Origin of the sequence: Paenibacillus phytorum (assembly GCF_013141715.1) — a bacterium.
GTDB classification, from domain to species: Bacteria; Bacillota; Bacilli; order Paenibacillales; family NBRC-103111; genus Paenibacillus_E; species Paenibacillus_E phytorum.
Genome location: NZ_WHOA01000201.1, coordinates 1 through 41,164, shown reverse-complemented (window position 1 = coordinate 41,164; position 41,164 = coordinate 1). Strand labels below are relative to the sequence as shown.

Annotated in this window: 41 protein-coding genes, 6 tRNA genes, 1 pseudogene and 1 riboswitch; of the genes and pseudogenes, 37 read left to right on the top strand and 11 right to left on the bottom strand. The window is 45.8% G+C overall.

Annotated features, from left to right (window positions below):
- Positions 1 to 19: 19 nt before the first annotated feature.
- The 6 genes from GC098_RS28935 to GC098_RS28910 all read left to right on the top strand — a co-directional run bounded on the left by GC098_RS28935 (position 20) and on the right by GC098_RS28910 (position 550).
- Positions 20 to 92, top strand: a tRNA-His gene (locus GC098_RS28935).
- Positions 93 to 114: 22 nt separating this feature from the next.
- Positions 115 to 186: transfer RNA gene (locus GC098_RS28930), tRNA-Gln, on the top strand.
- Between the two features lie 8 nt (positions 187 to 194).
- A tRNA-Gly gene (locus tag GC098_RS28925) sits at positions 195 to 269 on the top strand.
- A 10-nt stretch (positions 270 to 279) separates the two neighbouring features.
- A tRNA-Cys gene (locus GC098_RS28920) sits at positions 280 to 353 on the top strand.
- Positions 354 to 362: 9 nt separating this feature from the next.
- Positions 363 to 451 (top strand) — tRNA-Leu (locus tag GC098_RS28915).
- Between the two features lie 20 nt (positions 452 to 471).
- Positions 472 to 550 (top strand) — tRNA-Leu (locus GC098_RS28910).
- A gap of 225 nt (positions 551 to 775) precedes the next feature.
- Here GC098_RS28910 and GC098_RS28905 read toward each other — a convergent pair.
- Positions 776 to 886, bottom strand: coding sequence for a YjcZ family sporulation protein (locus tag GC098_RS28905; protein ID WP_171646733.1), 111 nt, complete (start codon positions 884 to 886; stop codon positions 776 to 778).
- A gap of 248 nt (positions 887 to 1,134) precedes the next feature.
- Here GC098_RS28905 and GC098_RS28900 point away from each other — a divergent pair, with 248 nt between their 5' ends.
- Both GC098_RS28900 and GC098_RS28895 read left to right on the top strand, forming a co-directional pair.
- Positions 1,135 to 1,845: a class I SAM-dependent methyltransferase gene (locus GC098_RS28900; protein WP_171646730.1), complete on the top strand. Its 711-nt coding sequence runs from the start codon at positions 1,135 to 1,137 to the stop codon at positions 1,843 to 1,845.
- 74 nt (positions 1,846 to 1,919) lie between these two features.
- A complete protein-coding gene (locus tag GC098_RS28895; RefSeq protein ID WP_171646728.1) occupies positions 1,920 to 3,134 on the top strand; it encodes an ROK family protein in 1,215 nt (404 codons plus the stop codon).
- Here the strand turns inward: GC098_RS28895 and GC098_RS28890 are convergent.
- Positions 3,124 to 3,918: an alpha/beta fold hydrolase gene (locus tag GC098_RS28890; RefSeq protein WP_171646726.1), complete on the bottom strand. Its 795-nt coding sequence runs from the start codon at positions 3,916 to 3,918 to the stop codon at positions 3,124 to 3,126. The two genes, GC098_RS28895 and GC098_RS28890, sit on opposite strands and share 11 nt — an antisense overlap.
- A 236-nt stretch (positions 3,919 to 4,154) precedes the next feature.
- Between GC098_RS28890 and GC098_RS28885 the strand changes: the two genes are divergently transcribed.
- The 4 genes from GC098_RS28885 to GC098_RS28870 all read left to right on the top strand — a co-directional run bounded on the left by GC098_RS28885 (position 4,155) and on the right by GC098_RS28870 (position 7,761).
- On the top strand, positions 4,155 to 4,538 hold the full coding sequence (locus GC098_RS28885) for a hypothetical protein (RefSeq protein WP_057307726.1): 384 nt from the start codon (positions 4,155 to 4,157) through the stop codon (positions 4,536 to 4,538).
- Positions 4,539 to 4,649: 111 nt separating this feature from the next.
- Complete coding sequence (locus GC098_RS28880) at positions 4,650 to 5,885, top strand: MDR family MFS transporter (RefSeq protein WP_171646723.1); 1,236 nt, start codon at positions 4,650 to 4,652, stop codon at positions 5,883 to 5,885.
- A gap of 113 nt (positions 5,886 to 5,998) precedes the next feature.
- Complete coding sequence (locus tag GC098_RS28875; protein WP_171646722.1) at positions 5,999 to 6,721, top strand: response regulator transcription factor; 723 nt, start codon at positions 5,999 to 6,001, stop codon at positions 6,719 to 6,721.
- Positions 6,718 to 7,761, top strand: coding sequence for a HAMP domain-containing sensor histidine kinase (locus GC098_RS28870; RefSeq protein ID WP_171646720.1), 1,044 nt, complete (start codon positions 6,718 to 6,720; stop codon positions 7,759 to 7,761). The genes GC098_RS28875 and GC098_RS28870 overlap by 4 nt, the downstream gene beginning before the upstream one ends.
- A gap of 345 nt (positions 7,762 to 8,106) precedes the next feature.
- On the opposite strand, the gene GC098_RS28865 is transcribed toward GC098_RS28870, so the two are convergent.
- The 4 genes and pseudogenes from GC098_RS28865 to GC098_RS28850 all read right to left on the bottom strand — a co-directional run bounded on the left by GC098_RS28865 (position 8,107) and on the right by GC098_RS28850 (position 12,181).
- Positions 8,107 to 9,204, bottom strand: coding sequence for a GerAB/ArcD/ProY family transporter (locus GC098_RS28865; protein WP_171646718.1), 1,098 nt, complete (start codon positions 9,202 to 9,204; stop codon positions 8,107 to 8,109).
- Between the two features lie 15 nt (positions 9,205 to 9,219).
- Entirely contained in the window at positions 9,220 to 9,390 is a 171-nt protein-coding gene (locus GC098_RS28860; protein ID WP_171646716.1) for a hypothetical protein, read from the bottom strand.
- Positions 9,391 to 9,463: 73 nt separating this feature from the next.
- Entirely contained in the window at positions 9,464 to 10,666 is a 1,203-nt protein-coding gene (locus GC098_RS28855; RefSeq protein WP_171646714.1) for a Ger(x)C family spore germination protein, read from the bottom strand.
- Between the two features lie 13 nt (positions 10,667 to 10,679).
- Positions 10,680 to 12,181 (bottom strand): annotated as a pseudogene (locus GC098_RS28850) (spore germination protein).
- A 220-nt stretch (positions 12,182 to 12,401) separates the two neighbouring features.
- On the opposite strand from GC098_RS28850, the gene GC098_RS28840 reads away from it, so the two are divergent.
- The 6 genes from GC098_RS28840 (at position 12,402) to GC098_RS28815 (ending at position 18,096) form a co-directional block, all read left to right on the top strand.
- Positions 12,402 to 12,845 carry a copper amine oxidase N-terminal domain-containing protein gene (locus GC098_RS28840; protein ID WP_171646708.1) on the top strand — a complete coding sequence of 148 codons (444 nt, stop codon included), beginning with the start codon at positions 12,402 to 12,404 and terminating at the stop codon, positions 12,843 to 12,845.
- A gap of 168 nt (positions 12,846 to 13,013) precedes the next feature.
- Positions 13,014 to 14,369 (top strand): molybdopterin-dependent oxidoreductase, encoded by a 1,356-nt coding sequence (locus tag GC098_RS28835; RefSeq protein ID WP_171646705.1) that lies wholly within the window; start codon positions 13,014 to 13,016, stop codon positions 14,367 to 14,369.
- Between the two features lie 79 nt (positions 14,370 to 14,448).
- The gene (locus GC098_RS28830) at positions 14,449 to 15,108 is read left to right on the top strand and encodes an MOSC domain-containing protein (RefSeq protein ID WP_171646703.1); all 660 of its coding nucleotides are present in this window, start codon (positions 14,449 to 14,451) and stop codon (positions 15,106 to 15,108) included.
- On the top strand, positions 15,105 to 15,716 hold the full coding sequence (gene mobA / locus GC098_RS28825) for a molybdenum cofactor guanylyltransferase (RefSeq protein WP_171646701.1): 612 nt from the start codon (positions 15,105 to 15,107) through the stop codon (positions 15,714 to 15,716). Before GC098_RS28830 ends, mobA begins: the two co-directional genes overlap by 4 nt.
- Positions 15,717 to 15,804: 88 nt before the next feature.
- On the top strand, positions 15,805 to 16,809 hold the full coding sequence (gene moaA / locus GC098_RS28820; protein ID WP_171646699.1) for a GTP 3',8-cyclase MoaA: 1,005 nt from the start codon (positions 15,805 to 15,807) through the stop codon (positions 16,807 to 16,809).
- A 21-nt stretch (positions 16,810 to 16,830) separates the two neighbouring features.
- Positions 16,831 to 18,096: a molybdopterin molybdotransferase MoeA gene (locus GC098_RS28815; RefSeq protein ID WP_171646697.1), complete on the top strand. Its 1,266-nt coding sequence runs from the start codon at positions 16,831 to 16,833 to the stop codon at positions 18,094 to 18,096.
- Positions 18,097 to 18,186: 90 nt separating this feature from the next.
- Here the strand turns inward: GC098_RS28815 and GC098_RS39620 are convergent, their stop codons facing one another.
- On the bottom strand, positions 18,187 to 18,291 hold the full coding sequence (locus GC098_RS39620) for a YjcZ family sporulation protein (protein WP_216625458.1): 105 nt from the start codon (positions 18,289 to 18,291) through the stop codon (positions 18,187 to 18,189).
- A 256-nt stretch (positions 18,292 to 18,547) separates the two neighbouring features.
- On the opposite strand from GC098_RS39620, the gene GC098_RS28810 reads away from it, so the two are divergent.
- The 3 genes from GC098_RS28810 to GC098_RS28800 all read left to right on the top strand — a co-directional run bounded on the left by GC098_RS28810 (position 18,548) and on the right by GC098_RS28800 (position 21,351).
- Positions 18,548 to 19,738 (top strand): GNAT family N-acetyltransferase, encoded by a 1,191-nt coding sequence (locus tag GC098_RS28810; RefSeq protein WP_171646695.1) that lies wholly within the window; start codon positions 18,548 to 18,550, stop codon positions 19,736 to 19,738.
- 151 nt (positions 19,739 to 19,889) lie between these two features.
- Entirely contained in the window at positions 19,890 to 21,098 is a 1,209-nt protein-coding gene (locus GC098_RS28805) for a DHH family phosphoesterase (protein ID WP_171646692.1), read from the top strand.
- Between the two features lie 82 nt (positions 21,099 to 21,180).
- Positions 21,181 to 21,351, top strand: coding sequence for a hypothetical protein (locus GC098_RS28800; protein ID WP_164826793.1), 171 nt, complete (start codon positions 21,181 to 21,183; stop codon positions 21,349 to 21,351).
- Positions 21,352 to 21,493: 142 nt separating this feature from the next.
- Here the strand turns inward: GC098_RS28800 and GC098_RS40980 are convergent, their stop codons facing one another.
- The gene (locus GC098_RS40980; RefSeq protein WP_281367144.1) at positions 21,494 to 22,285 is read right to left on the bottom strand and encodes a stalk domain-containing protein; all 792 of its coding nucleotides are present in this window, start codon (positions 22,283 to 22,285) and stop codon (positions 21,494 to 21,496) included.
- Positions 22,286 to 22,289: 4 nt separating this feature from the next.
- A riboswitch (cyclic di-AMP (ydaO/yuaA leader) is annotated at positions 22,290 to 22,441 on the bottom strand.
- Positions 22,442 to 22,603: 162 nt separating this feature from the next.
- On the opposite strand from GC098_RS40980, the gene GC098_RS28790 reads away from it, so the two are divergent.
- From GC098_RS28790 to lepB, 6 genes are all read left to right on the top strand, one after another.
- On the top strand, positions 22,604 to 22,894 hold the full coding sequence (locus GC098_RS28790) for a hypothetical protein (protein WP_171646690.1): 291 nt from the start codon (positions 22,604 to 22,606) through the stop codon (positions 22,892 to 22,894).
- Between the two features lie 27 nt (positions 22,895 to 22,921).
- Positions 22,922 to 23,548, top strand: coding sequence for a PspA/IM30 family protein (locus GC098_RS28785; RefSeq protein ID WP_171646688.1), 627 nt, complete (start codon positions 22,922 to 22,924; stop codon positions 23,546 to 23,548).
- 172 nt (positions 23,549 to 23,720) lie between these two features.
- Complete coding sequence (gene liaF, locus GC098_RS28780; RefSeq protein ID WP_060647631.1) at positions 23,721 to 24,383, top strand: cell wall-active antibiotics response protein LiaF; 663 nt, start codon at positions 23,721 to 23,723, stop codon at positions 24,381 to 24,383.
- A 49-nt stretch (positions 24,384 to 24,432) separates the two neighbouring features.
- Positions 24,433 to 25,497: a sensor histidine kinase gene (locus GC098_RS28775; protein WP_171646736.1), complete on the top strand. Its 1,065-nt coding sequence runs from the start codon at positions 24,433 to 24,435 to the stop codon at positions 25,495 to 25,497.
- Between the two features lie 54 nt (positions 25,498 to 25,551).
- Positions 25,552 to 26,199 carry a response regulator gene (locus tag GC098_RS28770; protein WP_047679491.1) on the top strand — a complete coding sequence of 216 codons (648 nt, stop codon included), beginning with the start codon at positions 25,552 to 25,554 and terminating at the stop codon, positions 26,197 to 26,199.
- A gap of 26 nt (positions 26,200 to 26,225) precedes the next feature.
- A complete protein-coding gene (gene lepB, locus GC098_RS28765) occupies positions 26,226 to 26,774 on the top strand; it encodes a signal peptidase I (RefSeq protein ID WP_171646686.1) in 549 nt (182 codons plus the stop codon).
- Positions 26,775 to 26,898: 124 nt separating this feature from the next.
- Here lepB and GC098_RS28760 read toward each other — a convergent pair whose 3' ends face one another.
- The gene (locus GC098_RS28760) at positions 26,899 to 27,594 is read right to left on the bottom strand and encodes a hypothetical protein (protein ID WP_171646684.1); all 696 of its coding nucleotides are present in this window, start codon (positions 27,592 to 27,594) and stop codon (positions 26,899 to 26,901) included.
- Positions 27,595 to 27,786: 192 nt separating this feature from the next.
- Here GC098_RS28760 and GC098_RS28755 point away from each other — a divergent pair, with 192 nt between their 5' ends.
- Positions 27,787 to 28,233, top strand: coding sequence for a GNAT family N-acetyltransferase (locus GC098_RS28755; RefSeq protein WP_171646683.1), 447 nt, complete (start codon positions 27,787 to 27,789; stop codon positions 28,231 to 28,233).
- A gap of 42 nt (positions 28,234 to 28,275) precedes the next feature.
- Here GC098_RS28755 and GC098_RS28750 read toward each other — a convergent pair whose 3' ends face one another.
- A complete protein-coding gene (locus tag GC098_RS28750; RefSeq protein ID WP_171646681.1) occupies positions 28,276 to 28,653 on the bottom strand; it encodes a hypothetical protein in 378 nt (125 codons plus the stop codon).
- Between the two features lie 191 nt (positions 28,654 to 28,844).
- Here GC098_RS28750 and zwf point away from each other — a divergent pair, with 191 nt between their 5' ends.
- From zwf to GC098_RS28725, 5 genes are all read left to right on the top strand, one after another.
- The gene (gene zwf, locus GC098_RS28745; protein ID WP_171646679.1) at positions 28,845 to 30,380 is read left to right on the top strand and encodes a glucose-6-phosphate dehydrogenase; all 1,536 of its coding nucleotides are present in this window, start codon (positions 28,845 to 28,847) and stop codon (positions 30,378 to 30,380) included.
- Positions 30,381 to 30,574: 194 nt separating this feature from the next.
- Positions 30,575 to 31,645: a metallophosphoesterase family protein gene (locus tag GC098_RS28740; protein WP_171646677.1), complete on the top strand. Its 1,071-nt coding sequence runs from the start codon at positions 30,575 to 30,577 to the stop codon at positions 31,643 to 31,645.
- Between the two features lie 43 nt (positions 31,646 to 31,688).
- Positions 31,689 to 33,272: a peptide chain release factor 3 gene (locus GC098_RS28735; protein ID WP_171646675.1), complete on the top strand. Its 1,584-nt coding sequence runs from the start codon at positions 31,689 to 31,691 to the stop codon at positions 33,270 to 33,272.
- 151 nt (positions 33,273 to 33,423) lie between these two features.
- Positions 33,424 to 34,587 (top strand): glycosyltransferase family 4 protein, encoded by a 1,164-nt coding sequence (locus tag GC098_RS40355; protein ID WP_171646673.1) that lies wholly within the window; start codon positions 33,424 to 33,426, stop codon positions 34,585 to 34,587.
- Complete coding sequence (locus GC098_RS28725) at positions 34,553 to 35,341, top strand: YheC/YheD family protein (protein ID WP_171646671.1); 789 nt, start codon at positions 34,553 to 34,555, stop codon at positions 35,339 to 35,341. The genes GC098_RS40355 and GC098_RS28725 overlap by 35 nt, the downstream gene beginning before the upstream one ends.
- On the opposite strand, the gene GC098_RS28720 is transcribed toward GC098_RS28725, so the two are convergent.
- Positions 35,336 to 36,700, bottom strand: a complete 1,365-nt coding sequence (locus tag GC098_RS28720) for a putative bifunctional diguanylate cyclase/phosphodiesterase (protein ID WP_171646670.1) — start codon at positions 36,698 to 36,700, stop codon at positions 35,336 to 35,338. The genes GC098_RS28725 and GC098_RS28720 overlap by 6 nt on opposite strands.
- 263 nt (positions 36,701 to 36,963) lie before the next feature.
- On the opposite strand from GC098_RS28720, the gene GC098_RS28715 reads away from it, so the two are divergent.
- The 4 genes from GC098_RS28715 (at position 36,964) to GC098_RS28700 (ending at position 41,016) form a co-directional block, all read left to right on the top strand.
- Positions 36,964 to 37,998, top strand: coding sequence for a LacI family DNA-binding transcriptional regulator (locus GC098_RS28715; protein ID WP_171646668.1), 1,035 nt, complete (start codon positions 36,964 to 36,966; stop codon positions 37,996 to 37,998).
- Between the two features lie 81 nt (positions 37,999 to 38,079).
- Positions 38,080 to 39,240 (top strand): Gfo/Idh/MocA family protein, encoded by a 1,161-nt coding sequence (locus GC098_RS28710; RefSeq protein ID WP_171646666.1) that lies wholly within the window; start codon positions 38,080 to 38,082, stop codon positions 39,238 to 39,240.
- A 31-nt stretch (positions 39,241 to 39,271) separates the two neighbouring features.
- Positions 39,272 to 39,901, top strand: coding sequence for a ThuA domain-containing protein (locus GC098_RS28705; RefSeq protein ID WP_171646664.1), 630 nt, complete (start codon positions 39,272 to 39,274; stop codon positions 39,899 to 39,901).
- Positions 39,902 to 39,921: 20 nt separating this feature from the next.
- The gene (locus GC098_RS28700) at positions 39,922 to 41,016 is read left to right on the top strand and encodes a Gfo/Idh/MocA family protein (RefSeq protein WP_171646662.1); all 1,095 of its coding nucleotides are present in this window, start codon (positions 39,922 to 39,924) and stop codon (positions 41,014 to 41,016) included.
- Positions 41,017 to 41,164: the final 148 nt, after the last annotated feature.

The following is a 41,164-nucleotide window of genomic DNA, read 5'->3' as shown; positions in this document are numbered from 1 at the left end:
TAAGAAACTTAATATTGTGGCGGTCGTGGCGAAGGGGTTAACGCACTGGTTTGTGGATCCAGCATTCGCGGGTTCAAGTCCCGTCGTCCGCCCATTATTACCCAAGTAACATAATGGGGATTAGCCAAGCGGTAAGGCAACGGACTTTGACTCCGTCATGCCAAGGTTCAAATCCTTGATCCCCAGTTTTATATGCGGAAGTGGCTCAGCGGTAGAGCATCGCCTTGCCAAGGCGAGGGTCGCGGGTTCGATCCCCGTCTTCCGCTCCATTATTACTAAGGCGCCATAGCCAAGTGGTAAGGCAGAGCTCTGCAAAAGCTTTACCCCCAGTTCGAATCTGGGTGGCGCCTCCACATTTATTAGCCGGAGTGGCGGAATCGGCAGACGCACAGGACTTAAAATCCTGCGGTAGGTGACTACCGTACCAGTTCAAGTCTGGTCTTCGGCACCATTATCTTTACAACTTCATATGCCGGCATGGCGGAATGGCAGACGCGCTCGACTCAAAATCGAGTCCGAAAGGGTGGAGGTTCGAGTCCTCTTGCCGGTATAACGAATAGAAAAAGCTCATGAAATCTAATGATTTCATGAGCTTTTTCTATTCGTTCGTGTATTGCTTTTTAGAGTTGATCTATCATCTAAAGCAAGTTGCTGCAGCCGTAAAAGTAGGTAAAGAGTTCAATACGATATAAATATGAGGATCACGTATGTAGAAGGAGCTCGGTTCTAATGAACCGCAGCTCCTTATTTTTAACGTAATGCTATTGAATCATGATTACCAAACGAAAGTCATAGTTACAATTACGAGCAAAATGAACAATACAAGAACAACAGCAGCGGAAGTTCCATGTCCATATCCAACACCAGCACCAGCAGCAACACCCATTTATGTCACCCCCCACCTGAAGGAATGCTCTCTGTGAAATCGGATGAGAGACAATATTATCCTATGGGGAGAGGGGATAATTTGATTGGGTATTTAGCCTATAAGACGTTGAAACATGCGCTTTTAGGCGAGCGCCTTTTTTTTCGAAAATGGTTTAAGAATCTGAACATGAGACGGCGGCCCTCCATATGGTAGAAAGGAGAATGATATGCCATTGTGGAGGTGTAAGTGTTATCGAGTATCTAGATATGTTAGCCAAATTAGGAGTGGGCAATGCGCATCCCGGGGGTTTCGGAGAAACGATTGAGCAATTGAAGAAGTATCCCATTGAGAAAGGGAAGCGCGTGCTAGAGGTTGGATGCGGGACTGGAAGAACGGCATGTTTCCTGGCCGAGCAAGGATGCGAAGTAACAGCGGTTGATATTCGTCCGGAAATGATTGCGAAAGCGATTGTAAGGGCTGAGAAGCAAGGGGTACAGGTACAATTCATGGTTGGGGATGTATGCAAATTACCCTTTGAAGATCATACTTTTGATGTTGTGATGGTGGAGTCAGTGACGAATTTTGCAGATGCTCAGAAAGCTGTATCCGAGTATTATAGGGTGCTTAAATCCGAAGGTAAGCTTTACGACCGAGAGGTCATTCGAATCAAAGAGATGTCACCAGGGGCTCATCGGGCCCTGTGCAGCTTCTATGGGGTAAGTAAAATATATAGTATGGATGAATGGCGGGAGCTGTTAGAAAAGAGCAGTTTTGACCCTGTGGACTTCTCAGGGATACATCCTTTTCCGCTAACGATGTTCGAAGATCAAGTTCAACATCCAGATCCTGTTCACTTGTCTGATAAGCAGTCGTTTATGGATCCGCGGATATGGCAAATCACTGCAAAATACGATGAGCTCGTCAATAAATATCATCCGTATATGGGCTATACTCTCATGATTGGATCGAAGGAATAAGGGGGAGGCAAGGAAGGATTTTGGCTTCCCAATGGCGAAATATATGAGAAAGATTATCATTGGGGGCTGCTTCTTTGAACGTAGATGTCATAACGGAACGAATTCCGAATCGTAAGGCGAAAGAAATCTATGAGCGAATTTGTCGTCAAACAACGATTTCCAAAACGGAGTTGTTAGAGCAAAGTGGGATGACGGTATCTACGTTGACGCGTCTTTTGGAGGAACTGACGGTTCAAGGACTTATCCTTGAATCTGGTTTCGGTGCTTCAACAGGTGGGCGTAGGCCGATTCTGTATGAAAAGAATCCGGCCTATGCTTATGTATTTGGTTTGGAAATATCCAGAACATTGTCCAAGCTCGTTCTTGTTGATCTGGGAATGAAGAAATTGGACATTAAGAGTTGGACGATGACGGCTGAGATGACGCCGGATGTGCTGATTCGTCTTATCGTGGAAGAGGTAAAAAGGATGTTAGCCGCTCACCACATACATTCTTCATCAGTGCTAGGTATAGGGATTGGTGCCGTTGGTCCTGTAGATCGCTTGTCAGGTACCATCTTAGAGCCGTCTTATTTCCCAGCAAAAGGATGGAGAAATGTTGAGATCTGCAGGCAGCTAACAGGGGAGCTAGGTATTCCCGCACTGCTGGATAATGGTGCTAACACGGCCATCCTAGCTGAATCATGGCATCAACGTACGCAGAGCTTCAGGCATCTGCTCTATATTCATGCTGGAATTGGTTTGCGCTCCTCCATGGTTTCGGAAGGAAAGGTTATTTATGGTGCCGTCGATATGGAAGGCTCAGTGGGTCAAATGATTATTCAAACGGATGGTGTTGCCCACCGTAATACGTCAGGCAACTATGGAGCATTGGAGTCGTATGCTTCCTTATATGCCATCGAGAAGGCGGCTCGGTCGGCATTAAAGCAAGGTCGATCCACGGTGTTGTCTCATTTGGTTGATGACCCCGAGCAGGTCACGTACCTGCATGTTTTGGAGGCGCTCAAAAAAAATGATCCCCTAGTTGTGGAGATCATCACAGAGGCTGCTACCTATTTCGGCATTGGACTAGCTAACTTGTTAAATATTTTGCACCCCGAGAAGGTAATCCTAGGGGGACCGTTAATTGCGGGAGGGGAGTTGTTTTTCCAAACCGCTACGCAGGTAGCGATTCGGAAGACATACTACTACCCCGCTTATCAGGTTGTCTTCAGCAAAGGGCAGCTTGGTGAGGAAGCTCTGGCGATTGGTGCAGCCGTGATGGTCATGGACCAACTGGTTAGGCTTTAATGTTCTTCAGAAAATCAATCAGCAGCGCATTGAAAGCTTCCGGTTTTTCCATCGGCGTCAAATGGGAGGCAGCTGGTATGACATGATAGCTGGCGCCAGTAATCTGGTCGGCCATTTTCTTCATGACATCCGGAGGCGCGATCGGGTCTTGTTCGCCGGCGATGACGAGAGTTGGTACCGAAATAGAGCTAAGTAAGTCTACAGAGTCTTCGCGGAATGCCATAGCAAGACAAGCATGGACAAGTCCCTCAGCTGGCATCGATTCCATCACCATACTCAAGGTATCGACTAGCTTAGGATGATCTTGCTTCGATGGTTCTGTAATAAGTTTGGGCAGCATGGCGTCTCTTGCCACCACGGAACCTTTTTCATAGAGAGAGACTGCCATGTTTAATCGATTCTTACGAGCCTCTTGTCCATCTGCTTCAGGACGAGTGTTGGCCAATATAAGACCTGTGAAACGTTTTGGAGCTTTGCGTAGAAGCGCAAACGCCACATAGCCACCCATGGAGAAGCCGCCAAGTGCGGCTTTTTCTATGCCCATTTTATCCATTAAAGTTAAAATGTCATTGGCATATTGGTCTATCGAAATATTTGATTTGGGTACATCAGACTGGCCCATGCCACGTAAATCAGGTGTAATGACACGATAATTCGCTGACAAAGCGTCTATCTGCGATTGCCACATGCGATGATCCAATGGAAAGCCGTGCAATAAAATAACAGGTGCTCCATGCCCTTTTTCTTCGACGAACAGTTCGGTTCCGTTAATATGATGTTTCATAGTCCTTCACTCTCCATTAGATAAATTTACCATGCATAAAGTCCTAATTTGTCACCCAATCGTAGTTCGAAGGACATAAAATAGGGGAAAATATCGAAAAAGTTATGTCTTCATACTTTCATTATGGTTAACTCATACTTCTTTAACATTTCGTTGGTATTCTCTTATTATACCTTTAGTTAGTAACCATTAACAGGCAGAACGAAACATTCATTTTACGAAGTGGGGTTATTAATATGACTAAAAAACCTTGGTCCACACAGGAATTGGACAAGTTGATTCGCCTTTCCTCTGAGTGTCCTCCAGTTGTAATTGCTAGAGAACTATCTCGTCCCGTAACTTCTGTACGCAAAAAAATGCGCGAAATTGGAGTAAGTTATGTAACCGGGGAGCAGTGGAAAAAAAGTCAAATTCAGTATCTCATTTCGGATGAGGGCACGACGTATAAAAATAAACATAACCTCACACAAGCACCCAAAGAAAATGAATTCGAATCTCCTGTTCTAGACGAATTCTGGACAACACTTGTGAAAATGGCCAGAGTTGCGAAAAAGAGGGGGAAAAGAGTAGATGTCCTCTCGTTTATCGATACATACCGCAAAATTCGTATTGGCGGATAATTATATAGGTAATCATTCATAAAAGGTGAAATCCGTTATAACGAGATTTTACCTTTTTCTTTTGCCCAAATAGCCCTAAACTGAGAAGACCAATAACATCTAGGAGGTTGTATGCACAGGATCCCTTTGTTTTCACTGATTAGCAAGTATGATACAGCGATATGGGTTCGAGTCGTTGGGACGATTCTAACTTCATTAGCCGGATTTATGATGAGACCTTATTTGGTTTATTATTTGTATGACAAGCTGGATGGTTCTATTTTCTTATCTATGTTGATTATCGGATTGCAGCCGCTATGCGGAATTTTCGTGAATCTGTATGCAGGCAGCTTGAGCGATCGATATGGAAGGAAGCCGATGATGCTGGCTGCGCTCATTATTCAAGCTTTCGCCATTGGCGGTTATATGTTTGCCAGTCATGTTTGGGAATTTGCTGTCATTTCGATCATTAACGGCATTGGCCATGCTATGTTTGGACCAGCTGCTAATGCACAGATTGCGGATGTTGTCCCGCAGGAGAAGCGCGCTGAAGTATTTGCTCTGCTGCACACCGCATTAAATATGGGTTCAGCATTTGGACCGCTGATTGGACTGCTTTTATTCACCTGGAATCCGACAATTATATTCTTGACTTGCGCGGTTGCTCTCTTTGCATACGCCGGGTTGGTCGTCATGAAGGTTCCAGAGACAATGCCTGTGAAGAGCGCCGCGGAGCTGGAATTGTCTAAGACAAAGCCGAAAATCAGATGGCGTGATCATAAGCCGCTCCTTTGGATAACGCTTCTAGCGATGCCGGTATCGCTGTTATATGCTCAAGTGGAGTCTACGTTCCCACTGCATTTACAGCAGCATTTCGAGAATTATAAGACTGTTTTTGCTACCATTATTACCTTTAATGGATGTGTCGTTATTGCACTGCAAATATGGATTGCCAAGCGTACAGAGCACGTTTCCGCCTATTTGGTAGTCGCTGCATCCTATATGTTGTTTGCGATTGTGTCAGTTGGTTATGGATTTGTACCTATCTTTGCCATACTCCTTTTTGTTGAACTTTTATTTACCATTGGTGAAATGTTGAATGGTCCTCATATTCAGAAGGTGATCTCCGTTATTGCTCCAGAGGAGCATAGAGGTTGGTATTTCTCAGTGTTCGGTATGAATTGGCAGCTATCGCGCGCCATTGGTCCCATTCTGGGAGGCTTGTTATTCAGCCACTTTGGCGGGAAGATTATGTTCGCCGTCTTAGCTGCCATCATTCTCATAGCCGGTATTGCTCAGTCGCGATATATTCGAAGTCTTAATCACAAAAAAGAGGAGCCTATTATCGAGGCTGCTTTGCAAACCTAAAGGACTGAAGCTCCCCGCAATTTGGGGAGCTTTAATACTTTTGTAATACATACGTAAGCTTCATTTCATTGCTCTGCGGTATAATAGAAGGAATGCTTGAGGAGGTATGCCGTATGGGTTCACTTGTTCTCGTGGTGGATGATGAAACGAATATTATTGATGTGTGCACCGTCTATTTGCAGCGAGAGGGGTACCAGGTTATTTCGGCGGCGAGTGGCGACGAAGCCATCCGCTTATGGCGGCTGCACAACCCGCAGCTGATTGTTCTTGACCTCATGATGCCGGGCAAAAACGGCTGGCAAGTGTGCGAAGAAATTCGCAACGAGCAGGACGTGCCCATCATCATGTTGACGGCTCTAGGCGATGAAATGGATCGCCTCATGGGGTTAACGATGGGCGCAGACGATTACTTGACGAAGCCATTCTCGCCACGCGAGCTGGTGCTGCGAGCGAAAGCGATTTTGCGGAGGCAGCAGCGCGGCCAAGCGGAAGCGGCTAACGGTACAGGCGCTGTGACACCTGCGTATATCATGAAGTTTCCGGGGCTAGAACTTAATGTGCTGCACCGAAGTGTTCGGGTGAACGGGAAGGAAATTGAGCTGACCGTGAAGGAATTTGAGCTGCTGCATCTGTTTGTAGGGCATCCGGAGCAAGTATTTTCACGCAATCAGCTCCTAAGTAAAGTGTGGGATATCGACTATTATGGCGATACAACAACGGTCACTGTCCACATTCGCAGGCTAAGAGAGAAGATCGAGCCTAATCCATCCCAACCGCGATATATTAAGACTGTATGGGGGATTGGCTATAAATTTGAGGGTAGGGAGCCATCATGAAGCTTCGTATTTATTTGCTCATTGCGAGTGGGGTGAGTACGAGTATTATTTTGCTCACCTTGTTTGTATGTTACCGATATATGTTATTGAATTGGAAAGACGTCGTCCTGTTGACGACGGTAACTCTTGGCGCAGCGAGTGTATCGATGCTCATCCATTACTTCATGACGCGCCCCCTTGAGAAAGCCATTCATGCGATTACAGAGGAAACGACACATATTTCGGAAGGGCATTTTGAGGGACAAGTGCCTCAGATTGGACCTGCTGAATTCCAAAGACTTGCAGACCAATTCAATCGAATGACGGGCAAGTTGAATGAAAGCTTTCAGAAATTGCGAACAGCTGAGGCATCCCGCAAAGAACTCGTAGCGAATGTTTCACACGATTTGAGGACCCCAATGGCGTCCATTCAAGCATTCGTGGAAGCTTTGCAGGACGATGTCATTCAAGATAAAGAAACGTTTGAACGGTATCTACAAACTATCCGGCTTGAAACAGGACGATTAGACGGATTGATTCAAGAATTATTTAAGCTATCGCAGCTGGATGCTGGAGGAACTGAATTTACTCCTGAACGATATCATGTCGATCATTTGCTGCTAGACGGCTTGCAAAGCTTGGCTTTTCAGTTGGAGGAAAAAAAGCTGCAAGTCGACGTCGACATGCCTGATCGATTACCCCCGGTGGCGATTATGCCCCAGGAAATGAAACGGGTTCTTTCAAACATTTTGGATAACGCTATACGGCATTCACCTGTCGGTGGGACCATTGAAATTAAAGTTGAACAGATATCAGAGCAGTATGTGCAGCTTTATATTCAGGATCATGGTCAAGGGATCGAGGAAGAGGATAGCAGTAAGGTTTTTGATCGCTTCTATCGTGCGGATCCGTCAAGAACTCGTGCAAGCGGAGGCGCGGGCCTCGGACTTGCGATTGCTAAATCGATTGTTCACCTGCATGGAGGAACGATTGGTGTTGATAGCCATACAGGTGAGGAAGGGCATGGGAGCCGATTCTGGTTTACGTTGCCGATTTATTAGTGGGGGGATCACGAAAAGTAGACAATTGGTAGACCGCACATAGACGGTTCATAGACCACATATAGACTGCAAGCGAAATGTGTATGGACCGCAAGAGGGATCATCCCTTCTTGTGGTTCTTTTGCATGGTTGGGGTTTTCATTTGGTTTTAGGAGAAGAGGAGGATTGCTGATTAGGATGCCTATATGATTGCTTTTTCTTTGTTTGAAGACCTGTAAGTTGTACGGCGTACAACAATTTCCTAGGATTCTGCCTTCCTAGTCAGAGATGTTGTATTTTGTATTACTGAATACAACTTTGCTTGTTTGTAATGGGTATAGTTTGTGTGTGTGGGGATTATTTGCGTCAGGCTCGCGGCAGGCTGCGTTTTTGTCTAAACCATGACGCGACTAACAGCAGAAACGGCAAGAAAAATGTGAATATAAGTGTAAATGGCGCCCAATTTTTGGACAGAAAATCATTGATAAAGATCGTGTTGGGGTAACACATTAACGAAAGGATGATCATCCCTAGTGCAAGAGGAATAACCAGAGGTTTCTCATCCTTGTTGTTCATAATTTGTACGAACCCAAGTAGAGAAGCATGGAAAGTGAGCACTATTTTGAGGAAAATGGATAGAACCCAAATTGAGATCAAAATCCCTTCCAACCGTTCAAGGAAATGGCCGATACTAATATTTTTGGCAAGCGTGTAGGCCGGAAACAGTTGGTTTGACGTCAGCACCTCGCCCAGCACGGCAATGCTCCCGACAGTTGTAATTAAAAGAATAGCGCCACCCATCCCAATACCCGCAAAAAAGCCGCTTTTACGCCCATTCATTTTGGATACGAATGGATAAAACATGAGCAGTACAATCATTTCTTGCAATCCGTAGAACGTAAATCCGCCTCGAAGAATCGGCTTTATGCCAAACTCCATAACCGGAAAAAAGTTCCCCATAACAAATTTAGGCAGCAGCGGCAGAATGAGCAATAGAAACAAGATAATCAGCCATGGAAAAAAGATGACCGCCGCACGCGTGTACACAACAAACCCGGATCGGACGGTCATCACGACAACAAGAGTAAACAGCATTTGCAAAACCTCTATCGGAGTTTCCTGCATGATCTGGGAGGTTACGAAATAACCTAAATCCCCGATCATCAGCGAGGTCAGCAAATAAAAAAACAAGACAAAAGCGATGGATACAGCTTTACCTACCCATTTTCCAAGCACGGCTTCGCAATATTGGACCAGGGTTTGACCTGCAAAGCGTTCCCCCAACACAACATACAAAATGGCGTTCAAAACATTGATACCAATGCCGACGATGCAAGCTAGCCATGCGTCCTGCTTCGCTTCATGAGCGAGTCCTGAAGGCGCAATGAGAATGGACGTTCCGATCATAAAAAAAGTGACGAGTATTGCAAAAGAGCTTTTGCTAATGATTTGTTGCTTTTCCATGGGAACCGGCCCCTTTCATTGCAATAACGAATAAACCGCTCGGGAATAAGGTCCTAATATCGCCGAAAGCATATCGAGCGGATTAGGTAAATTAATACCCAAACTTTTTACTGTGCCAAGCACACTTATGAATAGTGTAACTAAAGCCAGTATCCATAGTTCTTTGTTTTTTTTTTGTTTCCACAATCGAGGAACCTCCTGCCAGACGGTCCAAATTAAAGTAAGTACTATCCCAATTAAGAGCAGCATGAGGTACACCTTATTCTGTCGTTATTTGATTGATCGGCTGTAGGATGGTCCCTACCCTGCGAAGGGTCGAATCCACATGGACACGTACTTTAATCGTTCGAAAAACTTCGTTCCAATTTTTAATTTGATGCCAAGCTTTGGGGTACTTATGATGAAAAGCATCGCCGAAGCCGTAAATATCAGCTCCTAATTTCCTCTGGATTTTGGCGATCGATTCACCAATTAAGGTTTCCAATTTGCTGTCGGACAGTTGCTTTAACGCAGCGACCACAGCGGCTTGCGACAGATCAATTTTACATTCGACATCGGCGATATCCTGATCGATTCTGACATTAACATCGAATTCGGGAAGTCCGCTGACGAGGTGCGGGTGGATGACAGTGTTGGAACGAATCACTTGCATCGTAATATTCCCTTCGGCTCCCGGGCATGGAATATAGCCCGTCGTCTGGTAAACTGAATTTTGTACATAATTTAATGCTTCCGTATCGTTCTCATTCAACCATCCAACAAACCTGTCGAATTTGAATGCAGCCATTCCCGAATAAATTAACAGGGCTGGTGGGTCCACATATTGCGCGTTTGACGTCTTTTCCCCGATTTTCCTATTGCCTAAGATTTCGACCCCGGTCATGGTGGGACTCTTCCCGTGGGTTGCTAGTTCTTGAAGTAAATAGTTAAGATTCATACTGCCGGTAGCCGACCAATATTTATCTGAGGTCTCAAGCTTTGTATACATATTGTTCGCGGGAATCGGATCCATCGCGCTAAGGACTTTTAACACTTCGGAAGCTTTTGCTTGTTTGGCGACGATGAAATAAAAATCAGTCCGCATATCCATATTACGGGACAAGAAGTCGAGCGGTTTACTAATGCCTGCTCGAGCCATATCCTCGCCGAATACAACCATTCGCAGATGGGAGTAATGCAAATATCGCGGTGCTTTAACGCTCATTCGGGATAAGGCATCAGGAACTGTCATTCCAGTTTCTTCATACGTGATAACAGCGGTCGCGTTGCTGGAACCTCCCTTTTTTACAGTAACCTGCCCCGGATTTACGGTTTGAACCGTAATTTTGTAGCTTTCTCCAGCTTTATCAATCCCCAGCCCTACGACAATACTAATATCATTCAATTCATGGCGGCTCCAACAACTCGTTAATAGGAAAAGGAAAGGAAACAGGAATAAACCTGTGGTTATCGCACGTTTCAAATGATTGGCCTCCTCATCTGCGTTTCTGACGAACGAGATTTTTTTGGCGGAAGGCTTTGGGTCGAGTAATCATATTCGGGAAAGAAAAGCGGACCATCGTGTCTTTCTGATCGGTTAAATGGAATGGAGCAAGAGGCGACATATAGGGAACGCCAAATGAGGAAATCCCACACAAATGGACTACTAATGCAATGATGCCTACAAAAATGCCAAAAAGACCAAAAGTAGCAGCCAGCATCATAAGCAAAAATCGTATGATTCGAATCGTGATGCCAAGGTTAAATGCGGGAAGAACAAAATTGGATATCGCTGTGATCGAAACTACGATGACCATAGCCGCACTAACGAGACCTGCTTCCACAGCAGCTTGACCGATAACAAGTGTACCTACGATTGAAATAGATTGACCTACGGTTCTAGGCATCCGTACACTGGCTTCACGTAATATTTCGAACGTTACCTCCATCATGATCGCTTCAATAAATGCAGGGAAAGGAACACCCTCCCTCTGACTTGCTAAATTATAAAGCAAGGTTGTTGGCAGCATTTCCTGATGAAAGGTAGAAACTGCAATATAAAAAGAGGGAGTTAGCAGCGCCAATCCAAAAGACAAGAAGCGCAGTAAACGAATCAATGAGGAAAAAATTGCAGGCTGGTAGTAATCCTCGCTAGATTGGAAAAATTGAGTGAACAAAGTCGGAACGAGCAGAGCAAAAGGGGTTCCGTCCACTAGGATAGCAACTCTTCCTTCCATTAATCCGGCTGCTATCACATCTGGACGCTCCGTATTGAAAATAGTTGAAAATGGGGTGTTTTGCTTGTCTTCAATCTGCTCCTCGATGTAGTTGCTTTCCAAGACGGCGTCTATATCAATGAGAGACAATCTGTGCCTTACTTCTACAAGTACATCCTCGGAGACAATGTTTTTAACGTAAGCCACTACAACGTCCGTCTTCGTTACTCTGCCAATATTTATCGTTTCCATCCAAAGATTGCGATCTTTGATTTTACGGTGAAGCATGGCCGTGTTCCAGTGCAGAACCTCAGTAAATCCTTCCCTGGGTCCACGGACCACCGATTGAACATTAGGCTCTTCTACCGTCCGTGCCGTTAGCTCTTTGGTTCCAATTGCCAATACACGCTGGCATCCCTCGAGAAGCAGAATGCTATAACCGGATAATAATGCGTCAAATAGTTCTTCCATGTTTTCAAGATTCTTTACTACGCCGGATGAGATAACTACGTTCTTGAAATAGTCCAACAGCTCTTCGGCATTCAAGTCTTGTTGTTCGCCGCTCTTGGAGCTAGAAAGCAGAGAATCAATCATGGAATGCAGGTAGAGAGACCTTCCATATAGACAACTGCTCCCTCAATGGAGCTATTATCGCCAAGATCAATCTCAATTTCTCGTATGGCGACGTCGTTGCTATTTCCAAGCCCTTGCATGATTTGCAGTAAGTTATCAGTCAGACTATCGGTCAACTCCAAGTCCAACTTGTTCTCGTCATTTGTCATGAAAACCTCCTGCTCAGTACAAGGTCTGTTTGGTCTTAGTATCTTTATAAATTTCCTTATTTATGCATTATTGGCTGAGTTGCCAATACTGCTGTAAGGATGCTGGGCTTTTTGTTAGTCTCTTGTAAGTATTTCGTAATGGTTTCGTTAGTGTTTCTTAAGCTCGGCACGTTAATTTAAGGAATAGAAAGACGTGACTAAAACTTAGGAGGAATAGACGATGAAAAGATGGAAAAAAGCGATGGTTGTTTCACTGGTTGCTTGTACTTTAGCACTTCCAGGGCTGGCTAGTGCAGAGGAAATGATGGCTAAGAAGTTTAACTACAGCGGTATTGAAACGATGATGAAGGATGGAACGGAGCTCGTTCCCCTGCGCGAGATTGCTGAATCATTAGGTTTTAAGGTGACATGGAATGGGGAAAATCGCTCGGTTACTTTAACGAAGATGATGATGGAAGACAAAGGCATGATGGATGATAAAAAGATGGAAGATAAGACGAAGAATGAAAGCATGATGAAGATGGGGAACACGTTCGTGATTCAAATCGATAACAAGGCGATTAAGGTAGACATGATGGATGAAATGCTCATGTTTGCACCTACTATTTTGAATGATAAGACTTATGTACCGAAAGAATTGGTTGATACTTATTTGATAAAGTGATCTACTAACGCATAAACAAGCCTCCATTGCCACAGTTTAAGTGGTCTTGGGGGTTTCTTTTTGGATGATAACCATACGAATATTAGCGAAGTTGTAAGCCTTTTTTAATATTTATACGTTATGATAAGTGTAACGTATAAATCGTAAATGAATGAAGGTGGTGACGGTATGGAATCAAAAAGAGGCTGGTTGAAGCAATCTTTTGGGAAGCGATTGAATGCTATTCATAGCTGGAATGCGTGGATTTTGCTGCTGCTAACGGTGACAGGTATCGTGCTGAGTATTGGTGCGATTAGAGGAGATCTGGGGAGCTTCCGTGTGACGATCAAGCAGCTTCACATTTACTTGGGTGTCGCATCCATTCTGCTCATCGCGCTTTACGCGCCGATGATTCGTAAGCATTGGCACCAGATTCGCGCGCGCCGCAATCAACGCGCGAATCTGGTGTTCGTCCTTGCGCTCCTGATCGGCTGGGCCGGATCAGGGGTGATTTTGTGGCAGTTCCGCAATCTGCCACCGGCTTTGAACAATTCGGCACTCTTCGTGCATGACCTGCTCACCTGGGTCGGAGTGCCGTATGCCGTGTACCACGCCATCTCGCGCAGCAGATGGCTCAAGCGCCAGCAGCGGCTTGATCAAGCCGCTGCCACGGCAAGACCGCCCGCTGAGCAGGCGGTCCAAACCCCAGCCGCCGCAAGCGCTATCGCAGCGGCGCCGAACCAGGCGCCCGTGGCAACAGAGGACGCCACGGCAAGGCGCACAGCAGCGCAGGCGGTCATCACCGCGCTGAAGGAGTCGCCGATCACACGCGCATCGTTCCTGCGGATTGCCGCAGGACTGCTGCTCGTGATCGCGATCGGTCCCGCCTTTTATCGCTGGATAAAAGGCGCATTCGATACCGGCGGCTCTACGACCGCCGAATATATCGCAACCGACGGCAACCGGATGCTTCCGCCGCCGGCACCACTGCCGGACTCCGCCGCTGTTGTGGGCGGAGGAGCGCAAGGGAATTTCCGTATTTACACCGTTACAGAAATTCCGGCTTTTTCCTCGGATACGTGGAAATTTGCGATATCCGGTCTGGTTGATAACCCCAGTGCATGGAACTGGGAAGAGTTCTTGAAGCTGAAGCGGACTGTGCAGGTTAGTGATTTCCACTGTGTGACCGGCTGGTCCGTTTATAAATGTACATGGGAGGGCATCCCGCTTAAGCAATTATTAGCCGCTGCTGGTGTTCAAGCAAAAGGGAAATATGTGAAGTTTTATTCAGGAGATAAGGTATACACAGATGCATTGTCCCTAAGCCAGGCAAACGGGGATGATATTATGGTCGCTGTGCTCATGGATGGTAAGCCCATTCCGCAAAAATTAGGTGGACCAGTCCGACTAATCGTTCCGCAAATGTATGCCTACAAATCCGTCAAATGGCTCCAAGGGATCGAGCTCATCGAGAAGGAGCACATGGGCTACTGGGAAGTAAGAGGTTACGATAACGATGCATGGGTAGATAGATCCAAAGCATGATTTACTTGTACACACGTAAGTTGGCAACTGACTTTCCAGGAGGATTTTGGTATAGTTAATACTAAAAAACTTGCCGGAGATGAGGGACATTACGATGGAAGTCGTATCTGTGAACGTTGGTTTACCACAAACAATCATGTATCAAGGTAAAGAGCTGGTTACGGGTATTTATAAATATCCGGTAAGCTCATCTTTGTATGTATCGAAGACACAGTTAGATGGAGATGGTCAAGCGGATCTAACGCTGCATGGAGGAGCTGACAAAGCGCTATGTGTGTACCCAGAGGAACATTACGCTCACTGGGAGCAAGTGCTAGGTCAGAAGATGGAAACAGGCACGTTCGGTGAGAATCTAACGGTACGCGGTCTGCTTGAAGATCAGGTTTGCATTGGTGACACTTACGCCATTGGCGACGTAATCGTTCAGGTCTCGCAGCCTCGTCAACCTTGTCATAAACTAGCGAAACGTTTGGATTGGGTGGACGCCGTTCTCCGAGTCCAGGAAACCGGTTATACTGGCTATTATTTAAGGGTACTTACAGAAGGCGAGATTTCTAAGAACTCACAAGTAAGACTTATTGCCAAAGATGAAGCGGGTGTAACTGTTGCCTATGCCAATCAAATCAAGTATCACGAAAAAACGAATATAGAAGCTGCTCAGCATATTGCAGCCTTACAAGCATTATCGGCAAGTTGGAAACAATCCTTCCTTAAACGGTTGGCGGAGCTTGAAGTATGATCACAGGCGTTATTCTTGCCGGGGGCCTCAATCGCCGTATGGGAGGAAGGTTAAAGGCGCTTCTCCCTATGCAAGGGCAGCCCTTGCTTCTTAAGCAGTTGAAAGAAATGTCGAGCATCTGCAAGCAAGTCATTGTCGTAACCAATGAACCTGAGGTTTTGCTGCCTCTCTTGTCTTCGGTTCCCGATATAGACGTACAATGTATCACTGACCAATATGTACAAAAAGGGCCCTTAAGCGGCATTCATGCCGCCTCTCTGATCGCATCAGAGCAGCATCTGTGGATTGTGGGCTGTGATATGCCTTTTATTTCTGCCGAAGCGGCAACGGCAATGGCCATTTTATGCCAAGAAGCTAATATGGATGCAGTTATTCCTGTGTTGGACGGTCGCGTTCATCCTCTCCATGGCATATATTCAAGATTGGTTGGTTCCGAAGCAGAGGTTTTGCTGGAGAAAAAGCAGTATCGTTTAATGGGGTTGCTCGATCTTATGGACTGGAAGCCTGTAGAGAATGATTTTTTTGAACAGCAAAATATCCCTACCCATTTCGTAACAAATGTGAATACTCCGGAAGAGTATGAGCAAATGTCAGCTAATCTACCATAAGAGTTGTTTTTCCAGATAGTTCTCGCTAGGGAATCTAGGATTTTGTTATAAATTATGCCATAATGTACATAGAGAGAGGTGAACTCCTATGCCGAAGCTGCTTATGGATCGATTCGGACGGATGCACGATTACTTGCGAATTTCTGTTACAGATCGTTGTAATCTGCGCTGTGTATACTGCATGCCTGAAGAAGGAATGGAATTTGAACCGGATGAAAAGCTGTTAACTTTCGAGGAAATTACTGAAGTTGTCCGTGTGCTGGCAGGACTTGGTGTTCGTAAGTTGAGATTAACCGGCGGAGAGCCCCTTGTGCGCAAAAACTTGGAGCAATTGATCGGTATGCTTTCTCAAATTCCCGGAATTGAAGATATTGCTCTGACTACGAATGGGATTTACTTTGCATCGAGGGCTGAAAAGCTTCGTGCAGCAGGGTTAACCCGTGTTAATATTAGCTTGGATTCTTTGAAAGCGGATCGGTTCTCTTTGATAACCAGAGGCGGCGATATTCATCGTGTTCTGGCTAGCATTGAAGAAGCTTACCGTGTGGGGATCACCCCGATTAAGCTCAATGTGGTCTTGATGAAAGGCATTAATGATGACGAAATTGAAGACTTTTTGCAAATGACGATTGACCGTCCTATTCAGGTTAGGTTCATCGAATATATGCCAATTGGTCATCAAGACGAAGATTGGAAAAGCCGCTATTTATCCCTTACCACGGTCTTAGATCGCTGTAAAGCGAAAGGGTGGAATGCTTCTGCCTCGGACGCGGTTTATGGAAATGGTCCCTCTCAGAACTTTCGAATTGACGGAGCGTTAGGCTCATTTGGCCTCATACATCCGATTAGTGATCATTTCTGTGAGACCTGCAATCGTCTGCGAATAACAGCGGATGGCAATGTGAAGCCATGTCTATACTGGTCGGATGAATTTAATGTGCGAAAATATATCGGAGATGACTCTGCGATGGAAGATTTGTTCTTCCGCGCTTTGGATATCAAACCACAAAATCATGAGATGGCCCAGGCACTGATGAATGAAGAGCAGTCCCATACACCAACACTTCGCCGGATGTCGCAAATTGGCGGTTAACCTTAGGAGGAATTGACGCTAGTGAGCAGCGATAGTAAGCTTAAGTTTGGACGTAAAGTGATTTCGGTTGAGGAAGCCCGAAGTCTGCTTTTCGAATACGTTAAACACACACCAATAGAGTCAGTTCCGCTATCTTCCGCTTTCGGTAGAAGGCTGGCTGTGGACATAGTTGCCGATCATCCGGTGCCCCATTTTCGCAGATCAGGTGTTGACGGGTATGCCGTATGTTCAAAGGATATTGAGCAGGCCACACCAGAAGCTCCTGTTGTATTGCGTGTTATAGAACGAATTCCAAGCGGAACGGTTCCTCAGCTTACCATCCAATCCGGTACGGCTGCTCGAATTATGACGGGAGCCCCTGTACCTGATGGTGCGGATGCTGTCGTAATGCTGGAGATGACGGATTCCCTGCAAGATGCGGGAACGAGCTCCTACCATGTGAATATCAAAAAAAACGTGACAGCTGCAAGCAATATAACCCCAATAGCCGGTGAAATCGGTTTAGGGGATATATTGCTTGAGCAAGGTACACATATTGGGCCTGGCGAAGCGGCGATATTAGCTACTTTCGGCTATTCGAATGTATCCGTTTATCGGCAACCAAGGGTCGCCATATTCTCAACAGGTTCTGAGTTATTGAATGTGGCAGAAGCGCTGAAGCCTGGACGAATTCGCAACAGTAACAGCTACATGCTGGCGGCGCAGGTGGAAGCTGCTGGTGGATCTGCGGTTATCATGCAGGCGCTTTCGGATGATGTGGCAGAGGTGGAGGCGGCGCTGCAGGAAACTTTCCCAAAAGTCGACTTAGTCCTCACATCCGGCGGTGTTTCCGTTGGCGATTACGACGTCATTGTTGACGTCTTTGGACGATTTGAGGGCAAGCTGTTGTTCAACAAAGTAGCCATGCGGCCAGGCACTCCCACGAGTGCAGCCCTATGGAACAATCGATTGCTGTTAGCTTTGTCCGGCAACCCGGGCGCTTCATTCGTTGGTTTTGAGCTGTTTGCCAAACCGCTGATTAAAGCGATGGCAGGGTGTCACTCGCCTTATCCGGAAGCGATCACGGCTCAACTGGATGTTGATTATGATAAAGGCTCCGCTTATCCGCGATATGTCAGAGGAACGACTCATGTGGACAACAACGGATGTCTGAAGGTTAAGCCATCAGGTATTGATAAGTCCAGTATTATGGTTTCTATCAAAGATGCGGATTGTTTGATGTACTTACCTGCCGGAGGTAAGGGGTTCGTAAGAGACGAACGCGTAATCATTTATCCTATACAATAAAGATGGCCTACTTATCGCTGAACTTCCGTAAAGAAGTCATTGATGGTAGGCCATTTTATACGAGATCAATGTGTAAGGTATTTCACTCCATTAGTAGAACGTGGCAAGAATGATGACAAGTAGAACGTACAGGACAAGAACAACTCCTACTGAATTTCCGTATCCTGGAGTTTCACAACCAGCTGCATATGACATAGTATCCCCTCCGGTGTATATGTTGTAGGATGTATCCCTTATACAGCATATGACCGGGGGGCATTCGTTGATTGGACATTTGCCCTGCTATTCATTAATGCGAGTGGCGGGTTATATTACACCTTTAATCCGAATAATTATGACACGATTGCCATTACGTTAGAGCCCGATGCCCATGGTGTCATGCCCAGAGGAAAGCCAGTTCTAGCAGCCGCTTTGGTGAAAAGCTGATCAATTCTAAATGAGGTGATTTGAGATGAATGATATTCGCACATTACGGCAAGAGGAGCTTCTTGAGAGCTTTTCTCTATCTGAATTTGCTTTTCAATATGAGCTTACCGCAGAGGAAAAGGCAGAGCGCATAGGCTCTACAGATCCTAATCAAGTGTGGGGCTATTTTGTTGACGGCACTATGGCTGCAAAGCTCACCTTACTTAACTTCCGAACTTGGTTAAACGGGAAAAGCTTCGCGATGGGCGGTATTGCAGGCGTTGCAACATGGCCTGAGTACCGCCGCAATGGAATGGTTGGACAGCTTCTGGTTCAAGCGCTTAAAGCGATGAGAGAGCAGGGTCAGACAATTTCCTTTCTAGCGCCGTTTAAGTTTGAATTTTATCGTAAATATGGCTGGGAAACATACGTGGATTATTTGAAATACGAAATTCCTGTAGATAAGCTTCCCAAGTTTCATGCCGCAGAGGGTAGTTCGATCAAACGTGTAGCCAAAAGCGGAGAGATTCTGAATCCAATCTATGCTAAGTTTGCAAAAGCATACAATGGCATGATGGAGCGGGATGCGGACTGGTGGAATAATCGCTATTTGAAATTTAAAAAGGGTACAGCTGCTGTCTACACGAACGCTCAAGGAGAACAGCGGGGCTATGTATTCTATCAGGTAAAGGACACGGTGGCAACTATCCATGAGTTGGTTTTCCTTGACGAGGAAGCCAGACGTGGCTTATGGAAATTCATTGCTGATCATGATTCGATGATAACTAAGGTGGAAGTGAATGCACCAGTAGATGACCAACTTCCGTTTCTAGTGCACGATCCAAAGTTCAAACAAGAGAAGGTTACTTATTTCTCGGCGAGAATTGTAGATGTAGAAGCTTTTCTGACGCAGTATGTGTATGAAGCTCGCGATGGGGCGGAATCCATATATCTACATATTTCAGACAAGCATGCGGATTGGAACCAAGGTGTCTATCGGTTACAGTTTACCGACAATGGGAAAGCGGCCATCGTAGCGAAGTTAGCTGAAGCTGAAATACCTGCAGAGGAACATCTACTTAGCTGTAACATACAGACGTTGACGGCTTTGTTCATGGGTTATCAGAAAGCAGGATTCATGGCCCGAATCGAGCGTCTTCAAGGGACTGATAAACTTATTAGCCGGTTGGAAGAGGCCATTCCGCGGCGGACAACCTATTTGGCAGATTTCTTTTAATAGATAAAAAAAAGACGGTACCTTTGGTAAAACCATAGGGCCGTTTTTAGTTATGAGACCATTTCGGCGAAGTTTCTCTGTCCATTAACACCGAATAAAGTGACTTGAGCAAGGGTACCTTAATGGAAATCATTAACAGGAGGGTGTGCCCTTGTATCATTTGTATACTCATAATGATCTGGATGGCGTAGGTTGCGGTATAATAGCTCGATTAGCATTTGGTGAAAAAGTAGAAATTCGATATAACTCTGTCGGAGGGTTGAATCTACAAGTAAAACGCTTTTTAGAAAAATCAAGAAAAAAGAGCCATTTGTTTATCACCGACTTATCCGTGGATGAAACGAATGAACAAGGACTTAACGAGTTTGCGAAATCGGGTGGAAAAGTAAAACTGATTGATCATCATAAAACCTCGCTTCATTTAAACAAATATCCGTGGGGAATGGTTCAGATCGCGTATGAAAATGGAAAACTCGCTTCTGCAACTTCTCTATTTTATGAGTATCTGATCCAGAACGGATTGTTGAAGCCAATGAAGGGATTAGATGAATTCGTCGAATTGGTCCGTTCGTATGATACATGGGAATGGGAACAGAATGAATACATCAAGGCTAAGCGATTAAACGATCTTTTTTATTTAATTTCTGTCGAAGAATTTGAGGAAAAAATGGTGGCTCGCATTCAGCAAAGCGAGAACTTTGCATTCGATCCCTTTGAAGAAAAAATTTTGGATATGGAAGAAGAAAAAATCGAACGCTATGTGCGCAGAAAAAAGCGGGAAATCATCCACTCCCGTATAGATGATCATCATGTAGGTATCGTTCATGCGGAATCCTATCATTCTGAACTTGGAAACGATCTAGGAAAAGAAAATCCTCATCTGGATTACATTGCAATCATGAATATGGGCGGTAAAAAGATAAGCTTTCGAACGATTCACGATCACATCGACGTCTCGGAAATTGCGGGTCTTTATGGAGGGGGAGGCCATGCTAAAGCTTCCGGTTGCTCTATGACAGAAGAAGCCTATCAATGGTATGTAGCGAAGCCATTTCCGATGGAGCCCATTCGCGCTGATGCGAATAAAAACACATTTAACACGAAAAATTCTGTTTATGGATCACTTTATGAGAATAGAAATGAACAACAAGTTTTTATTTTTCCTTCAGGAGGCAGGTGGGAAGTCGATGTGGATGGGGTCGAATCCAACCAACATTTTTCTACTTTTGAAGAGGCGGAACGTTATGTCAAAAGGGATTATGCAGCTTGGTTAGTTCGGGACGAAACGTATGTTGCATTTCTAATGGAGCATATGTCGGCAAGAAAAACTAAAACCCTGGAGGGTAGTTCAGTCATATAAGTAGCAACGCCATTTCCAGGTAACTGGGATAAAATGCAAGCCACCTTCTCATACTAACAATGAGACAATGGAGGTGAACGCTATGCCCAAAAATGACGCCGATCCTAAGCATGACCGCGAAGATAACAAAGCAGATAAGAAAAACAATCAGCAGAATAACGCTAATTTCATGGAAGAAGCTCAAACGCTATCGAGCAACGAGGCACCTGATTACGTCCCAAGTTTAAATGGTATCCCCAAAAATCAAGTTTAAGTAACTGCAGGCTGCTCTTCTCGTCACTATAGATGGGAGAGCAGCTTTTCTGGTTTTTTTCTGGTTGTTCCACCCTAAATAAAAAAAGCTGAGTTCTTGAGAAGTAAATCTCAGAAACCAAGCTTTTTTTGTGTTAGCCATTTTAATTCGATAGTTTGTACACTTTAATGGTTTGGATACCAAACTTCTGCAAGGATTTCTTGGATCCTGGGATAAAGATATCAAGACGTTTGCCTTTGATTGCACCGCCTGTGTCCGTTGCGTAAGCATACATGCCGCCTGCAGGTAGGCCATTGAAATTATAACCTTCTATATAGAGCTTAGATCCTAGAGGGATCACTGTGGGATCTACAGCAACGGTTCCAATACCTAGTGGATTACCCATATAATCAAAAGCTCCGTAGCCGCCATTCTCAGATGGATCTGCTGAATAGGCAGTGGATTGAAACAATTCATAATCTGGCGCATGCTGGTTGCCATCTTTACTTAGAATAGCTAATTTGCTGCTAGCGTCCCACTGAACGGGAATATCGGATGCCTTGCTTAGAAAACGAAGAGGCACGTATACGCGTCCATTTTGGAATTCCGCTTGTGTGTCCATCTCGACACGGTTGCTATCGATTTCAGCTTCTTTTTGCCCCGATACTAAGGTAATCGAATGTTGATTGTTATTTAGCATGACTTTGATCTCATCGCCTTCTTTTTGCCACTTCACGTCATAACCAAGCTTCTCCGTTACGAAACGAATCGGTACTTGGGTAGCATGATTGTCATCCAGAAAAGGCTGAGCATCCGGAAATTGAACCAGTTTATCATTGACTTGCACTTTCACATCCATCTCAGCAGCATTCGCCGTAAATGGGGAAAGAAAGCCTCCTGCCAACACTGTTAAAGACACAGCAAGGCTAGTTAACCCTTTAGTAATTGTATGCAATTGGTAATCCTCCTTCATGAGCCTTCGAGGTTAGTTGACGGGTTCGGGAAGAAGGTTCTCCCTAGTCTGCTCCGATGAAGAGCAAATATTCACCCCATGTAAATCGTCCCCCGTACCGGTACTTTGTCTGTGCACCGGACTCGGCTTCAAATAGTTTAGCATTCGAGGCTCGGTGGGACAACGGCCAAAATATGGATGGAGGTCGTAGTGGGTACTGGACTTTGGTCTAGGTACAAAAACAGTCGCGAGTCCGTTTTGACATATCTCCATTTCCGTTACGATAGAAGCATGAAGAATACGTGAAGGGCGGTAAGCAATATGAGTATGGATCGATCGAAAGGGATGGCATTGGTTTTGATCACGGCAGGTTTACTTATTTGTCTGCATCAGTTGGGTGGTCATGTTCATTTAATGGGGTTGTTATTCCCGGCTGCTATGCTTGGGTTAGGTTATGTAGGCATTAAGAATGGAAAGAAAATTGGATGGTTTATCGCCGGTTTGGGCGGCTTGATATTGACCATTAAACTATCTGGTTTCATAGCGATTGCGTTCGCAGCATGTTTAGTGATGTATGGTATTCATTTATTGAAGAAAAGAAATGAATTTTAAATCATAAGAATTTGGGGGTGTGACAACATGAGTATATTGGATCGCATTGGCAAGATGGCAGAAGCTGCATGGCAAGAAACGACCGGCAAACATGATCACCATGAACGGGGGAACGGCGTGATTGAGAAGCTGGAACAGCGCTATCAGGAGGCACTGCAGCGAACTATTGAGCTGCGAAGCCATAGTGTGAACGCGGAGGAGATGGCGCAGCTGCGCGGCGAACAAGCTGAGCTAGCGATGCGCGCCGGCGATGAAGAGCTCGCGCGGCTAGCGCTGCAAGAGAAGCAGCGCGAGGAAGCCGCTTGCGAGCACTACCGCGCGCAGTACGCGAGCAGCCAGGACGTGTGCCTGGCGCTCGCGGATGAACTGCGCGGGCTGCGTGCAGGGCACGCAGCCGAGGGCGTGCAGCCGCCGAGCAGCGGGCTGCACGAGAAAGAGGCTCGCGACACTTGGCGCGAGCTGGAAGTGACCGGCCGCGAGCTCGGCCGGGAAGCGCTGCAGGGGCTGCGCGAAGCGGGCCGCCTGTCGCAAGAGACGCTGAAGGAAGCCGGCGGCAACCTTCAACAGGAACTGCGCGCGCTGCGCGGCAAGTTCCAGCAGGAGTGGCAGCAGCATCGCTCCAGCGATGACACCGACCCGCGCGGCAAGAAATAGCCGCGTGTTATCCCCCCAGCGCCTAATAAGTAGGCGCAGATGGGCCCTTGACCTCCATGATTCATGCGGAAGCCTTGCCGCGCAAGGATTTGCATCTTGGAGGTCGTCCATTCTTATGGTATGCTAAGAATCTATATGAACTAATTAAAAGTCAGCCAGAGGAGGTGCAGCGATGGGAGAAGAAACTAAAAGCAACCGTAACCGCAATACAGCACTAGTGCTGATTGGAGCCGGTCTTTTTTTGCTTCTAGATCATACGATAGGCTTTTTTCCCATTCTTGCCATTATCCTCATCTTGCTAGGCATTCATCGGGTCCGTTCACGCAAAGAACGCAAAGGTTATGTACTGATCGGCATAGGGGCAGTGATTTTATTCGGTGATCACATTACTATTGTGTTCTCTATTGTTTTAATTTCGCTAGGTTTGTTTTTCATACGATCTAAGCAAGTACACAAAGACGACACGTATATGCAAAAGCAGAAATTGGTGGATAGCGTCCGTTTAGGCCGTGAGCCTTGGATTTTACGCAACAGTTCAACTTGGTACATTATTGGAGAAACCTACATTGATCTTTCACTTGCGATTTTGGAGCAAAAGGAAACCACGGTCATCCTGCAAGGCGTTGTAGGAGATGTAGATATAAAAGTGCCGGAGGATATCGGTGTCGCTGTGACGGCTTCCATCTCGTTTGGGCAGATTCAAGTTGCGAATGAGCGTGAGTCAGGGGTTATGAACAAGCTGATTTGGCAGTCCCCTAACTATGAACTTTGCGATCACCGCGTGAAACTTGTGCTTTCTTACATCGTAGGAGATATCAAGATCAAAGTATTGTGAGAATGTGTGCTTGGGCACGCGTAAAGATCTCGAGGAGGTTCATCACCAATTGGACGGCTATAAACGACGATTAACGAATATGATATGGCGCAGCATGAGTGAATCGATCATCTTTAGTTTCGTTGTGTTTGGCGCGATCATTTATTTTTTGAATTCACGCAATCTGATTGTGCCATTTACGAGCTGGCAAGAGGGCGTTAAATTTACATTTATGGCGATTTTGGTTATAGGCGGCATTGGCGCTGTGTATGGCTTCTGGAATAGCAACCGAATTACTCGGAGGCTTGAGCCGATGATGGAAACGATGATTTTGCTCGAAAAAGGGACGTTTGCCCGCGGCGGCTTCCAACACGGTGAAGATGAAATCGGACGCCTGGGTGATCAGTTAGGCCGTATTATGAAGCGGTGGGAAGAGCAGGTTACTTCCCTACAGCGCTTATCGAATGATAATGCGGAGCTTGCGGAGAAAGCAAAGCTATCTGCCGTGATTGAAGAAAGACAGCGATTGGCGCGGGAGCTTCATGATGCGGTGAGCCAGCAACTATTCGCGATATCAATGACGGCAACCGCAGTAGGGCGGACCTTGGATAAAGACTTCGAGAAGGCAAAAAGGCAAATTCATCTTATCGAGGAGATGGCTTCTGTCGCCCAATCGGAAATGAGAGCCTTGCTTCTGCATTTAAGACCTATCCATCTGGAAGGGAAACGACTGTCCGAAGGACTTGTCGAGCTTCTGAAGGAGCTTGCGGCTAAAGTGCCCATGGCGATTACTTGGGATATGGACGAGGATATCCGCTTGAATAAGGGGATTGAGGACCATTTGTTCCGTATTGTACAAGAAGCGCTTTCCAATGCTCTACGTCATTCTAAGGCAAACAAGCTGGAAGTGAAGCTGCTGCATCGTCCTGACGGTGTTCGTCTTGCGATACGCGATGACGGGGTCGGTTTTGAATTAGATGCTAAGAAGCTTACATCGTATGGTATAGTGTCCATGAAGGAGCGGGTTAATGAAATCGGCGGCTCTGTGGATATCATTACGGCGCCTGATCGAGGTACGCGTATTGAGATTCGTGTGCCTATACTCGCTACTACGGAATATGTTGTGGAAAATTAACCTTTAACAATAGATAGCAGGGCAAAAATAGTTTTCTAACGAGAGGAGTAGCAAATGGACGATGCGTTGATTAAGGTTTTGCTTGTCGATGACCACGAAATGGTCAGAATCGGACTCGCAGCCGTACTAGGGACAGAGGATGGTATTGAAGTGGTCGGGGAAGCCAGCAATGGTCATGATGGCATTCGGCTTGCCCAGGAATATCGACCGGATGTCGTACTCATGGATTTGGTCATGGAAGGCATGGACGGTATCGAAACGACAAGGAAGCTGCTGCAACTTTACCCGGATTGCAAAGTCATTGTGTTGACGAGCTTCTTAGATGATGAGAAAATGTATCCAGTGATTGAAGCTGGGGCTTTCAGCTATTTGCTCAAAACGTCCCGCGCCTCCGAGATCGCTCAAGCGATAAGAGCGGCGGCTAAAGGGCAGTCCATTCTGGAGTCTCAGGTCGCCTCCAAGATTATGAATCGCTTTCGTCAGCCTAAGCCGGCTGCAGAGCCGCATGAAGAGTTAACCGATCGTGAAATGGAAGTGCTACGCTTGATTGCTAAAGGTAAATCCAATCAAGAGCTAGCGGATGATTTGTTTATCGGTGTGAAGACGGTAAAGTTTCACGTCACCAATGTTCTGGCCAAGCTTGGTGTGGAAGATCGAACACAAGCCGCCATATATGCTTTTAAACATGGTCTGGCTGAATAGCATTTAGTCACAAGGGAGCGATACGAATGAATCTATTAAAGCAAATTTGGAGTTGGTTTGGCTCCATTGCCATTTCGTTTATTTTAGTCGTATTTCTTGGTGTTTTCGTGTTCCAATCAACGAAAGTTATGGGACATTCCATGGATCCGACGCTGCATGACAGTCAACGCGTGTATGTATCAAAGCTTTCTCATACGTTTAATTATGAACCGAAATATGAGGATATTGTCATTATCGACTCCAGAGTCGACCTTAAGAGAACATTCAAGAATGACCTGTTAGACAGCCCTCTGCTCAGTTTATTTACGAGTGGCGATGATAAACATGTCTGGATCAAACGGGTAATTGGTAAGCCGGGAGATCAATTGGAGCTCAAGGACGACAAGATGTACCGTAACGGCGTGCTTCTTGACGAGCCTTACATTAACGAAGCAATGAGAGCCAACGGAAACAAGAAATGGACGGTGCCTGCCGATCATATTTTCGTGATGGGAGATAACCGGAATAATAGTATGGATAGCAGAGTGATCGGATACATCCCTCTTGATCATGTATTAGGTAAGAAACTATTCTAAAGAAAGCGACCCTCTGGGTGAGCATGCAGGTGCATGAGCTCATTCGAGGGTCGTTTTTTTGTTTAATGTGGAGAAACAGGAGTAGGCAGGCTGAGAAGTCGATTATACAATTTTGAATTATCAATCACATCTGAACATCAAGCAGCAGTCCACTCATCGGAACAGGGAGATATGCTTGGAGCTGGGATCGATATTGGCCGTAAGGCTTAAGCTGTGAACGAGACATTTGGAACAGCGACTCCGAAGGCAATTGCTGCAATTGTCCTATTGAATTCGAGAGTGTGGCGGCGAAGTTTGTAATGCTGCCAAGACTTTTTATCGTAGAGCTAAAATGGTTCTTAATCTGATCTTGAAGTTCGTCTTCTTGGAGTTCCAAGCTTCCGTTATCCAGCTTTGTAATCCCAATCTCTTTCAGAGAATAGGGCTTAGCGGCTTGCTCTAGTCCGATGAGAAGTGAGCGATTCAAATACTCAGGAGAATCCCGCAAACTGTCTTGAAATTCATTATATGTATGTACGAATTGACGTATAGGTTCAATGATGGATTCGTTATCGGCTTCTGACGAAAGAGGTGTTGCCTTGTAGGCAATTGCAGGAAGTCGAGATTCTACCAAGGATTGTGCCGATTGTTTAACGTTCTGTGCAGATTGAACAAATTCGGCTACGCCTTTCGCGGCAGACTGAGCGTGTTGTTTGTAGGCTAATTCTTCAAAAGGCATGTCAAGAGGACGTCGAATGGTATTTGATTTACCGCCAGCAATACCGCTTACCGCGCTTACCCGGTAGTAGTCTTTATGGGTTTGATAGCTGTTCAAAGCCATGATTGGGGGATACGCATAAATCATGGGAGATCACCTCATTTTCGCTTAATTATAGTATAGCATTCGTAGGGACTGGGGTAAATTGGTACTTGCTTTGTTAAAACAGTAAAAAAAGCTACCTAATCTAGCTGAGTCATTTGCTGCCTTGCCAACATAAGATAGCATTATTGCTTCTTGTGGAGGCGGTGCCAAGTGATACGCAAACGATTGGCTTCCATTGACGATCGAGCTATTCATCGATTAGTCGTTGAACAGTTAGTACCCTTTTCTAGATTGTATGACACAGGTAGTTCTGTAACATTTTCAGAAATACGGAAGAGACTGAATCAGAATAAAACGTTTGTTACTGCCAAAGGGCTTAAACAGCCGTTCGGATTCATCACGATGATTCGCAAATCGCGTGTGCTGTTCATTGATATGTTAGCCATCGATTCTCGTGAGCAAGGGAGAGGTTGGGGGCATGAACTTATGAAGGTCGCCGAAGAGTACGGGAAAAGTGAGCGCTGTTTGACGGCTGAACTTTTTGTTGATGAAAGTAACCCTAAAGCGATTCGATTTTACTTAGGCAAAGGTTATGAAATCCATTCGTTTATTCCTGAGCTTAGCTGCTATAAAATGAGTAAGAAATTGAGAAGATAAGACAAAGGGCTGCAGATGATGGTTTCATCTACAGCCCCTTCATCATTCACTGAACATTGCTGCAATGTTTTCCAGTTGAATATCGATCGCGCCTTGATAGCCAGGGGCCATGCCACCGAAACTCATGAAAGGAAGGCCAAAGGAAGACTGCCCCTCATCTACTGTGCCCGAGAATGAGGTTTGATCTAGTGGCTTTGCTTGCTTCGTCTTCGTTTTAACTTTTGATTTGGAAATGGTTTTTTTGGTTTTCTTCGTAGCTGAATTTAGCTTCGTAGTGACATCATCGTTCAGGAACAGCTTGTTTTTTTCAATACGACTTAATATGCCATAGATTTGGGAGCCATCGTTTAAAAAAATAAGAACGGGCTTTCCGTATAGGCTTCGACAGGTTTTATCAGTAATTGGGTAAATAGGCTGCATCGTATCTTAGCACCTCCGTGTTATTGTGTACTTTCAGCCTATTCATAGCCGGGCGGTTCGGTATAGACGAATGTCTATTTTCTCATAAGAAAAAGTTATGGCAGAAAGTTCTCAGAAAAGTTGAATAGCTTGACTATTTTAGGTATGCTAAGCATATTAACTAATCCTAATAGAGAAAGAATGATGCATAGATGAGTGGAGCTGTGTTTTATATTTTCGGAGCAACGGGCGATTTGGCGAAAAGAAAGCTGTTTCCTGCTTTTTATAGCCTATATCGTGAAGGAAAGTTAGGGGAAAATTTTGCGGTAGTTGGTTTGGCTAGAAGACCTCGCACGAATGAACAGTTTCGTGATGATGTAAAGCATTCGATTGAGGATTTTGCCCGTTATAAAGTGACGGATGAGGCGGAATGGGATCGATTCTCACAGCGTTTTGAATACATGTCACTGGATATCAATAATGTCGCTGGTTTCCATGAACTTAATGTACTGACAGCCAGACTGGATGAGAAATATCAAACCGGTGGAAACCGCTTGTTCTACTTGGCTCTGGCTCCTGAGCTTTTCGGTAACGTATCGTACAACTTAAGTGAAGGCGGATTGCTCAAAACCAAAGGCTGGCACCGTCTTGTTATTGAGAAGCCGTTCGGTTACGACCTGCCTTCAGCTGAGCGCTTGAATGGACAACTACGCCAAGTATTTGAAGAGCAAGATATTTACCGGATTGATCACTACTTAGGTAAAGAAATGGTGCAAAATATTGAGTTTGTTCGTTTCGCGAATGCCTTCTTTGAACCACTTTGGAATAACAAATACATAGCTAACATTCAAATTACGTTAAGTGAAACTGTCGGCGTTGAAGAACGCGGCGGTTATTATGATCACTCTGGCGCCCTGCGCGACATGGGTCAGAATCATATGCTGCAAATGTTGATGATGATGGCAATGGAACCGCCAAGCCGTCTGCATCCGGAAGATATCCGTGATGAGAAGGTGAAGGTCCTGCGTTCCCTCCGCTTATTCGAATCCGGTGACGATGTTCGTGCGAATGTGGTTCGTGGTCAATATGCGAGTGGCTCGTCCAAAGGCAAAGCATTGCCTGCTTACCGCGAAGAAGATTCGGTGAATCCGCAATCAACAACAGAGACTTATTTCGCAGCCAGAGTTCACGTGGATAATTTCCGCTGGGCAGGTGTACCTTTCTACATTCGTACGGGTAAAAGGCTGCCAGTCAAAACGACGGAGGTCGTTGTTGAATTCAAGAATATTCCGAATAATGTGTATTTGGCCAAAAAGCATGAATTGGAGCCAAATTTACTTGTATTCCGTGTGAACCCGATGGAAGGCATCTATCTGAAAATGAATGCGAAGCAGCCGGGCTCAGAAGGTGTCATCGTGCCAGTAGCGATGGACTTCTGCCAAAGCTGCCAGATCGGTATCAATACGCCGGAAGCTTACGAACGCTTGCTGTATGATGCAACGCGTGGAGATTCCACGTACTTTACCCGTTGGGATGAAGTGGCGCTTGCTTGGTCCTATGTGGATCGTATTGCAGCAGCATGGAGTGAGAAGACGGAGGATCTGAAACACTATCCAGCCGGATCTTGGGGGCCTGAAGAGGCAACGAAGCTCCTAAGCGATGACGGCTTCAAGTGGTGGCCGATTAACGGTCAAAATGAAGGTGAAGTTGATTGGGAAGCCGTTCAAAAAACAACGGTTTTAACATAATTGATAAGTATAAGCTAAGGGAATAATCTGTTCGCATCAACCTTGACAAACGCGCTCGTTATGGACGGCGTAAGCCGTTTATCCTTGAGGTAACAAGCTTAACATCCAACTGGCGACTCTGCCTGTTGGATTTTTTTTGTGGTATAATAAATATTACGGAGTAAATCTTATTATTCATTACATGAGGTGCATATATGTCACGAAGAGCTTTTATCAGATGGCTGCTGGCAATAGGGGCTGCGCTCGTTGGATTAAGTGCGATTTTCAGTCAAATGGTTAAGAAAAAGTTTATTCCAGATGCTCAGCCTGCCCTATCATCTGTGAAACCAGAGCCTGCTCAATCCGTGGCACAATCTTCGGCAGAACCCTTGCCCACAGGTCCCCTCATGTCCTATTTTATATTAAGCGACCTTCATATCAGTATAGGTGATGCACTTACGGGTAAGAAATTAAGGCAAGCGCTTGATGATATTACACATTTCGACGGTCCTGTTGATGCTATTATGCTAACAGGCGATCTGACGGACACAGGAACGGAACGAGATTATAAGGAGCTGCGTACCATTGTAAGTGAATATAAACTACCACCTGTTCATGCAAACATGGGAAATCACGATTATTACTCGATTTGGATTAATAAAGCGAATATCTGGGATCAAGCAGCCGTTCCCAACGGCAAAAGTGACGCGATGAGCCGAGAGTTGTTCAAGAAGTTTTTTGGTTACAAAACACTTTACAATGATTTTACGACCAAGGGTCACTCCATCTTGCTGCTTTCACAAGAAGCTTATGTGCAAGAGAAGCCGGAGGTCGGTGAGGGAGCTTGGTATTCCGATGAGCAGCTGGAATGGTTCAAAGAACGGGTGAAAAGCCTCTATCAACCAGGAAGACCACTGTTTGTGATGACGCATCAACCGCTGCCGCCCAGTGGCACAGATGGGGGATCACATCAATTAATACGCGCAATCAAGTTCCGCGAGACGTTAAAGCCTTATAAGAATGTGTTCGTATTCTGCGGACATCGCCATCAAGATTTCCAGAATGGGACACCGCATTATGTGCAAGAGTCTTTCCACTATTTCCACAATGCTTCGGTTGGAAGAACGCTTAACCGCGCTTACCAGCAAGAAGCCAAGAATAAAGTACAGGGCATATATGTGCAAGTATTTGCGGATAAGGTCGTCGTGCGCGGTCGAGAGTTTAGCAATCGAACTTTCCTAGATGAAGCGAATTGGAGTGTTGATTTGCAGAAAGCTCAAGCCTGATTCATAGTAAGCTTATATGTAAAACAAGAAGGGAATATAACAGATGACAACGCAACTCACTAAACAACTCGCAACGGAAGTCGCTAAGCGACGTACGTTCGCGATTATTTCTCACCCGGATGCGGGTAAAACAACATTAACCGAGAAACTGCTGTTATTCGGAGGCGCGATTCGCCTAGCCGGAACGGTCAAAGGGCGTAAGGCAAGCAAGCACGCGACATCCGACTGGATGGAAATTGAGAAGCAGCGTGGAATATCGGTAACGTCCAGCGTTATGCAGTTCGACTATCAAGGGCATCGCGTGAACATTCTGGATACACCTGGTCACCAAGACTTCAGTGAGGATACGTACCGAACACTTACCGCTGCGGATAGCGCGGTGATGCTGATCGACGTAGCCAAAGGGGTCGAGATGCAGACGAAGAAGCTATTCCAGGTGTGTAGAATGCGCGGAATCCCGATCTTCACGTTTATTAACAAAATGGACCGCGAGGGCCGCGACCCGTTTGAACTCTTAGAGGAATTAGAAGAAGTACTCGGCATTCGTTCGTATCCAATGAACTGGCCGATTGGCTCGGGTAAGCAGTTCTGTGGGGTTTACGATCGCGGGAAATCGCAACTGGAGCTGTACCAAGGTGAAGATCACAAAGAGATTCAAGTGCGCAAGGTGGATGGTGTTGATGATCCATTAGTGAAACAAATTGCAGGTGAATTCTTGCACAAACAATTAAGCCAGGATATCGAGCTGCTCGATGTAGCCGGTGATCCGTTTGATATGGAGAAAGTACTGCAAGGCGAGCTTACACCTGTTTTCTTCGGCAGTGCCGTGAACAACTTCGGTGTGCAGACGTTTCTAGAGAACTTCCTACAGCTTGCGCCACCGCCTGAGCCGCGCAACAGCACAGCAGGCATCATAGAGCCTACAAAAGAGAAATTCTCAGGTTACGTATTTAAGATTCAAGCGAACATGAATCCAGCTCACCGCGACCGTGTGGCTTTCCTGCGTATCGTATCTGGAAAGTTTGAACGTGGAATGTCCGTGAAACATGTTCGACTAGGCAAAGATATTAAGTTAGCTCAGCCGCAGCAATTTTTGGCGCAAGACCGTGACATCGTTGAAGAGGCATTTCCAGGCGATATCATTGGCTTGTTTGATCCCGGTATTTTCCGTATCGGCGATTCCCTAAGTGAAGGGGAAGAGGTCGTTTTTGATGAGCTGCCTACTTTCTCTCCGGAGCTGTTCAGCAAAGTTTCGATCAAGAATGCTTTGAAGCAAAAGCAGTTCCTCAAAGGAATTGATCAATTGACCGAAGAAGGTATGATTCAAGTATTCACTACCATTGGTTTCGAGGATATGATTCTTGGCGTGGTCGGTCAACTGCAATTCGAAGTGCTTGAACATCGGATGAAATCCGAGTATGGCGTAGATATTTTATTACAGCGCCAGAACTATCAGTTCGCGCGCTGGATTGTAGACGAGAAGTTGGATCCAAGTAAATTCCGCATTAACTCACAGCTGGTAAAAGATAAAAAAGGGAATTATGTAGGCTTGTTCGAGAGCGAGTATGCGCTGCGGTCTTCGATCGAGAAAAACCCGAATGCTAAATTTTTAACAAGCGCTCCATAAGTGTTGTAATCGAAGAAGAGGCTGGCTCCGGATCTTAATCTGGGAACAGCCTCTTCTTTCAATTTTGTCGCCAATGGACGGTTTTCTTCATACAATAGGTACGGGTTAATAAGTAGTCATTAAGCTAGCCCTAAGGAAGTGAATTAGAGACGTGCACCTCTTAATCATTGCTCCTGAACAGATTCCAGTACCGCCAATTCTAGGTGGTTCCGTCGAAATATCCATTCATTCTATTGCACGCGAGCTTGCCAAAAAGCATCAAGTTACCGTTATTTCGAGGCATCATCCCAGGTACAGCAGCATTTCACGACGAGGTCAACTTACGATCATAAGAGTACCTACGGGCAGCTCTCGTACGTACTTGAAGGAAGTGCTTAAGGCAACCAAAGGAAAGAGATTTGACTGGATTCAAGTCGATAATAGACCCCATTATGCTGCCGTCATCAAACGCCATTTTCCGAAAACACCAGTATCTCTTTTCTTACATTCCTTAACGTTTGTGAAGCCTCCCTATGCATCCATTCGCAGATGTTCCGAGCAATTGAACAAAGTAGACTGGATTGTAGCTAACAGCAGTTCACTCGCACAGGAGCTCTCAAGACTGTATCCGAAACAGCGAAATCAGCTTCACAAGATTTACCTCGGGACCGATGTGGCTAGATTTAGCCCTATATCGGAGAAAGCGAGGAGACGTTTAAGAAGAAAGTATCGGGTTAGCAGTAAAGGTTTTCAGATCCTTTATGTCGGCCGACTTATCAAGCGCAAAGGCATTCCTCATTTAATTCGTGCTGTTCATCTGGCTAGAAAATCGATCCCTGGGATGAAGCTCTTGATTGCTGGGGGCGAGCAAGGTAAAGGCTTCAAGGCGCTCCTTAAAAGGAAGGCTAATACACTTGGAGTGCCAACGAAATTTCTAGGCAATATTCCGCATCGTAAGATACATGAAATATATGGACTTGCGAATTGCTTCGTATGTCCTTCACAAAAGCATGAGGCATTTGGACTAGTGAATGTGGAAGCGATGGCTTCTGGACTTCCGGTTATCGCATCAAATATTGGGGGAATTAAAGAGGTCATTCAGCATGAACATAACGGGGTTCTGATCGAAGAATTCCACGATCCTCGCGCATTCGCGCGAAGTATTGTGGCAGTGGCCGAACGGAAAGAATGGGCAGAGGGTTTAGCCAAACAAGCGCGGCAAGATGTCATAAAGCAATTCAGCTGGCAGGCCACAGCCCAATCCTTGGCCGACTTCTATAGACTGAAGCTGGAGGCAAAACATGAAAAAGACTTCAAAGAAACCGGTTCGTCTTAGTAGAGCTAGGTACGTTACTAGCAAAATTGGCAAAACGAAAGCGATTGAATCTAAGCAAGAGCTGCGCAAATATGTTCCGACCACTAAACGGATGATTAAAGAGACACTAAGGGAAATGCTAAACCGATATAAGATGGTGTACATTAAGCCGAATGTAGGCATGTTTGGAAACGGTGTTATCCGAGTAGAACAGGCCGAAGAGGGGGCTGAAAAGCCTTATTCGTATCAGTCAGGTGTTCGATTAAAACAGTTTAATACATTTGATGAGATGTATGCATCCATCAGTAAAGTGACGAAAAAACGGCATTATTTAGTACAAAAAGGGATTCATCTGCTCAAATACAAAGGGAACCGGTTCGATCTTCGTGTCATGGTTCAACAAACGCCTCTTCAGAAATGGGAGACTACGGGTGTTATAGGCAGAGTGGCCCATCCGAAAAAAGTGGTAACTAACTTCCACAATGGGGGAACATTGAAGCCAGTGGAGACGCTGCTCCACAAATATTTGCCTGCAAGTAAGCGGAAGGTTTATGTCAAGAAGCTGCATAGTCTGGGGACACAGGTTGCAAAAGCGATTAACGCGCGCTATAAAGGGGTCAAGGAGATCGGTGTCGATGTTGCCTTGGACGATAAGCTGCATCCATGGATTCTCGAGGTAAATACGAGTCCTGATCCCTATATTTTTCGAAGATTGAGCGATAAACGTATTTTTGCCAAAATGAGACGCTATGCCAAAGCTTACAGCCGGTTATGAAATCATAACCGGCTTGTTGTTATTCCTATGAAAGGTTTGCTCAATTTCGATAGCAGATACAGGAGGACTTAATAAATAGCCTTGAATCGTCGTACAGGTTGTTTCTTTCAATATTTCAAGTTGGCTCCATTCTTCTACGCCTTCTGCAACCACTTGTACCTCAAGTGCATGGCCGAGATGGATAATGGCATTCGTAATGGCCCAATCATCTTTATTGCTATGTATATTTTTCACGAAAGAACGGTCTATTTTCAGACAATGGATAGGGAATTGTTTCAAGTAATTAAGTGATGAGTAGCCAATGCCGAAGTCATCAATCGAGATCGAAATCCCTTTATTACATAGCTTATCCAGCACCGCGACGGTTGTATCCATATTTTGCATAATGGAGCTTTCGGTAATTTCAAATTCCAGAAAGGCAGGGTCGATACCGGTTTGCTCAATAATCTGAATGGCCTTATCGGAAAAGGACTCATCTTGAAATTGACAAGGGGAAATATTAACAGCAATTTGATAGTTTAAAATGCCGGCTTCCAGCCATCTCGCTTTTTGGAGACAGGCCTCGCGGAGCACCCATTCACCAAGTGACAAAATCAAACCACTCTCTTCAGCAAGCGGAATAAACTCGTTAGGAGCTATTAAGCCTAGCTTCGGGTGATTCCAGCGCACCAACGCTTCCAGACAAATAATGTTTCCGGTGGAGAGTTCAAGACGTGGCTGGTAGTATAGGATGAGTTGATTCTCAAGTATAGCTTTCCGCAGCTCAGTTTCCATCTGAATTTGATTGCTGAACCGCTGCACATGTGAGGAATTATAGGTGACAAGCTTGTTCTTACCTGTACGCTTAGCGGCTAGGAGAGCTTGATCAGCTTGATGCAAGGCTTGTTCGATCGTAGCTAGCGATATCTCGACAGCACTTATACCCAAACTGGCAGTAATAAAACATTCTTGATCCATTACAATGAATGATGTAACAAAGACGTGCTGGATACTTTGAATGGTTTGGGAAAGCTGATCATGGGTATTAGCATATATAAGGAGAACAAATTCATCATCTCCTGATTGAACAACTAGGTCACAGCCATGTACGGTCCGCAGACGATTAGCCACTTCTTCCAAAAGGAGATCGCCAGACATGTATCCGAGCGAGAAATTAACTTGGCGAAACCGATCAATATCAAGGATGAGAAGGGAACTTAATAAGGTTGTATGCTTATCATGATGTTGATTTCCAATAGCCTGCTTTAACAAAGATAAAAGCTTCTGTCGATGGTAAATGCGAGTGATTATTTTCTTACTCCTAAGAGTACCTAATTTTTTCGATGCGGCGAAGTGAAAAAGGCGCCAGACTGCTTTCATTGCTATCACTCATTCCCACATCATAGTTGTCCACTGTACCCCCTATCATAAGTCGAAAGGCGAACGGTAGACAAGATTATAATTTAGATATTTTTACAAAAAGTAGCAAATTATTTGTTTAACTTTATGTAAAATTGATGAAAATGTCGAATCCTGCTGATTAAAATATTCAACAATTTTGTATTGACATGAATGGCTTTTGAATGAGAAAATGTACGCGTGTACATTGTTAGTTTAATGGATGAATTATTGGAGGCTTATGCATGGTGACGAGAAAAGAGGTTGCTGAACTAGCAGGGGTTTCAGAGGCGACCGTATCCCGTGTATTCAATGGGCTAGGCCCCATGAAGCCTGCTACGAAAGAGCGCGTACTTGAAGCTGCTAAACAGCTCAACTATCATCCAAATGCTATTGCGCAAAGCTTCGCTCGGAGACGAAGTGGTAATCTTGGCGTTGTGCTGCCCTATATGCCTAAAGTGCATCTCTTCTCAGCCTTTTATTTCGCAGAAATATTAAGCGGCATAGGGGAACAAGTGAGGGAGCAGGGCTACGATATGCTGCTGTCGCTCTTAACACCGGATGAGAGTTTGGATTACACCCGACTTTATCGCTCGCAGAAGGTTGATGCTTGTGTCATCCTGGGTTCAAGGGATACTCCGCAGCAGCGGGAATCGCTTATGCAGCTGCAGGCGCAGGGACTGCCTTTCTGCTTGGTCAATCAAAGCTTCGAGGGGTTATCCTTTCATGAGGTGGATGCGGATCACGTAGAGGGCAGTTATAGGGCTGTTCGGCATCTACAAGAAGAGGGCTATCGGAAGATTGCTTTTCTGAACGGTTCGCCGCAGTATTCGAACTCTGGCGATAGACTGCAGGGCTATATGAAAGCAATGAGTGAAGCAGGTTTAGAAGTTCCGCCTGAGCTGCTGCTTGAAGGAAATTACAGCCGTAAAAGCGGTTATGAAGCGGCATCAGGGCTTTGGGAACATCGGGATCAGGTGGAAGCGGTATTTGCGGCCAATGATCGCATGGCGATCGGTTTGATGCAAGGGCTCCGTGAGCGAGGTTGGATCGCTGGGCGTGATTTCGCTATTATTGGCTGCGATGATTCGGATGCTGCTAAGCTCAGCGATCCACCGCTAAGCAGCATCAATGTGCCTTTCTATGAGATGGGCAAAGAAGCAGCACGCAGTGTGCTGGCAGGTTTGCTGCATGGGGAAGGCACTAAGGATACACGAATCAAGCTACCAACCCGATTGGTTGTGCGACAATCATCGAGAGCAGTCATCATAAATGATTAATAGGTATTTGGATGAAAGAACTCAAATGAATGCTAACGAAGCTAGTTTTGCTAAGGCAAAACTCAAGGGAGGCGCACTTTTATGAAATCTTTCAATATTGGTATGGTTGGCTATAAGTTTATGGGCAAAGCACATAGTCATGCTTATAAGGATTTGCATATGTTTTTCCCGCAGACAGCGGTACCGAAGATGAAGCTCATCTGCGGTCGAGATGAAAGCGGTGTCAGCAGCGCAGCCGAACAATTCGGCTGGGACGGGTATGTCACCGACTGGCGCGACCTGGTTACGCATCTCGATGTCGACATCGTCGATATCAATGCGCCCAGTGATGCGCACAAGGAAATCGCGCTTGCTGCGGCGAAGGCAGGCAAGCATTTGTTCTGTGAGAAGCCGCTGGCGCTGACCCTTGCGGATGCAAGGGAAATGCTGGAGGCGGCTGAAAAAGCCGGGGTGAAGCACATGGTAGGCTTCAACTATAGGTTTGCACCTGCGGTGCAGCTCGCGAAGAAGCTAGTCGAGAGCGGCCGCCTCGGAGACATCTATCACTTCCGCGCCTGGTTCCTGCAGGACTGGATCGTAGATCCAATGTTCCCGCTGGTCTGGCGTCTCCAGAAGGAGATTGCCGGCTCTGGGTCGCACGGCGACTTGGGCGCGCATCTGATCGATCTGGCGCACTTCTTAGTCGGTGACATGACGGAGGTTATCGGCATGAGTGAGACGTTCATTAAGGAGCGGCCACTGCCGTCTTCAATGACGGGGCTTAGTGCCAAAGGGAGCAAAGATGCACCTCGCGGACCGGTAACGGTCGATGATGCGACGCTGTTCATGGCACGCTTCGCGAACGGGGCGCTTGGCAGCTTCGAGGCCACTCGTTTTGCACCAGGGCATCGGTGCACGAATTCTTTTGAAATTAATGGTAGTAAGGGCAGTGTGAAGTTTGATTTTGAGCGTTTGAATGAATTACAGGTTTATTTTACAAGTGATGATGAGGATGTACAGGGTTTCAGACGCGTTCTGGCGACAGATTCGTCACATGCTTACATGGATGCTTGGTGGCCTGCTGGACATACGATTGGTTATGAGCACACATTTGTACACGAAGTCGTTGAGCTGATGAACGCAATTTCGGAAGACCGTCAGCCGGTCCCGAATTTCGCAGATGGTGTGAAGTGTCAAGAGGTGCTGGAAGCGGTGGATCAATCCATTGCGCAGCGTCGTTGGGTGAGTATTAGCGAAGTTTAAGGATAGATAAGTATGGAGAGGGGCTTTGGCCGTGAGTAAACAAGCATTGATTGTATGGGGTGGCTGGGACGGTCATCAACCTGAAGAGGTGGCTGGCATTTTCGCAGGGTTACTGCGTGAGGAAGGCTTTGGCGTGGAAGTATCGGATACACTGGACAGCTTCAAAGATGCTGAGCGTTTGGCGGGCGTTGATCTTATCGTTCCAGTATGGACCATGGGTAAAATCGAAAGTGAGCAGTTGAAACCGTTAATCGCAGCGGTAAAAGAAGGCGGAACTGGCATCGCAGGTTGTCATGGCGGCATGGGAGATTCCTTCCGTAATGAAGTGGAATATCAATACATGGTTGGCGGTCAATGGGTAGCGCATCCTGGGAATGACGGCGTGACGTATACGGTTCGAATCAAGGATCGGGGGCATCAATTAACCGAGGGCATGGATGATTTTGTCGTTGTCTCGGAAAAGTATTACATGCATGTGGATCCAGCCATTCACGTACATGCGGTTACAGACTTTGGCGATGTGGAGATGCCGGTTGTTTGGACCAAAACCTATGGAGCGGGCAAGGTGTATTATAACTCGCTTGGTCACCAAGCTAACATCGTTCGTATGCCAGAAACACATGAATTAATGCGCCGCGGCTTGCTGTGGGCAACACGATAACGATTAGGGGGAAGTAAGAGATGAGTAAGAAGAAAGTTGGTATTATCGGTTGCGGGAATATTAGTGCAGCCTATATGAAAAATATTCCTAACTTTGAGCATTTGGAGCTGCTCGCGTGTGCCGATATCGATTTGGATAGAGCAAAGGCTCGTGCGGAGGAATTCAGCATTCCTCATGCGTACACGGTTCAAGAGCTATTGAATGATCCGAATATTGATATTGTGATTAATTTGACGATTCCTGCAGCGCATGCCGAAGTCTGTATTCAAGTGTTGGAAGCGGGTAAACATGTGTATGTGGAGAAGCCGCTAGCTGTAACCCGTGAAGAAGGTTTGCAGATCCTAGAAGTTGCGCGCCGCAAGGGATTACTGGTTGGCAGTGCACCGGATACGTTCCTTGGAGGAGGTATTCAAACGTGTTTGAAGCTGATTAATGACGGCTGGATTGGCACACCGATCGCGGCAACGGCATTCATGATGGGCAAAGGCCATGAACATTGGCATCCGGATCCTGAGTTTTATTATGCAAAGGGCGGCGGTCCTATGTTCGATATGGGTCCATACTACTTAACAGCGCTCGTGGCTTTACTTGGCCCTATTCGCCGAGTAACCGGCTCGGCTGCGGTTAGTTTCCCGGAGCGCACAATTTCTAGTGAGAAGAAACGCGGGCAAAAAATCACAGTAGATACCCCAACGCATATTGCTGGTGTGCTGGATTTCCACAGTGGCGCGATTGCTACGCTTGTAACAAGCTTTGATATTATGGGAGGCACACAGCTGCCGAACATTGAAATCTACGGCAGTCAAGGTTCTTTACGCGTTCCGGACCCGAATACATTCGGAGGTCAGGTGCTTATTCGCAGAGGCGGTTCAGACTGGGAGCCGATTCCTTTGTCACATGGTTACAAAGAAAACCACCGTGGTTTAGGTGTAGCTGCCATGGCTGAAGCCTTGATAAGCGGCCAAAGTGATGCACACCGCGCGAATGGTGAGCTGGCGTACCACGTGCTCGAGGCGATGCATGGCTTCCACGATGCGTCCGACTCAGGAAAGCATTATGTGATGCAAAGCAGCTGTGAGAAACCAGCCCCGCTGTCACCTTACTCTGTGCTATAAAAAGTTTTAGATGCGGGGGCTGTTCCTATGTCATATTTGGAAAATTCAGCTCCTACTTAATAAATTTCGCAGTCTGCTGCTATTCCATTGGAGTTAATCCAGTGGAAATAGGGGTTTAGCGCCCTAAAGGTTAATTTCATTGGAGTTA

Coding starts and splice junctions, on each gene's coding strand:
- GC098_RS28905 (WP_171646733.1), bottom strand. CDS start 886: ATGGGTGTTGCTGCTGGTGCTGGTGTTGGATATGGACATGGAACTTCC.
- GC098_RS28900 (WP_171646730.1), top strand. CDS start 1,135: ATGTTAGCCAAATTAGGAGTGGGCAATGCGCATCCCGGGGGTTTCGGA.
- GC098_RS28890 (WP_171646726.1), bottom strand. CDS start 3,918: ATGAAACATCATATTAACGGAACCGAACTGTTCGTCGAAGAAAAAGGG.
- GC098_RS28885 (WP_057307726.1), top strand. CDS start 4,155: ATGACTAAAAAACCTTGGTCCACACAGGAATTGGACAAGTTGATTCGC.
- GC098_RS28880 (WP_171646723.1), top strand. CDS start 4,650: ATGCACAGGATCCCTTTGTTTTCACTGATTAGCAAGTATGATACAGCG.
- GC098_RS28875 (WP_171646722.1), top strand. CDS start 5,999: ATGGGTTCACTTGTTCTCGTGGTGGATGATGAAACGAATATTATTGAT.
- GC098_RS28870 (WP_171646720.1), top strand. CDS start 6,718: ATGAAGCTTCGTATTTATTTGCTCATTGCGAGTGGGGTGAGTACGAGT.
- GC098_RS28865 (WP_171646718.1), bottom strand. CDS start 9,204: ATGGAAAAGCAACAAATCATTAGCAAAAGCTCTTTTGCAATACTCGTC.
- GC098_RS28840 (WP_171646708.1), top strand. CDS start 12,402: ATGAAAAGATGGAAAAAAGCGATGGTTGTTTCACTGGTTGCTTGTACT.
- GC098_RS28835 (WP_171646705.1), top strand. CDS start 13,014: ATGGAATCAAAAAGAGGCTGGTTGAAGCAATCTTTTGGGAAGCGATTG.
- GC098_RS28830 (WP_171646703.1), top strand. CDS start 14,449: ATGAGGGACATTACGATGGAAGTCGTATCTGTGAACGTTGGTTTACCA.
- mobA (WP_171646701.1), top strand. CDS start 15,105: ATGATCACAGGCGTTATTCTTGCCGGGGGCCTCAATCGCCGTATGGGA.
- moaA (WP_171646699.1), top strand. CDS start 15,805: ATGCCGAAGCTGCTTATGGATCGATTCGGACGGATGCACGATTACTTG.
- GC098_RS39620 (WP_216625458.1), bottom strand. CDS start 18,291: ATGTCATATGCAGCTGGTTGTGAAACTCCAGGATACGGAAATTCAGTA.
- GC098_RS28810 (WP_171646695.1), top strand. CDS start 18,548: ATGAATGATATTCGCACATTACGGCAAGAGGAGCTTCTTGAGAGCTTT.
- GC098_RS28800 (WP_164826793.1), top strand. CDS start 21,181: ATGCCCAAAAATGACGCCGATCCTAAGCATGACCGCGAAGATAACAAA.
- GC098_RS28790 (WP_171646690.1), top strand. CDS start 22,604: ATGAGTATGGATCGATCGAAAGGGATGGCATTGGTTTTGATCACGGCA.
- GC098_RS28785 (WP_171646688.1), top strand. CDS start 22,922: ATGAGTATATTGGATCGCATTGGCAAGATGGCAGAAGCTGCATGGCAA.
- liaF (WP_060647631.1), top strand. CDS start 23,721: ATGGGAGAAGAAACTAAAAGCAACCGTAACCGCAATACAGCACTAGTG.
- GC098_RS28770 (WP_047679491.1), top strand. CDS start 25,552: ATGGACGATGCGTTGATTAAGGTTTTGCTTGTCGATGACCACGAAATG.
- lepB (WP_171646686.1), top strand. CDS start 26,226: ATGAATCTATTAAAGCAAATTTGGAGTTGGTTTGGCTCCATTGCCATT.
- GC098_RS28760 (WP_171646684.1), bottom strand. CDS start 27,594: ATGGCTTTGAACAGCTATCAAACCCATAAAGACTACTACCGGGTAAGC.
- GC098_RS28750 (WP_171646681.1), bottom strand. CDS start 28,653: ATGCAGCCTATTTACCCAATTACTGATAAAACCTGTCGAAGCCTATAC.
- zwf (WP_171646679.1), top strand. CDS start 28,845: ATGAGTGGAGCTGTGTTTTATATTTTCGGAGCAACGGGCGATTTGGCG.
- GC098_RS28740 (WP_171646677.1), top strand. CDS start 30,575: ATGTCACGAAGAGCTTTTATCAGATGGCTGCTGGCAATAGGGGCTGCG.
- GC098_RS28735 (WP_171646675.1), top strand. CDS start 31,689: ATGACAACGCAACTCACTAAACAACTCGCAACGGAAGTCGCTAAGCGA.
- GC098_RS28725 (WP_171646671.1), top strand. CDS start 34,553: ATGAAAAAGACTTCAAAGAAACCGGTTCGTCTTAGTAGAGCTAGGTAC.
- GC098_RS28720 (WP_171646670.1), bottom strand. CDS start 36,700: ATGAAAGCAGTCTGGCGCCTTTTTCACTTCGCCGCATCGAAAAAATTA.
- GC098_RS28715 (WP_171646668.1), top strand. CDS start 36,964: ATGGTGACGAGAAAAGAGGTTGCTGAACTAGCAGGGGTTTCAGAGGCG.
- GC098_RS28710 (WP_171646666.1), top strand. CDS start 38,080: ATGAAATCTTTCAATATTGGTATGGTTGGCTATAAGTTTATGGGCAAA.
- GC098_RS28700 (WP_171646662.1), top strand. CDS start 39,922: ATGAGTAAGAAGAAAGTTGGTATTATCGGTTGCGGGAATATTAGTGCA.